The 46,765-nt window shown below is 68.0% G+C and carries 23 protein-coding genes and 1 pseudogene; 14 read left to right on the top strand and 10 right to left on the bottom strand.

Translation table 11 applies throughout. The features are described from left to right. Positions 1-160: 160 nt before the first annotated feature. Positions 161-1,159, top strand: coding sequence for a hypothetical protein (locus tag LRH25_RS31625; RefSeq protein ID WP_170200828.1), 999 nt, complete (start codon positions 161-163; stop codon positions 1,157-1,159). A 374-nt stretch (positions 1,160-1,533) separates the two neighbouring features. Here LRH25_RS31625 and LRH25_RS31630 read toward each other — a convergent pair whose 3' ends face one another. Continuing rightward, positions 1,534-2,028, bottom strand: a complete 495-nt coding sequence (locus LRH25_RS31630; RefSeq protein ID WP_141287291.1) for a hypothetical protein — start codon at positions 2,026-2,028, stop codon at positions 1,534-1,536. A gap of 45 nt (positions 2,029-2,073) precedes the next feature. On the opposite strand from LRH25_RS31630, the gene LRH25_RS31635 reads away from it, so the two are divergent. Next, positions 2,074-3,552 carry a trypsin-like serine peptidase gene (locus LRH25_RS31635; RefSeq protein ID WP_141287290.1) on the top strand — a complete coding sequence of 493 codons (1,479 nt, stop codon included), beginning with the start codon at positions 2,074-2,076 and terminating at the stop codon, positions 3,550-3,552. A gap of 51 nt (positions 3,553-3,603) precedes the next feature. Continuing rightward, on the top strand, positions 3,604-3,936 hold the full coding sequence (locus LRH25_RS31640; RefSeq protein ID WP_231013190.1) for a hypothetical protein: 333 nt from the start codon (positions 3,604-3,606) through the stop codon (positions 3,934-3,936). A 60-nt stretch (positions 3,937-3,996) separates the two neighbouring features. Here LRH25_RS31640 and LRH25_RS31645 read toward each other — a convergent pair whose 3' ends face one another. Then, a complete protein-coding gene (locus LRH25_RS31645; RefSeq protein WP_170200827.1) occupies positions 3,997-5,877 on the bottom strand; it encodes a pentapeptide repeat-containing protein in 1,881 nt (626 codons plus the stop codon). A gap of 687 nt (positions 5,878-6,564) precedes the next feature. Here LRH25_RS31645 and LRH25_RS31650 point away from each other — a divergent pair. Then, on the top strand, positions 6,565-6,978 hold the full coding sequence (locus LRH25_RS31650) for a hypothetical protein (protein ID WP_141287288.1): 414 nt from the start codon (positions 6,565-6,567) through the stop codon (positions 6,976-6,978). A 31-nt stretch (positions 6,979-7,009) separates the two neighbouring features. Here LRH25_RS31650 and LRH25_RS31655 read toward each other — a convergent pair whose 3' ends face one another. Together LRH25_RS31655 and LRH25_RS31660 are read right to left on the bottom strand one after the other, a co-directional pair. Further along, the gene (locus tag LRH25_RS31655) at positions 7,010-8,338 is read right to left on the bottom strand and encodes a type II toxin-antitoxin system HipA family toxin (RefSeq protein WP_141287287.1); all 1,329 of its coding nucleotides are present in this window, start codon (positions 8,336-8,338) and stop codon (positions 7,010-7,012) included. Continuing rightward, positions 8,335-8,889 (bottom strand): helix-turn-helix domain-containing protein, encoded by a 555-nt coding sequence (locus LRH25_RS31660; RefSeq protein ID WP_231013191.1) that lies wholly within the window; start codon positions 8,887-8,889, stop codon positions 8,335-8,337. The genes LRH25_RS31655 and LRH25_RS31660 overlap by 4 nt, the downstream gene beginning before the upstream one ends. A 175-nt stretch (positions 8,890-9,064) precedes the next feature. On the opposite strand from LRH25_RS31660, the gene LRH25_RS31665 reads away from it, so the two are divergent. Beyond that, positions 9,065-28,954, top strand: a complete 19,890-nt coding sequence (locus LRH25_RS31665; protein ID WP_231013192.1) for a non-ribosomal peptide synthase/polyketide synthase — start codon at positions 9,065-9,067, stop codon at positions 28,952-28,954. A 63-nt stretch (positions 28,955-29,017) separates the two neighbouring features. Here the strand turns inward: LRH25_RS31665 and LRH25_RS31670 are convergent, their stop codons facing one another. Together LRH25_RS31670 and LRH25_RS31675 are read right to left on the bottom strand one after the other, a co-directional pair. Further along, positions 29,018-29,491: a hypothetical protein gene (locus LRH25_RS31670; RefSeq protein WP_231013194.1), complete on the bottom strand. Its 474-nt coding sequence runs from the start codon at positions 29,489-29,491 to the stop codon at positions 29,018-29,020. A 153-nt stretch (positions 29,492-29,644) separates the two neighbouring features. Continuing rightward, a complete protein-coding gene (locus LRH25_RS31675; RefSeq protein ID WP_141287452.1) occupies positions 29,645-30,586 on the bottom strand; it encodes a LysR family transcriptional regulator in 942 nt (313 codons plus the stop codon). Between the two features lie 128 nt (positions 30,587-30,714). On the opposite strand from LRH25_RS31675, the gene LRH25_RS31680 reads away from it, so the two are divergent. The 6 genes from LRH25_RS31680 (at position 30,715) to LRH25_RS31705 (ending at position 35,390) form a co-directional block, all read left to right on the top strand. Beyond that, positions 30,715-31,479: an SDR family NAD(P)-dependent oxidoreductase gene (locus LRH25_RS31680; protein ID WP_141287453.1), complete on the top strand. Its 765-nt coding sequence runs from the start codon at positions 30,715-30,717 to the stop codon at positions 31,477-31,479. Positions 31,480-31,520: 41 nt separating this feature from the next. After that, positions 31,521-31,901, top strand: coding sequence for a nuclear transport factor 2 family protein (locus LRH25_RS31685; protein ID WP_141287454.1), 381 nt, complete (start codon positions 31,521-31,523; stop codon positions 31,899-31,901). 85 nt (positions 31,902-31,986) lie between these two features. Continuing rightward, on the top strand, positions 31,987-32,580 hold the full coding sequence (locus LRH25_RS31690) for a TetR/AcrR family transcriptional regulator (RefSeq protein WP_141287455.1): 594 nt from the start codon (positions 31,987-31,989) through the stop codon (positions 32,578-32,580). Positions 32,581-32,588: 8 nt separating this feature from the next. Beyond that, on the top strand, positions 32,589-33,632 hold the full coding sequence (locus tag LRH25_RS31695; protein WP_211361366.1) for an SDR family oxidoreductase: 1,044 nt from the start codon (positions 32,589-32,591) through the stop codon (positions 33,630-33,632). A gap of 72 nt (positions 33,633-33,704) precedes the next feature. Continuing rightward, a complete protein-coding gene (locus LRH25_RS31700) occupies positions 33,705-34,085 on the top strand; it encodes a nuclear transport factor 2 family protein (RefSeq protein ID WP_141287456.1) in 381 nt (126 codons plus the stop codon). 9 nt (positions 34,086-34,094) lie between these two features. After that, the gene (locus tag LRH25_RS31705; protein WP_141287457.1) at positions 34,095-35,390 is read left to right on the top strand and encodes an epoxide hydrolase family protein; all 1,296 of its coding nucleotides are present in this window, start codon (positions 34,095-34,097) and stop codon (positions 35,388-35,390) included. A gap of 668 nt (positions 35,391-36,058) precedes the next feature. Here LRH25_RS31705 and LRH25_RS31710 read toward each other — a convergent pair. The 4 genes from LRH25_RS31710 to LRH25_RS31725 all read right to left on the bottom strand — a co-directional run bounded on the left by LRH25_RS31710 (position 36,059) and on the right by LRH25_RS31725 (position 41,804). Next, positions 36,059-38,236, bottom strand: coding sequence for a TonB-dependent siderophore receptor (locus LRH25_RS31710; protein WP_141287458.1), 2,178 nt, complete (start codon positions 38,234-38,236; stop codon positions 36,059-36,061). 119 nt (positions 38,237-38,355) lie between these two features. Continuing rightward, positions 38,356-39,660 (bottom strand): lysine N(6)-hydroxylase/L-ornithine N(5)-oxygenase family protein, encoded by a 1,305-nt coding sequence (locus LRH25_RS31715; RefSeq protein WP_141287459.1) that lies wholly within the window; start codon positions 39,658-39,660, stop codon positions 38,356-38,358. 11 nt (positions 39,661-39,671) lie between these two features. After that, the gene (locus LRH25_RS31720) at positions 39,672-40,754 is read right to left on the bottom strand and encodes a GNAT family N-acetyltransferase (RefSeq protein ID WP_231013195.1); all 1,083 of its coding nucleotides are present in this window, start codon (positions 40,752-40,754) and stop codon (positions 39,672-39,674) included. A gap of 105 nt (positions 40,755-40,859) precedes the next feature. Further along, complete coding sequence (locus tag LRH25_RS31725; RefSeq protein WP_231013196.1) at positions 40,860-41,804, bottom strand: alpha/beta hydrolase; 945 nt, start codon at positions 41,802-41,804, stop codon at positions 40,860-40,862. A gap of 130 nt (positions 41,805-41,934) precedes the next feature. Here LRH25_RS31725 and LRH25_RS31730 point away from each other — a divergent pair, with 130 nt between their 5' ends. The 3 genes and pseudogenes from LRH25_RS31730 to LRH25_RS31740 all read left to right on the top strand — a co-directional run. Next, positions 41,935-44,394, top strand: coding sequence for a penicillin acylase family protein (locus tag LRH25_RS31730; RefSeq protein WP_231013198.1), 2,460 nt, complete (start codon positions 41,935-41,937; stop codon positions 44,392-44,394). Between the two features lie 69 nt (positions 44,395-44,463). Next, complete coding sequence (locus LRH25_RS31735; RefSeq protein ID WP_141290943.1) at positions 44,464-46,146, top strand: cyclic peptide export ABC transporter; 1,683 nt, start codon at positions 44,464-44,466, stop codon at positions 46,144-46,146. Positions 46,147-46,690: 544 nt separating this feature from the next. Then, positions 46,691-46,765 (top strand): annotated as a pseudogene (locus tag LRH25_RS31740) (response regulator); the annotation flags it as partial.

Here is a 46,765-nt window from a genome sequence, read left to right on the forward strand (position 1 = left end):
CGCAAAGTGACCGCTGCGGCTCAAGGAATCACATGACTGCTGTCGCTGCGCTGGAAATGGATTTTGCAGGGCCGACTACTTAGTGGACGTCGGCCGATGCTTTGTTGTTGTCGGCGCGGCGTTGGAGAGGGTCAAGAAGTGCATTCGCCCCCCGGTCTACATGGCCAAGCCAGACAGCGATGCTGGGCAGCAGGAGGCCCGCGACTACGCGAATGACTATCTCAGAAAGCTGGTGCACGTGGAGCTGCCTGTCCCCACTCGTGAGCAGATGCTCACCCGGCTGCTGGAGCCGCGGCAGGAGAGGCAGCAACAATCCCAGCAAATCGCCAGGAGGCATCTGCTAGAGCGTGCAGGCTATGCAGGGGCGGTCCTGGTGCTCTTGGCTGCGGTATGGATGGCCATGGGAATCGGAGCACGATTGCACGACCATGGTGCTGGCGATATACCTCTGCTGGATATAGCGCCATCGGCGTTAGCCTCTTCCGCGGTGGCTCCTTCTGCATCATCAGCTACTAGACCCGTTGCAGAAGCCCCTTCTTCACCCGCGAGCGGTGGACAGGGGCGGCGGCTGGCCGTAGGACCATTTGATAGGCAAGGCATCGTCCAGTTGGAAACGGCCGCGGACAAGCGAGCTTTGCCGGCAGCACCTTGGTACGTCGCACTGCTTTGCATCGCTGTGGTTGGCGCCGCGCTTGGCTGGAAGCGCCTGCGTCGCTATCGCGATGCAGTAGCGGTCGCCCTCGGTGGCGCAATACGTGAACACGACTCTCCGCGCTTCCTCAACGCGCTTCGACTGTGGGGGCCGCTCGTCATCGCCTGTGACCCGACGCCAAGGCAAGTCAAGCGCTTCTACAACCGCGCGCGGCTCCTCGCCGCTTTTGAGTCTGGCGCACTCGGGATAGACGAGGTGCAACTCGTTGCGCTTGCCGCGGCGGATCAAGCGACGCCTGAACTCTTCAAGTTCATCGACGATAACCACGTCGACACAGATGTGAACTTGACCTCCGTCCTGAAGGGCGCGGACACGGTAGCGACCTCACGAATGACTGAGAAGGAGAAGAAGATCTGGCAGGAGCACATCAAGGTGGCAGGCCGCGCTCCCACCGTCGATGAACTCAAGCGCTTCCGGCAGCGAGTTGCCGGATTGGAGGTGCGCTAGCCGCCACCACAGGTGTTCTGGGTCGGCGCGCGAGGGGCATGCAAAGCATCCCGACCTTCTCACGCACGCGGAGTTTCTGGTGGCAGAGCCCCGCGCGGCTGGACGGGAGCCTATTGCTGCTTCACAAGGGCTCTTTCTCACTGCTGTTTACATTGTGGGAGCGTCGCTCTGCTAGCAGCCGCTTCAGCAGATCCCACAGACCCGGTTGCGTTTGGATCTGCCATCAGACTGAACTAGGCCAGTAGCTCGCAAGCTCGGTGCGTGCGCGGCGGCGAATCTCCTGCGTTGGCCGGATGACTACGAACCAATTCCGGGACACGGCCAGGAGCAGCCTGTCGCAACCGACCACATTCCGGTAGCCTCCAGTGATGACTTCAAATCCGCGAAGACTCTTCCGAAAGGTGCTCGACGAGACGAGTGATCCCGTAGCAGCCATCAGGGCGGTGAGGGAGGTCTTCGGTCTTTCGGTCAGTGAGGCCAAGAACGTGTGGATTCAGGCAACTGGCCAGGCGGCGGGCCTTGACGAGCATCAAGAGAAACTCGCCGCAGCGCTGCCAAGGATCGTGTGTCCGAAATGCCTCTCTGACACGACAGTGGTTCGCAAGATGCACACCCGGCCAGCCGGTTTGGGGTATGGCGATGTCAGTAGTGCTGAGATCGCCAATCCCGATTTCGTCAACGGATTCTGGTGCTCCACATGCCAAGTTGGGTTCGTCCCAGATCACTTGCTCGACGACCTTGGCCTTGTCGCGGTTAGGCCGATCTAGTTGGCAGAATTCGGCCAGGAGCCGTCGGCCACGGGCGTCTCCTATGAGGTGGGCTGCTTTCTGGAAGCGGCGTGAGAAGATCGAACGCTCATCGAAGAGCATGCTGCGGCCGCCAGTCAAGATGCCCCGCCTGGCTACTTACAAACGATGGAAAAAGACGACGCTCATTCCACACGGATCACTGAGGGCAACCCGGCGCTCGACACGTTGAAGTGCTCTTGGAGGACTGCCAAGTACTCAGACGAGGACGGCATCGGACCGATGGGCTCGTTGTTCGAAGCCGGCGACGCGCTGGTGGCCGTGGCACGGTTAGACGAGTTGGGTACCACCATTCTGGGGAGCGGCATCATGGTCGGGCCCGGCCTCCTGTTGACGGCGACGCACGTACTCGATGAATTTCCAAAGTCAGGAAGTGGTCCAGCGTTCCTGACCTTCTTGCCTTCCGGTTCGAGAGCATGGTTGCCGGTTTCAACGATCACGTCGTCCAGAACCAGTGCGTTCGACGAGAATCGGTCGACGGCTTACGACATCACGTTGGTCAGTTGTACCCTGAACTCAGACGCGCACGACCAGCACCCTTTGACACTGGCTCCGATACACGTGGCTCTCCCGTTGATTGGTGACCGGCTATGGGCCTTCGGCTACTGCCATACGCACATCGAAGACGCGGCGGCAATGATTTCGCCAACGGTCAGTTCGGGTCTCGTGACGGCAGTGTTTCCGCACGGCCGTGGAGAGCGGATGCCGGCATCTTGCATCGAAGTCGAGATGGAGACAATGGGAGGGATGAGCGGCGGACCTGTCGTCAACGCAGCGGGTCAAGTCATCGGCATCGTTTCCTCATCTCTCGACGGCGGACCCTCGTACGTCACCCTCGTATGGGACGTGTTGCGTATGAACATCCGTAGCGCCCTGCCGTGGCTTGCCGATCACGGCGAAATAAGCCTTTTCGGTGCACACGAACTCGGCCTCGTGAAGCTGACTGGACAGGTCAAGCGAAAGAGAGGAACCAAAGACGTCGTGATGACGATGTCTGAGCAGGAAATGCTTCTCTTCATTGGAGCATCGGATCCCAAACTTATCGAGCAATCGAGAGCCGAGAGCGAAAACCGACTTGACCGAGAGTGGGTCGAGAAATTCGAAGATGAATGGGGAAACGACCTTGAAGACGCAGCAGAGCGCGCCGCCATGAAGTTTCTTTCTGAGCGAAAGGTTGAGTTTGTTGCCGAGTGTTTGCAGACCCTGGACATTCCCGAGCACTGCCTGAAAGAGATCCGCGAGTTCAATGTCGATGACAACCATGGTCCTGACTACCCAGAAATCATCAAGGCCGAGAGGCGCGAAGACGGAACCATTGGCATCTCGTTCAGCTTTGAAATGCCTCATGTCATGTGGGAACTCAGCATCTCAGCTGAGGCGTACGTTGTGCACGCAGCCGACTACGAAGAATACTTCTGGAACGTAGAGCTTGACGGCTCGTTTGCGCGCATGCAAGCCTTCCAGCACTGCTATTTTGAGATGGACTTGACGTTCGATTCGGTGAATGAGCTTTTCGTCAACGCCAAGATCACACGCACTGGGACGATGCGAGAGACCAGAAATCCTCGACGTCCGAAGGCCGCTTGAGGCCGCCCCAAGGGCTTGTAGGTCGTAAGCAGGCTGTTCTGGCACGAACGAATGTTGACTGCTGTGACAGCCGCAGGCGAACTTAAGGTGAGGTCTTGGGAAGCTCTGGAAAGGAGTGCGGCCATCGAGAAGCTTGAAGTAAGATACATCGGATATTTGCCAACGGACTATTTTGTACTAGTCGAGGGCAGCATTATTATCGCTGGCACGTATGCGCCCAGCTCCGACAATGGGGCATCACCTGTGGATGTCTATTCGCCAGTCATACTGCATGATCAAGATGCTGGTCCCGCGAAGATCGTGTCACAGTTCCAAACCCGATTCGACGCATTGTGGAAGGGCGCGCATGTGCGCGCCTTGGTTACGGCACAACCAACTCCCTGAGCTGAGCAAACGAAAATGATGGGTTGAGATGCCTTCCGCAGCCCCTCCGGCGGATCGCGCCTACCTGTGCGTCTGCTCCTTGTTGAGGCTCATCCACTCGCGAGCTACTTTCAGGCACTTTTCCATCTGGCTCTCGGCAAGACCGGGCAGGTTGAGTGTGTCCTTCTCTTCTTCGATACAGTCGTTGAGCGCGATCCTGAGGCTCGTAGCCTGAAATGCGCCGAGCGGCCCTGACAACAGCTCGAAAGGTTCAATGCCCTTGGGAAGACGGGTCCTACTATCTACGACCACAAAGGCAATACTCTTTGGATTCAGATCCTGCACACCGGATAGATCGGTTCCTTCAAGTCTTGCTCCGTAGAACAGCGTTCGCGCCCAATCAGTGCCTGACAGTGATGCATTGCGCAAGTCGGCGCCAACAAAGGAGTTTGGGCCTCGTTGAGACGAGATGCTGGCGTACCTAAGGTCTGCTCTTAAGAATTCGCTTCCACTCAATGAAAAAGGCCAGAGAGAGGCGAAACGCAAGTCAGCGTTGCTGAAGTTCGCATTAATTATTCCTCCGAAGGTGATTGCCTCTCTTCGACGGTAACCCAGTGCGATTTCACGCGCTCCGAGAATCACTCCCCACCCTTCGACGTTCTCAGTAGCAACGCCAAACTTCATCATCCGCAGGTCAGCGCCAGAGAAATCCGATCCGGCTAAGTCGCTTCCACTGAAGTCAGCCTTTATCAGAGTGGAATTCTTGAGGTTAAGCCCAAGCAAGTACCTGTTTGTCAAGCTCTGCCCAACGATGCGGGTAAAATCCTTCGGCTCTTCGCCACTCCACTTATCCGGTAGGACGGTCAGGTTCGAACCACTTAAGTCAGCATTCAGACGCGATTGACTAAATGCCAGCGAGTACGACGCAATCTTTGCAGGAAGCCCCGGACTGGCCTTGCTAGAGCTGCCGCGACGCGAAGCATACATATAGCCCTCGGGTCCGCTGTACTCGATATACGGCCGGCTTGCTTCGAGCGTCGAGAAGGCAAGGCTTCCCCACCACAACATCCCGGTTGTCAGGAAGACCGTCACGCCGAAGCTTGCCAGGATTCCGCGAAGGCTTCTCCACGATTCCGTCCCGACTTCAGTTCGTCTGCGGAGAGTGCGTCGCATAAGCCGCCGGCAATGCCAGGTGAAGACGGCTGCAAACGACAGAATGGCAGTCTGAGATGTCAGCAAACCGACATGCTGACTCGGTAGGCTTCTCTGCAGCAGGACTGCAATTGTCAGCGGAACAAGCCACCAGATCAGCAGTTTGGATAGCGACTGGCCTGACCGGTCGAATGCAACTTCGCTCTTACGAAGCTGTGGAGTTTCGCTCCGAATCACGTCCGCTAGCAACCATGAAAAGGCGCGACGGTCGAGTCGCTGGCCGTCCGGAAATCTTGCAGGCAGCCATGCCAAGCATTCCCATAGACGCTGCAGGTGTAGATGAAGATATACGTGAAGAGATAGCAGCAGTCCGGGCGCGACCAGGAAAAACGTTGTCGTCGCGATGTCTACGCCGACTGCGGGAAGTTTAGCTGTGCCCGAATTCAGGACAAGGCTTGCGTCGCTAGTTGAGCCGACGGTGAGCCAGCAATAGAAGCACGCTGCCACGATCAGGAGTGCCAGCTTCTGAGTCTGAGCGGCGATATCGGTTGCCGTTGACACCAAAGGGAACTGGTCTAGTTGCTCAGGCAACGTGGCGCCGGTGAGATCGGTGCCGGCGAGCGCGCGCCCAGTGAGACCCTTAGAGTTGGCCAGCTTGGCCTTGCGCAAGCTGCTGTCGTAAAGTACCGCATCGTCCAGAAGAGCACCCGTGAAGTCTGCGTCATCCAGGCTAGCGCGCCTGACTTCCGCGCCGGACAAGATTGCCATCTGCAGATTGGCGCCCATCATGTTTGCGCCAACCAAGCTCATCCCAGACTCAGTGAAACACTGACCTCTCCGGCCATTCGTGGATAGCCACTCCTGGTGGAGCGCTAGTCGAGCTGCGAGATCAACCATTTCGTCTCCGACGTGGGTGGCGCGTCGGCAGAATACATGACGCGCACTGCAACCGAGTACCGTGTTCGACTCACCAGCGGAGGGGGCGAAAGATATCAGCCAAGGCCTGACATGAACTTCCGGCCGGCCGTATGCGGCTGCTTTGGGCCGCGGAGTCCACGGCAATGAAGGGTTGCTCCGGGTCGAGTCGAGCCCGTCGCGTGAAAGGGGACCGGTCGTTCATTGCCAGTGCCCCTGCAGTGACGCCGCGGGCGTCGGCTGTCTGACGGTTTGCCGACGCTCACGGCGTGGCCTGCTGTAGCAGCGAAGGTCAGCTTGATGCCAATGACCGTGAGTTCACCCGATCATCGCCACCGACCGCAACCGCTGCGTTGCCGACATCCCGTCAGCTCCGATGGCGGCGAATCGGCCGCGTCGGGTCCCGCCGAAACCGGGCCGTTCTCCTGCGTCGATCCCTGGCTCGCTCCGGCGGCTGCCCACGCTTTAGCGCTGCCCCTGAAAGTCATCGAGCCCTAAACACCAGCCCCCGGCTTTCGTCTTGGATATGTCCAGTCACGTGTCTCGCGTGCCTGGGTCATTTCTTCGAAGACACAGCCGACCATGCCCGCTTCCACGCCGAATCTCGCTGCCGCTCAACGCATTGCCGAACGCTTTGCTGCCCTGACGGACGCCCAGCGGCGAGCCGCCTACGCGAAGATGCAGGCGGAGGGACTGCACATGGCGCAGTTCCCGGTGCCGCGGCGCCAGGCGGGGACGGATGGGACCGCGGCTTGTGCGCTGTCGCATGCGCAGGAGCGGCAGTGTTTCCTGTGGCGGCTGGAACCGTTGGGCACGGCCTATCACATGGCCGAGACGCTGCGGCTGCAAGGTGCGCTGGACGAGGCTGCGGTGTGTGCGGCATTCGGAGCGCGTACACGCCTTTCGACCTGGCGCGCGGGCCGTTGCTGCGCGGCTTTTGGCGCTGGGCGCGCAGGCGAACGAGGGCCTGCGTTCGATCAATGGGTTGAGTTCTGATCCTCCTGGGCGACGCCATGGTCCAGCACAGTCAAACCTGAAAACAGCCCTCCAACTCCGCCCGGTCTTCGGCGGACAGCCCGAGCTGCCTGGCTTTGTTTTGCCAGGTACCGAGCACGGTCTTGAGGCGGGCCAGGTCTTCCTGGGCTTGCTGGGGGCGGACGCGGTAGAGGCTGGCGGTGGACAGAACGGTGGCCAGGTCCGGCTCGGTGCTGGCGTCGTCCAGGGCCAGGACGTGCACATCCTTCTTGGTGGACGGGTTCAGGTCGTAGGCGGGGGCCAGGCGCCAGCCTGTGGCCTCGCGGATGAAGCCGTGGTTGCGCAGATGGTCGTCGCGGTTGGCCACGGCGACATTGAAGAGAACCCGCCGGAAAAGCTCCCGCAGGTCTTGTTCAATCTTGCCCTCCACGCCTTGCTTGGAGGCAATGAACTCGGCCAGGTCCAGGTAGGACGCGTCTTCGCTGTCGCTGCGGCCGAGCACGGCCATGGCAGAGGTGAAGAAGCGCCGGTGGCCGTCCTGGCGGTCGAAGCGCTGCGTGACGAAGGTGTGGTGACCGTGCCCGATGCGCTCAAGCCGGGCCTGGGCCACGTTGAGTCCGAACTCTGCGGCGAGCTGATGCACGAGCATCTCGCGCAAGGCCCAGTCGTGGTCGTCGTCGGCGCCGGGGAACTTGGCAATCCACAGGCGCCCCTGGCCGTCCTGCAGGTTGGCCTTGGGGCGGGCGCCGCCAAGCGAGGCGCCGGGCGCCACGAGCACCTTGAGCCACTGCTGCAGCAGGCCGAGGTCGTCCACCTTCTTGCGCGTGAGCGCCAGGGCCACCGCCTGCAACTCGCCCATGTGGGTCAATGCCGGCGCAGCAAGCGCCTCGTTGGCCAGGGTGCTGCCGTCCACGAACACGGGCGGCGGCCCCTGCTTGAGTTGCTTGTCGCTTTGCAGCGCGGAAAAGCGCAGTGCCCCCATTCGCGTCACATCCTGGACGCCCAGGAAGAAGTCCCAGGGCCGCAGTTCGCGGCGGGCGCGTTGCTGTTGCTTCGCCTCGACCACCTCGCGACGCTTCATCAGCGTCTGCCCCCAGCGGTCGGGGCAACTGTCCATGAAGATGCCGAAGTTGGCGTCCTTCGGGTGGAAGTTGCCGCTGGCCAGCGAGAGCTCCGGGTCCAGCGCAAAGGCCTCTGCGCGCTTCAGCCACAGCGGCGAATATTCGAAGCGCACGGACTCCTGCCCCGCGCGGTGCAGTCGTCCCAGGTGGGTCAGTGGTCCGAATGTAGGGTCGTCGAGCCAGACCTCCAGCCCATCGGGGAGCGTGTGGATGACCGGTGCCGCGCCCGCGGCCAGCGCCTTCTTGCCGCGCGCGCTCATGAAGCAGCACCGCCTTCCGCCGGCATGGCTGGTGCGGCCGGCTTGGACGAAGCAGAGGAAGCCGACGAAGCGGGACTGACCTCATTGACCGGTTCCGGCCCCTTCTTCCGCTTTGGCGCACGCCTCGGCACGCCCAGTTCGGCATCCTGAAGCCGGCGGCCCACCGGATCGTCTGCCGCAAGCAGGTCCAGGTCTTTTTCCAGCCCGAGCACCGCCAGTACGCGCAGGTAGGTGCCCATGGTGACCGAGGCGTCCCCCTGCTCGACCTTGTTGAGGGTGGGGCGCGAAACCGATGCCCGCTCGGCCACCTGCGTGACCGTGAACCGTCGCCGTAGGCGAGCCTGGCGCAGGCGTTGCCCCAACGCGCCCAGAAGGCGCGACTGTGAGGGGTAGAGAGGCGGTGCTTTTGCAGGCATAAGAGAAATCATTATGACCAATATGGCAGGTAATTGCCATGAATGGAGACGCTTACCCGGTGGTTTCGTGGCTTGAGCCAATCGGTTGGATAACAGAAAACATTCTTCGCATTTTTCTACCTCAATGGCAACCATGGCTTCCGTTGCCAGCCGGCGGATCGAAGCATGCCTGCCGCGCGCTTGCGGCCCCCCGGCGCCGGGCTTTCCATGCCGCTCACCCTAAACACCAACCCCCGGCTTTCGTCTTTGACCATGTCCGGTCTCGCGTTCGTCGCGTGCCCCGGTCGTTCCTTTCAAGACACAGCCGACCATGCCCGCTTCCACGCCGAATCTCGCTGCCGCTCAACGCATCGCCGAACGCTTTGCTGCCCTGACCGACGCCCAGCGGCGCGCCGCGTACGCGAAGATGCAGGCCGAGGGGCTGCACATGGCGCAGTTCCCGGTGCCGCGGCGCCAGGCGGGAGCGGATGGGGCGGCGGCCTGCGCGCTGTCACATGCGCAGGAGCGGCAGTGGTTCCTGTGGCAGTTGGAGCCGCATGGCTCGGCTTATCACATGGCCGAGACGCTGCGCCTGCAGGGGCCGCTCGATGAAGCCGCCTTGCGCGCGGCGTTCCAGGCGCTGGTGGCCCGGCATGCAGCGCTGCGCACCGTCTTCCGGCCGGGTGAAGACGGCTTGCCGCAGCAGCTGGTTCAGCCCGTGCAAGCGCTGGACATTCCGCTGTGGGCGCATGACGGCGACACGCCTGACAGCGGCGACATGCAGGCTCGCCTGCACACGCTGGTCCACACGCCGTTCGATCTGGCGCAGGGCCCGCTGCTGCGCGTGGCGCTGATCCGCCTGGGCGCGCAGGACCATCTGCTGGCCGTGGTGATGCATCACATCGTCTCGGACGGCCGGTCGCTGCAGATCCTGGTGGCCGAGTTCGCCGAGCTGTACCAGGCGGCCTGCGCCGGCCAGGCCGCTGCGCTGAAGCCCTTGCCCGTGACCTATGCCGACTACGCCCTCTGGCAGCGCCAGTGGCTGGCGGCTGGCGAGAAGGAGCGCCAGCTGGCCTACTGGCGCGCGCAGCTGGGCGACGAGCATCCGGTGCTGCAACTGCCCACCGACCACCCGCGCCGCGCGGACGGCCGCTACACCGCGGCCCAGCATGGCCTGGACCTGCCGCAGGCGCTGGTGCAGGGCTTGCGCCGCCAGGCCCAGCAGCAGGGCGGCACCTTGTTCATGGCCTTGCTGGCGGGGCTGCAGGCCTTGCTCTACCGCCATACCGGCGAGGCGGACATGCGCGTGGGCGTGCCCATTGCCAACCGCCATCGCAGCGAGACCGAAGGCGTGGTCGGTTTTTTCGTCAACACCCAGGTGCTGCGCAGCCAGCTGCATGACGGCTTGCCGCTGCAGGCCTTGCTGGCGCAGGCCATCGAAGCCTCATTGGGCGCGCAGGACCATCAGGACCTGCCGTTCGAGCAATTGGTCGAAGCCCTGCAGCCCGAGCGCAGCCTGGGCAGCAGCCCGCTGTTCCAGGTGCTGCTGAACCATCAGCGCCAGGCGGCCACCGCCAGCGTGCAAGCCATTGCCGGCTTGCAGGTGCAGAGCCTGGCGCCAGCCACGCCTGCGGCGCTGTTCGAGCTGATGCTGGACGTGGCGGAGGACGAAGCAGGCCAGCCGCGCCTGAAGTTCGTCTACGCCCGTGAACTGTTCGAGCCGGCCAGCATCGCGCGAATGGCTGGCCACTACCTGGCCTTGCTGCAGGCGCTGGTGGAGGCCCCCGCGCAGCCGCTGGGCCAGGTGCCGCTGCTGGGCGCTGCCGAGCAGGCACAGCTGCGCCAATGGCGACAGCCGCTGCTGCAGGACGCGCCGGCGGCGCCGCTGCATGCATTGATCGAAGCCCAGGCGCAGCGTCAGCCCGCGGCCATCGCGTTGACGCTGGGCGACGCGCATGTCAGCTACGCCGAGCTGAACCAGCGTGCCAACCGCATTGCGCATCAGCTGATCGCGCGGGGCGTGGGGCCGGAGTGCAAGGTTGGCCTTGCGGTTGAGCGTTCGATCGAACTGGTGGTTGGCATGCTGGCCATCCTGAAAGCCGGCGGCGCCTACGTGCCGCTGGACCCGGACTATCCCGCCGAGCGCCTGGCCTACATGGTCGAGGACAGCGGCCTGGCGCTGCTGCTCAGCACCAGCGCGCTGCGAGCCAAGGTGCCGGTGCCGGCCACGCTGCCGGTGCTGTGCCTGGACGCGACGCCGCCTGCTGACGCCTACACCGACAACCCGGCCCGCGCTGCGCATGTGGACCAACTGGCCTACGTCATCTACACCTCCGGCTCCACCGGCCGGCCCAAGGGCGCGCAGCTCAGCCATCGGCACGTGGCGCGCCTGCTCAGCGCCACCGCACCGTGGTTCGGCTTTGGCCCGCGGGATGTGTGGACGCTGTTCCATTCCTACGCCTTCGACTTCTCGGTCTGGGAGATCTTCGGTGCGCTGTGCACCGGCGGCCGGCTGGTGGTGGTGCCGTACTGGGTCAGCCGTTCGCCGGCGGACTTCATGGCCTTGCTGCGCAGCGAGCAGGTCACGGTGCTGAACCAGACGCCTTCGGCCTTCCAGCAACTGGTGCACCTGCCGCACCTGCCCGAAGAAGAGGGCGCCGCGCCGCTCGCGCTGCGCCAGGTGATCTTCGGCGGCGAGGCGCTGGAGCCAGAGAGCCTGCGCCCGTGGTTCGACCGCCATGGCGATGAAATGCCGCGGCTGGTCAACATGTACGGCATCACCGAGACGACGGTGCATGTGACCTACCGGCCCATCACCCGTGCCGACCTCGGCTTGGGCAGAAGCCCCGTCGGCCGCGCCATTCCGGACCTGGGCCTGCAGGTGCTGGACGCGGCACTGAACCCGCTGCCAATCGGCGTGCCGGGCGAACTGCACGTCAGCGGTGCCGGCTTGGCGCGCGGCTACCTCGGCCGGCCCGGCCTGAGTGCCGAACGTTTCATTGCCGACCCCTTCGGCCCGCCGGGCGCGCGCCTGTACCGCACCGGCGACCTGGTGCGCCAGCGCGCCGATGGCCAGCTCGACTACCTCGGCCGCATCGACCAGCAGGTCAAGATCCGCGGCTTCCGCATCGAGCTCGGCGAGATCGAGGCCCAGTTGCTGGCCCAGCCCGAGGTGCAGGCCGCCGTGGTGATGGCGCGCAGGGCGGCGGGTGGCGACAGGCTGGTGGGCTACGTGGTGCCGCAGCCGGGTGCAGCGGCCGACGCTGCGCTGCTGCGCGAGCGGCTGGCCGCGCAACTGCCGGAGTACATGGTGCCGGCCGCGCTGGTGCTGCTGCCGGCGCTGCCGCTGAACGCCAACGGCAAGGTCGACCGCAAGGCCTTGCCCGAGCCCGAGCTGGCCACCGCGCAGCAGACCTTCGAGCCGCCGCAGGGCGAGGTGGAACAGGCGCTGGCCCTGTTGTGGGCCGAGGTGCTGGGCCTGCCGCAGGTGGGCCGTGCGGACAATTTCTTCGCGCTGGGCGGCCACTCGCTGCTGGCCATCCAACTGCTGGAGCGCATGCGCCGACAGGGCTGGAAGGTGCAGGTGCGCGAGCTGTTCCAGCACCCGCGCCTGGCGGACTTCGCCAGGCTTGTCGAGCCGGTGTCGGTGGACGAGCCCGCCGCGCCCGTCGCGCAAGTGGTCGGCATTCCGCCGGGCTGCGACTCGATCACGCCGGCGATGCTGCCGCTGGTCGCGTTGCAAGACAACCATCTGCGACTGATCGAATCCCAGGTGCCTGGCGGCGCCGCCAACATCCAGGACGTCTACCCGCTCGCGCCGCTGCAGGAAGGCATCCTGTTCCACCACATGATGCAGGCCGAGGGCGACGTCTACGTCAATGCCTTCCTGCTGGGCTTCGACAGCCGCGAGCGCCTGCAAGCTTTCGTTGAGGCGCTGAACCAGGTCGTGGCGCGGCACGACATCCTGCGCACTGCAGTGTTGTGGGACGGGCTGCCGGAGCCGGTGCAGGTCGTGGCACGCCAGGCCGCGCTGGCCATCGAATGGCCGCTGGAAGGCACGTCCTACGCTGGGGACGACGTGGCCGCGCAACTGACCGCGCTGGTGCAGGCGCGGGACTTCCGCATCGACGTGTGGCGCGCGCCGATGATGCGGCTGCTCGCCGCGCGCGATGCCGCCAACCAGCGCTGGCTGCTGCAGCTGCCCAGCCACCACCTGGCGCTGGACCATGCGTCCGAGGAGCTGTTGGTCGAGGAGATCGCGCAGATCCTGCAGGGCCGCGCTTCGCAACTGCCGGCCCCGGTGCCGTTCCGCCGCTTCGTGGCCCAGGCCCGCGAGGCGGCGGATCCGGCCGAGCAGACGCGCTTCTTCAAGGCCATGCTGGCGGAGGTGACCGAGTCCACCGCGCCTTTCGATCTGCTGGACGTGCAGGGCGATGGCGCTTCGCTGGCGGAGGCGCGCCAGATGCTGTCGCCCGCACTGGCCCAGGCGCTGCGCCTGCAGTGCCGGCAGGCCGGCATTGGCGCGGCCACGCTGTTCCACCTGGCCTGGGCGCTGGTGCTGGGCAAGACGACGGCGCGCGAAGACGTGGTCTTCGGCACCGTGCTGTTTGGCCGCATGCAGGGTGGCGAGGGCGCCGAGCGCGCGCTGGGCCTGTTCATCAACACGCTGCCGCTGCGGGTGAAGCTGCGCGGCCTGGGTGTGGCCGCTGCATTGCGGCAAACGCATGCGGCGCTCACTGAGCTGCTGCACCACGAGCACGCCAGCCTGTCACTGGCCCAGCGCTGCAGTGGCGTGCCTGCTGGCACACCGCTGTGCGCCACGTTGCTGAACTACCGCCACGTCACGCCCGCACAGGCGGACGCCGCGCAGGAAGCCCGCACCTGGCAAGGCATCGAAACCCTGGCCTTCCACGAGTCGTCCAACTACCCGTTCGGCCTGTCAGTGAACGACCAGGGCGAGGGCTTCGAGCTGATCGCGCAGATCGACCGGCGGGTGTCCGCACAGCGCATCTGCGACGACATGCAGCGCGCCGTGCAGCAACTGGTGCAGGCACTGGCCACCCAGCCCGACCAGCCGCTGCACACGCTGGCATTGCTCAGCCCCGTGGAGCTGGCGCAGCTGCAGCGCTGGGGCCGCGGCGACGCCAGTGGCTGCGACGGCCGGCTGGTGCATCAGCTGGTGGCCGAACAGGCCGCATTGCGGCCCGATGCGGTCGCGCTGATCATGGGCGAGCAGCAGCTCAGCTATGCAGAACTCGACACCCGCGCCAACCGGCTCGCGCACCGGCTGATCGCCGCCGGCGTGGCGCCCGAAGTGCGCGTCGGCCTGGCGCTGCCGCGTTCGTTGGACATGGTCGTCGCGCTGCTGGCAGTGCTGAAGGCTGGCGGCGCCTATGTGCCGCTGGACGCCAACTACCCGGCCGAGCGCCTGGCCTACATGCTGGCCGACAGCGGCGTGGCGCTGCTGCTGGCGCACACCCGCACCCAGCGCGGCCTGCCCGCACCGGCAACGCTGCTGCTGGACACGCTGGACCTGGCCGACCAACCGACGCATGCGCCCGAGGTGCCACTGCACGGCGAGCACCTGGCCTACGTCATCTACACCTCCGGCTCCACCGGCCAGCCCAAGGGCGTGGCGGTGGCGCACGGGCCGCTGGCCATGCACGTGCAGACCATCGGCCTGGCCTACGGCATGCGGCCCGAGGACCGCGAGCTGCAGTTCGCCTCCATCAGCTTCGACGGTGCGCACGAGCGCATCTGGGTGCCGCTGGCCTTCGGCTCGGCGCTGATGCCGCGGGACGAGGAGCTGTGGTCGGTCGAGCGCACCTGTGAGGAGATCCAGCGCCACGGCATCACCATTGCCTGCTTCACGCCCAGCTACCTGCACCAGATGGCCGAGCTGATGGGCGAGGCCGCCAGCCGGCTGCCGATCCGCTCGTACACGGTTGGCGGCGAAGCCATGCCGCGCACCAGCCTGGCGCTGGTGCATGCGGTGCTGAAACCCGAGCGCGTGATCAACGGCTACGGCCCGACCGAAACCGTCATCACGCCGACGATTGCAAAGGCCGAGCGTGGTGAAAACTTCGACGCCGCCTACATGCCCATCGGCCGCCTGGTCGGTGACCGCACGGCCCATGTGCTGGACGCCGCGCTGCGGCCGCTGCCGCCCGGCGTGGCCGGCGAGCTGTATCTCGGTGGCAGCGGCCTGGCGCGTGGCTACCTGGGCCGCGCCGGCCTGAGTGCCGAACGCTTCGTGGCCGATCCGTTCAGCGAAAACGGCGCGCGCCTCTACCGCACCGGCGACCTGGCTTGTTGGCGTGCAACTGCGGCCCCCAGGACCGGGCTGCCGCCCGGCCCGCCCCCCAAGGGGGACCAGGAACTCGGGAGCGGCCCGTCGTTCCTGGATGGCCAACTGGAATACCTCGGCCGCATCGACCACCAGGTCAAGATCCGAGGCTTCCGCATCGAGCTTGGCGAGGTCGAGGCCCAGTTGCTGGCGCAGCCGGAAGTGCGCGAGGCGGTGGCCGTGGCGCTGCCTGGCGGCGCCGGCTTGCGGCTGGTGGCTTACGTGTCGCTGCTGCCCGGCCAGCCGGTGGACGGTGCCACGCTGCGCAGCCGCCTGGCCGCGCTGCTGCCCGAGCACATGCTGCCCAGCCTGACGGTGGTGCTGCCCACGCTGCCGCTGAACCTGAACGGCAAGGTGGACCGGGCCGCGCTGCCGGTGCCGGCCTTCGAAGCTGCCGCCGAACACGCCGCGCCGCAGGGCGCAGCAGAGACCACCCTGGCCACGCTGTGGGCCGAAGTGCTGGGCGTGCCGCGCGTGGGCCGGCACGACAACTTCTTCGAGCTGGGTGGGGACTCCATCCTCAGCCTGCAGATCGTCGCCCGGGCCCGCGAGCGCGGCTGGCGGCTCACGCCGCGCCAGCTCTTCGAGCGCCAGACCGTCGCCCAGCTGGCCCAGGTGGCCGAGCCGGTGCACGCGGCCGGGCCCGCCGCGGTGGCGGCCTTGCCCGAGGGCTGGCTGCCACTGCTGCCCATCCAGGCCGACTTCTTCGCCCAGGCCGCGCCTTCGCTGCACTGGAACCAGGCGGTGCTGCTGCAAAGCCGCGCCGCGCTGCAGCCCGAACCGTTGCGCGCTGCGCTGGCCGCGCTGCTGCGCCAGCATCCCAGCCTGCGGCTGCGCTTCGCGCTTTCGCCCGAAGGCGTCTGGCAACAACGCTACGCAGCCGCCGACGAGGCCGACGCCGCCGAGCTGCTCTGGCTGCGCCAGGCGGCCGATGCGGCCGAGCTGCAGCGCCACTGCGACGAAGCCCAGCGCAGCATCGGCGTGCAGCACGGCCCGCTGCTGCGCGCACTCGCGGTGCAGCTGCCGGACGCCAGCTGGCGCCTGCTGCTGGCCATCCACCACCTGGCGGTCGACGGCGTCTCGTGGCGCATCCTGCTGCAGGATCTGGAAACGGCGTTGCGCCAACAGGCCGCCGGCCAGCCGGTGGTGCTGGCGCCGGCCACCAGCCGCTACGACGAATGGGTGCAGGCACTGCAGGCGCGCGCCGCGGACCATGCGCACGAGCTGCCGCATTGGCTGGCGCAGGCGGAAGCTGCCGAGCCCTGGCCCTGCGCCGGGCCACAGGGCCGAAACCGCATGGCCGACCAGGCCAGCCTGTCGTTCACGCTGTCGCCCGCCACCACGCAGGCCTTGCTGAAACAGGCGCCGGCCGCCTATCGCACGCAGGTCAACGACTTGCTGCTGACCGCGCTGGGCCGCGCGCTGTGCGCAGCCAGCGGCCGCAGCGAGCTGCAGGTCGACCTCGAAGGCCACGGCCGGGAAGACCTGGTGCCGGGGCTGGACCTGTCGCGCACGGTGGGCTGGTTCACCACCGTGCATCCGGTGCGGCTGGCGCCGCTGGGCGAGCCTGGCGTTGCGCTGCCGCGCGTCAAGGAAGCGCTGCGCCAGGCACCAAACAAGGGCCTGGGCCACGGCCTGCTGCGGCACTTCGGCACGCCTGCGCAGCGCGCGGCGCTGGCCGCTGCGCCCGCGTCGCCGGTGCTGTTCAACTACCTCGGCCAGTTCGACGGCAGCTTCGATGCCGAAGCGCCGTGGACACCGGCCGCGGAATCTGCCGGCGAGTCGGTCGACCCCGAAACCCCGCGCCCGCACGAGTTCAGCGTGCATGGCCAGGTCTTCGAAGGCCGGCTGCGGCTGGAGGTGGCCTACAGCCGCGAGCGCCATGACCAAGCCGCCGTGCAGGCCTGGATGCAGGGCTTCGAGCAGGCGCTGGAAGCGCTGGTGGCGCATTGCTGCAGCGGCGCACGCGGCGTCTCGCCTTCGGACTTCCCGCTGGTTCGCCTGACCCAGCCAGAGCTGGACGCCTTGCCCCTGCCTGCGGCCCGGCTGCAGGACTTGCTGCCACTCTCGCCCATGCAGCAAGGCCTGCTGTTCCACAGTCTCTACGAGCAGCAGGGCGCCGCCTATGTGACCCAGCTGCGTGTCGACGTGACCGGCCTGGACGTTGCCCGTTTCCACGCCGCCTGGCAAACCGTGCTGGCTCGCCACGAGGTGCTGCGCAGCGGTTTCCTGATCGGTGAACGTCCGCTGCAATGGGTGGCCGCCGAGGCCACGCTGCCGCTGGCGCAACACGATGCGCGTGAGCTGGCCGAACCCACGGCAGCGCTGGACGCCTGGGCCAGTGCCGACCTGGCCACCAGCTTCGACCTGGCCAGCCCGCCGCTGATGCGGCTGACGCTGGTGCAGCTGGGCGCCCGGCGCTACCACCTGATCTGGACCCTGCATCACCTGCTGCTGGACGGCTGGAGCGCCTCGCGCCTGATGGGCGAGGTGCTGCGCCTGTACGAAGGCCAGGCGCTGGCGCCCACCGTGGCTCGCTACCGTGACTACCTGGCCTGGCTGCAGGCACGGGACGCGGCGGCCGACCAGCGTTACTGGCAGGAGCGCCTGGCGGCAGTGGCCGAGCCCACGCTGCTGGCCGACGCATTGCCGCGCCCCGCCCAGCCCGAAGCAGGGCAGGGCAGGCAGCTGCTGGACTTCGGCCCTGAGGCCACGCAAGCCCTGCTGGCGGCGACTCGCGCCGAGCGCATCACCCTCAACACGCTGGTGCAGGCTGCCTGGGCCCTGCTGCTGGCGCGGCACACGGGGCAATCGGTGGCGGTCTTCGGTGCGACGGTCGCCGGCCGGCCGGCCGAGCTGCCGGGTGCCGAGCAGATGCTGGGCCTGTTCATCAACACCTTGCCGGTTGCCGTGCCGCTGCCGGCCGCGCAGCGGGTGGGCGAGTGGCTGCGGGCGCTGCAGGCGCAGAACCTGGCCTCGCGCGAGCATGAGCATGCGCCGCTGTACGAGATCCAGCGCTGGGCCGGCCGTGCCGGCCAGCCGCTGTTCGACACGCTGCTGGTGTTCGAGAACTACCCCGTGGACCAGGTGCTGGCCGAAGCCGCGCCTGGCGGCCTGCAGTTCGGCGACGTGGCGATGCAGGACGACACGCACTATCCGATGACGCTCTCGGTCCACCAGAGCGCCACGCTGACCATCGCGCTGGATCATTCGCGGGCCCGCTTCAGCGCCGCGGCCGCGGCCGCCCTGGCCGCGCAACTGCGGCACCTGGTGCTGGCGCTGGTCGAGGCGCCCGAGCAGGTGCTGGGCGAGGTGCAGGCGCTGGACGCCGCGGCCCGCGCCAGCTGGCTGCAACACGGCGCCGGCGCGGCCTGCCTGGCCGGCTTCGAGCCGGTGCACCAACGCTTGGCACGCCAGGCGGCGCTTCGCCCGCAGGCGCTTGCGCTGGTGTTCGGCGAAGAAATGTTGTGTCATGCCGAGCTGAACCAGCGCGCCAACCGCCTCGCCCACTGGCTGATGGCCCAAGGCGTGCGCGCCGAGGTCACCGTGGGCGTGGCGCTGGCGCGTTCGGTTGACATGGTGGTGGCCGTGCTGGCCATCCTGAAGGCCGGTGGCGCCTACGTGCCGCTGGACCCGGCCTATCCGCCGGAGCGCCTGGCGCACATGGTGGACGACAGCGGCATGGCGCTGCTGCTGTGCCACGCCGCGGTGCGCGAGCGCCTGCCGGTGCAGGCCGGCTGCCGCGTGGTCGAGATCGAATCGCTGCGCCTGGGCGATGAGGCCGGCGATGACCCGCAGGTGCAGGTGCACGCGGGTCAACTGGCCTACCTGATGTACACCTCCGGCTCCACCGGCAAGCCCAAGGGCGTGGCGATGGCGCACGGCCCGTTGGCCGACCATGTGCAGGTGGCCGAAGCCTTCTTCGGCTTGCAGCCCGAGGACCGCGTGCTGCAGTTCGCCACGCTGAATTTCGATGGCTTCGTCGAGCAGCTGTACCCCGCGCTGTGCGTGGGCGCCGCCGTGGTGCTGCGCGGGCCGGACGTGTGGGACGCCCACACTTTCCACCGCGCGCTGCACCGCCACGGCATCACCGTGGCCGACCTGACCACGGCCTACTGGTTTCTGCTGCTGCAGGACTTCGCGCGCCTGGGCCTGCGCGACCATGGCCGGCTGCGCCTGGTGCACGCCGGCGGCGAAGCCATGCCGCCCGAAGGCCTGGCGGCCTGGCGCGAGGCCGGGCTTTCCCAAGTGGCGCTGCGCAACACCTACGGCCCGACCGAAGCCGCCGTCACCGCCACCGTGCTGGACTGCGCGCCCTATGTGCAGCAGGCCCTGCCGGTGCCGGCCCGTTTGCCGATCGGCCAGGCCTTGCCGGGCCGTCAGCTGTACGTGGTGGACGCCGAGCTGAACCTCGCGCCGCCAGGCGCCATTGGCGAGGTGTGCATTGGCGGCGAGCTGCTGGCGCGCGGCTATGCGCGCCGCGCCGGCCTGAGCGCCGAACGTTTCGTGGCGGATCCATTTGCCACCCATGGCGGCCGGCTCTACCGCACCGGAGACCTGGTGCGCTGGACCGAAACTGGCGCGCTCGAATACATGGGCCGCAGCGACCACCAGCTGAAGATCCGCGGCTTCCGCGTCGAGCTGGCCGAGATCGAGGCGCAACTGCTGGCGCAGCCTGGCGTGCGCGAGGCTGTGGTGGTCGCGCAGCCCGCGGCCACCGGTGCGCGGCTGCTGGCCTATGTGTCGGCGGACGAAGGCACGGCGCTGCAAGGCGAGGCCCTGCGGGATGCCCTGGCTGTTGCGTTGCCGGACTACATGCTGCCCGCCGCCATTGCGGTGCTGCCCGCCTTGCCGCTGAACGCCAACGGCAAGATCGACCGCCATGCGCTGCCGCAACTTGCGCTGGCCGAGGCGCAGGCCTTCGAGCCGCCGCAAGGCGAACGCGAATGCCTGCTGGCCGCGCTGTGGCAGTCGCTGCTGGGTCGCCCGCAGGTGGGCCGGCAGGACCACTTCTTCGCGCTCGGCGGCCACTCGCTGCTGGCCGTGCAACTGCTGGGGCAGCTGCGGCGCCAGGGCTGGCAGACGGACGTGCGCACGCTGTTCCAGCGGCCACGCCTGGCCGAGCTGGCGGCCGTGTTGCAGCCGGTGGGCGAGGTGCAGGTTTCGGCAGATGCCGAGTCCGCCGTGCCGGCCGGTTGCAGCGCGCTGACCCCGGCGATGCTGCCGTTGGTGGCATTGGACGACGCGCAGCTGCGCCTGATCGAGGCTGCCGTGCCCGGCGGCGCGCGCAATGTGCAGGACGTCTACCCGCTGGCCCCGCTGCAGGAAGGCATCCTGTTCCATCACTTGATGCAGGAGACGGGCGACGCCTATGTCACGCCCTGCCTGCTGGCCTTTGACAGCGAGGCCAGGCTGCTGGCCTTCATCGCCAGCCTGAACCGCGTGATTGCGCGCCACGACATCCTGCGCACAGCCGTGCTGTGGGAAGGCCTGGCCGCGCCGGTGCAGGTGGTGCAGCGCGAGGCCACGCTGGTGCTCGAATGGCTGGCGCAAGGCGAGGGCGACACCGCCGAGCGCCTGAACGCCGCCGTGGACCCGGCGCGCCACCGCATTGACGTGCGCCGCGCGCCGATGCTGCGCGCATTGGCTGCGCAGGATGCAGCGGGCCAGCGCTGGCTGCTGCAGCTGCCCAGCCACCACCTGGTGCTGGATCACACCACGCTGGCGCTGCTGATCGCCGAGATCGCCGAAGTGCAGCAGGGCCGCGAGGCCGCGCTGCCGGCGCCGGTGCCATTTCGCCGCTACGTGGCGCAGGCCGTGCGCGCGCAGGACCGCGCCGCGCAGGAGGCTTATTTCCGCCGCACCTTGGGCGACCTGGACGAGCCGACCGCGCCGTTCCAGCTGCTGGACGTGCGCGGTGATGGCACAGGTGTTGACGAGTTGCGCCTGCCGCTGCCGGCCGCGCTGGCGGCCCAGCTGCGGCGCGAGGCGCAGCGCCATGGTGTGAGCGCCGCGGCGTTGTTCCACCTGGCCTGGGCCATGGTGCTGGCCCGCTGCACCGGGCGGCAGGACGTCGTCTTCGGCACCGTGCTGTTCGGCCGGCTGCAGGGCGATGCCGAGGTCGGCCGCGCGATGGGCCTGTTCATCAACACCTTGCCGCTGCGCCTCCGCCTGGCCGGGCAGGACGCGCCACAAGCCCTGCGGCAGACGCACGAGGCGCTGGCCGAGCTGCTGCGCCATGAGCACGCCAGCCTGGCGCTGGCGCAGCGCTGCAGCGGTCTGCCCGGCGGCACGCCGATGTTCACCGCGCTGCTGAACTACCGCTACGGCAGCCCGGCCGCGGCCGAAGGTGTGTCGGCCTGGCAGGGGGTGGAGATGCTGGGTGGCGAGGAGCGCACCAACTACCCGTTCACGCTCTCGGTGGACGACCTGGTGGACCAGGACGGTGGCTTCGACCTCGTTGCGCAGGTGGTGCGCAGCGTTGGCGCCGAGCGTATCTGCAGCTTGACCGTGGCCGCGCTGCAAGGCCTGGCCGATGCCTTGACCGAGGGTGGCAGCCAGCGCCTGGGCGAACTCGCGCTGGCCACCCAGGCCGAGCGCGAGGCGCTGCAGCGCTGGGGCGTGGCCGAGCCGGCGCTGCCGGGTGCGGAGCCGGTGCACCGCCTGATCGAGCGCCGCGTGCGGGCCCAGCCTGATGCACCGGCCGTGGTGTTCGGCGACACGGTGCTGAGCTACGCCGAGCTGAACCGCCGCGCCAACCAGCTGGCGCATCGCCTGATCGCGGCCGGCGTGCGGCCGGATGCGCGCGTGGGCGTGTGGATGGCACGTTCCATCGAGATGGTCGTCGCGCTGCTGGCGGTGATGAAGGCGGGCGGCGCCTACGTGCCGCTGGACCCGGAACACCCCGACGAACGCCTGGCCTACATGGCCGAGGACAGTGGCATCTCGCTGCTGTTGAGCGATCGCGACGTGGCGCCGTTTGCTGCCGGTCTGCCGAACTGGAACCTGCGCACGCTGGACCTGTCCGAGGCGCGGCAGGACGACCCGCGGCCGCTGCTGCATGGCGAGCACCTGGCCTATGTGATCTACACCTCCGGCTCCACCGGCCGGCCCAAGGGCGCGGCCAACCATCACCGCGCGCTCTACAACCGGCTGGCCTGGATGCAGCAGGCTTACGCACTGTCGCCACGCGACACCGTGCTGCAGAAAACCCCGTTTGGCTTCGACGTGTCGGTCTGGGAGTTCTTCTGGCCGCTGATGGCCGGCGCCCGCCTGGCCGTGGCCGCACCCGGCGAACACCGCGACCCGGCGCGCCTGGTCGCGCTGATCCTTCAGCACGGTGTCAGCACGCTGCACTTCGTGCCGTCGATGCTGCAGGCCTTCCTGGCGCATGAGGGCGTGGAGGCCTGCAACGAGGTGCTGCGCCGCATCGTCTGCAGCGGCGAGGCCTTGCCGGCCGAGGCGCAGCGCGATGTCTTCCGGCGGCTGCCGGGTGCCGCGCTGTACAACCTCTACGGCCCGACCGAAGCCGCCATCGACGTGACCCACTGGACCTGCCGCGAAGACGGCCGCGGCCAGGTCGCCATCGGCCGGCCCATCGCCGGCTTGCGCACCCAGGTGCTGGATGCGGACCTGAACCCCAGCCCGCCGGGCGTCGCCGGTGAGCTCTACCTCGGCGGCGTGGGCCTGGCCCGCGGCTACCTGGGCAAGCCGGCGCTCAGTGCCGAGCGCTTCATTGCCGATCCGCTGGGCGCGGACGGCGAACGCCTGTACCGCACCGGCGACCTGGCGCGCTGGGTTTCAAATGCAGCCCCCAGGACCGGGCTGCCGCCCGGCCCGCCCCCCAAGGGGGAGCAGGAACTCGGGAGCGGCCCGTCGTTCCTTGACGGCCAGCTCGAATACCTGGGCCGCACCGACCACCAGGTGAAGATCCGCGGCTTCCGCATCGAGCTGGGTGAGATCGAGGCACGGCTGCTGGCGCAGCCGGAAGTGCGCGAGGCCGTGGTGGTCGCGCGCAGCGGCCCCGGCGGCGCGCGGCTGCTGGCCTACGCATCCTTGCATGCCGGCCAGGTGGCGGACGCCGCATTGCTGCGCGAGCGCCTCGCCACCGGCCTGCCCGAGTACATGGTGCCGGCCAGCCTGACGCTGCTGCCGCAACTGCCGCTGAACACCAACGGCAAGGTCGACCGCAAGGCCTTGCCCGAGCCCGAGGCCAGCACGGCCGGTGCGTTCGAGGCGCCGGTGGGCGAGGTGGAGACCGCCATTGCCGCGCTGTGGGCCGAGGTGCTGCAGCGCCCGCGCGTGGGTCGCCACGACAACTTCTTCGAGCTGGGCGGCGACTCCATCCTCAGCCTGCAGATCGTCTCCCGCGCGCACCGCGCCGGCTGGCGCCTCACGCCGCGCCAGCTCTTCGAGCGCCAGACCGTGGCGCTGCTGGCGCCCGTGGTGCAGGCCGTGGGCCAGGCCGCCGAGCTGCGCCGCGAGGTGCAGGGCACGCTGCCGCTGCTGCCCTTCCAGGCCGAGTTCTTCGCGGCCGACATTCCGGCTCGCCACCACTGGAACCAGGCCGTGCTGCTGGCCAGCCGCGAGGCGCTGGCGCTCGGTCCGTTGGCCGACGCGCTGGCCGCGCTGGTGCGCCACCACGAGAGCCTGCGCCTGCGCTTTGTCGCCGACGCGCACGGCCACTGGCAGCAGGCCTATGCCGGGCAGGTCGATGCCGGCGAGTTGCTGTGGCACCGCCAGGCCGCCGACGCCGCTGCGCTCGATGCGATCTGCAATGAGGCCCAAACCAGCCTGGACCTGACGCACGGCCCGCTGCTGCGTGCCTGCGCCGTCGCGCTGGCCGATGGCAGCTGGCGGCTGCTGCTGGTGCTGCACCATTTGGTGGTGGACGGCGTCTCGTGGCGCGTGCTGCTGGAAGACCTGCAGACGGCCTACGCGCAATGCTGCGCCGGCCAGCCGGTCGCGCTGCCGCCGGCCACCAGCAGCGTGAAGGACTGGGTGCTGGCCCTGCAGGCGCATGCCGCGCAGGCGGGTGACGAGCTGGCGGGCAATGAACTGTTGCACTGGCAGTCGCTGGCCGATGTGCCGGCGACCCTGCCTTGCGACCACCCGGATGGCCGCAACACCGCGGCCGACCAGGCCGGCCTGCAGCTGCGGCTGGACCGGGCGCAGACGCAGGCCTTGCTGCGCCAGGCGCCTGCCGCCTACCGCACCCAGGTCAACGACCTGCTGCTGACCGCGCTGGGCCGTGCGCTGTGCGCCTGGAGCGGCCACGCGCGTGTGCTGGTCGACCTCGAAGGCCATGGCCGCGAAGCGCTTGCTGGTTCGCCGGAACTCGACCTGTCCCGCACCGTGGGTTGGTTCACCAGCCTGTTCCCGGTGGCGCTCTCACCGCTGGGCGAACCCGGCGAGGCCTTGAAGCGTGTCAAGGAAGACCTGCGCCGCGTGCCGGCTCACGGCCTGAGCCATGGCGTGTTCAAGCACCTGGGCAGCGCCGCGCAGCGCGAGGCGCTGCAAGCCCTGCCGCGTGCCGAAGTGGTCTTCAACTACCTGGGCCAGCTGGACGGCAGCTTCGAGGCCGATGGCGGCTGGCAGCCTGCGCCCGAGAGCGCCGGCCGCGTGGTGGACGACGCCGCGCCGCGCTTCCACCAGTTCTCGGTCGACGGCCAGGTGCTGGACGGCGAGCTGAGCCTCACCGTGAGCTACAGCCGCGCCCGCCACGAGGCGGCCAGCGTGCAGGGCTGGGTGGACGGCTTCGAGCAGGAGCTGCTGGCGCTGATGGCGCACTGCACGAGCGGCGTGCGCGGCATCACGCCGTCCGACCTGCCGCTGGCCGGCCTGGACCAGGCGCAGCTCGACGCTGCCGCGCTGCCGCTGGACCGGCTGGTGGACCTGTACCCGCTCTCGCCCATGCAGCAAGGCATGCTGTTCCACAGTCTTGTGGAAACTGATGGCAGCGCCTACGTGGCCCAGCTGCGGCTGGACATCGAACGCCTGGACCCGCAGCGCTTCCACCTGGCCTGGCAGCAGGCAGTGCAGCAGCACGAGGTGTTGCGCACCGGCTTTGTCCAGCTGAGCGGCACGCCGCGCCAGTGGGTGGCGCGCAGCGCCGAGCTGCCGATGCTGCTGCTGGACTGGCGCGGCCGGGCGGACCTGCCGCAGGCGCTGGACGCGCTGGCGCAGACCCAGCACCAGGGCCTGGCGCTGGACCAGCCGGTGCTGATGCGGCTGGCGCTGGTGCGCGTGGCCGAGGCCACGCACCACCTGATCTGGACCCACCACCACCTGCTGCTGGACGGCTGGAGCTCGGCCCGGCTGCTGGCCGAGGTGCTGCAGCGCTACCAGGGCGAAACCCCGGCCACGCCGCCGTCCCGCTACCGCGACTACATCGCGCTGCTGCAAAGCCGTGACGCTGCGGCCAGCGAAGCCTACTGGCGCACCCAACTGGCCCGTCTGCCCGAGCCCACGCTGCTGGCCGACGCGCTGCCGCGCCCGCTGGCCGGCCTGGTGCCCGAAGGCTACGGCGAGATCGAAGCCGCGCTGGACGCGCCGGCCACCGCGCGCTGGCTGGCCTTCGCGCGCCAGGCGCGTGTCACGCCCAACACGCTGGTGCAGGCTGCCTGGGCGCTGCTGCTGGCGCGCTACACCGGCCAGCGCGAGGTGGCCTTTGGCGCCACCGTGGCCGGCCGCCCGGCGGACCTGCCCGGCGCCGAACAGATGCTGGGCCTGTTCATCAACACGCTGCCTGTCATCACCGCGCTGCCTTCGGGCCAGCGCCTGGGCGATTGGCTGCGGGCGCTGCAGGCGCAGAACCTGGCGTCGCGCGAGCATGAGCACACGCCCCTGCACGAGATCCAGCGCTGGGCCGGGCAGGGCAGCCGCGGTTTGTTCGACAGCATCGTGGTGTTCGAGAACTACCCCGTCGGCGAGATGCTGGCGCGCTCGGCCGACAGCGGCCTGGTGTTCCACGCGCCGCGCAGCGTCGATGTGTCCAACTACCCGATGGACGTGGAAGTGCACCTGGCCGACACGCTGATGATCAAGCTGATCTACCAGCGCCAGCACTTTGGCCTGGCGCAGGTGCAGGCCTTGTCGCGCCATCTTTTCGGGCTGCTGCAGGCCATGGCCGAGGCGGGCGAGGGCACGCTGCTGCGCGAGTTCAGTCCGCTCTCTGCGCCTGAGCAGGCTGCGCTGCTGCTGCAGGGCCGGCAGGCCCAGGGCCGTGCCGAGCCGCCGGCGCCGCGCACTGCCGTGCATTGCCTGATCGAGGCTCGCGCCCGCGCGCAGCCGCAGGCCATTGCGCTGGTGATGGGCGAGCAGGAGCTGAGCTATGCGCAGCTCAATGCCCGCGCCAACCGCCTGTCGCGCTGCCTGCGCCAGGCGGGGCTGCGGCCGGGCGCGCGCGTGGGCGTGGCGATGGAGCGTTCGCTGGACACCATTGCCGCGATGCTGGCCATCCTGAAGGCCGGCGCTGCCTACGTGCCGCTGGACCTGGCCTATCCCGAAGAGCGGCTGGCCTTCATGGTGCAGGACAGCGGCGTGCAGGCCGTGCTGGCGCACCGCCAGGCCTTGCCTGGCCTGCGCCTGCCGGCAGGCGTGCGGCGCATCGAGCTGGAAACCTTGGACCTGCAGGCCCAGCCGGCACACGACCTCGCGCTGCCGGTGCACGAGCATGTGCTGGCCTACGTCATCTACACCTCCGGCTCCACCGGCACGCCCAAGGGCGTGGCCGTGTCGCACGGGCCGCTGGCCATGCATTGCCTGGCCACGGCCGAGGTCTACGGCATGGGCCCGGGCTCCTGCGAGCTGCACTTCATGTCCTTCTCGTTCGACGGCGCGCACGAGCGCTGGCTCACCGCGCTCTGCGTGGGCGCTGGCCTGGCGCTGCGCGACAACGAGCTGTGGACCGCCGAGCAGGCCTACGACGCGCTGCACCGCTACGGCGTCACCAACGCCGCATTCCCGCCGGCCTACCTGGGCCAACTCGCGGATTGGGCCAGCACGCGCAACGACGCGCCGCCGGTCGAGCTTTATGTCTTCGGCGGCGAAGCCATGCCCAAGGCGTCCTACGACAAGGTGCGCGAAACGCTGCGGCCGCAGGTGCTGATCAACGGCTACGGCCCGACCGAAACCGTGGTCACGCCGCTGATCTGGAAGAGCGACGCGAGCGAAGGTTTCGACTGCGCCTACGCGCCCATCGGCAAGCCGGTGGGCGAGCGCGCGGTGTACGTGTGCGATGCGGACATGCGCCTGGTGCCTGCCGGCGTGGTGGGCGAGCTCTACATCGGCGGCTACGGCCTGGCGCGCGGCTACCTCGGTCGCCAGGGGCTGACGGCCGAGCGCTTCGTGGCCGACCCGTTCAGCAACGAAGGCGGTCGCCTCTACCGCACCGGCGACCTGGTGCGCTGGATGGCCGACGGCAACATCGAGTACATCGGCCGCGTCGACCATCAGGTGAAGATCCGTGGCTTCCGCATCGAGCTGGGCGAGATCGAAAGCCGCACTCGCGAGATGCCTGGCGTGCTGGACGTGGCCGTCGTCGCCCGCGATGGCACCGGTGGCCGCCGCCTGGTCGCCTACCTGGTGCCAATGGCCGGGCAGGACGCAGGCCGCCTGGCCGCCCGCGTGCAACAGCAATGGCGCGAGCAACTGCCGGACTACATGGTGCCGGCGCAGCTCGTCACGCTGCCCGCACTGCCACGCCTGGTCAGCGGCAAGCTGGACCGTGCGCAACTGCCCGAGCCCGAGCGGGCGCAAGGGCGGGCCGTGAAGCCGCCTTCCACACCGCAGGCGCGCCAGCTGGTGGCGATCTGGCAGGAGGTGCTGGGCGTGCAGGCGATTGGCGAAGACAGCAACTTCTTCGAATGCGGCGGCGACTCGCTGTCCAGCCTCAAGCTGCTGGCCAGGATGCGCGCGCTCGGCGACCCCGCGCTGGCCTTCAAGCTGCGTGACCTGATGCAGCGCCCCACCATTGCCAGCCTGCTGGGCCTGCACAGCAGCGCTGCGCAGCCCAGCGCTTCGCCGGCAGGCCTGCAGCGCCTGGACGCAGGCGGCGCCACCGCGAGCGGCGAACCGCTGTTCTGCCTGCACGCAGGTCTCGGCACCGTCTTCGACTACCGCCCGCTCGCCCGCCACCTGCAAGGCCAGCGCCCGGTCTACGGCATCCCCAGCCGCATGCTCGGCGACCCGTCGCACCGCGAAGATTCGCTGCCGCAAATGGCCACCGATTACGCGCGCATGATCCAGGCCCAGCAGCCGCAAGGCCTGCTGCACCTGATCGGCTGGTCCTTCGGCGGCACGCTGGCCGCAGCCGTCGCCGCCGTGCTCGAACAAGCCGGCCGCCAGGTCGCCTTCCTCGGCCTGGTGGACCCGTTCATTCCGGCCAGCGGCGAGCAATCAGAGGCCATGGACGGCGACATCCGCCAGGCCCTGCGAGACTTCGCCCAGCTCGCACTGCCCGGTCAAAGCGAGCTGGATCCTGCCAGCTTGCCCGCCATCGAAACGCTGGGCGACGAAGCCACCGTCGCCGCCTGGCTGGACGCCCGCATTGCGCTGCTGCGCGCCAGCGGCGTTGCGGGGTCAGCTGAAGCTGGCGACCTGAACAGCCTGGATGGCAGCGAACTCGCTCGGGTCTTCAGCGTCGCGTTGAGACTGCGCGAGATCGCCGCGCAGGCCGATGCGCTGGTGCCGGTGCAGTGCAGCGCGCAATCCTGGTGGGTGGCCGAGCGGCCGGCTGCAGATCGGGCGGTGCTGTCGGCACAGCTCGGTCGGGCGCTCGCCGCGGAGCAGGCCTTGCCCGTGGGGCACTTCGGCCTGCTGGCTCATGCGGGCCTGTTGGAGGGCGTGGCCGCAGCGTTGCGCGAGCGGCGGTAGTTGGCCGGCACGGGGATGGCAGGAGGGGCGGCCAAGCCGGTCCTCCTGCGGGCCACTTTCTGGCTAGCCCTGCTTCGATCGCATCGTCAGCGCCACGACCGCCGCTCCCGCGGCGACGATCAGCGCATCTTCGATCAGCCCGCTGCGCGTCTGCCCGATCTGCGCCATCGCCCGCTTGCGACCTGCAAGCGTCAGGTAGGCCAGCGGCACCGCAGTGGCCACCGCGACCGCGGCCCCGGCCCGCTCGCTGCCCCGTGGTGCCAGCGCCGCCCCGGCGATCCCAGCGCTCAACACGCGCGCCAACAGCCCCAGGAAGACCGTGCGGTCCGGCGCGGTCTTCATCTTGTCCCCCAGCAGTTCCCCAACCCCCATCGCCAAGGCCCCGAACTTGATCACCGGCCGGCCCAGCAGGACCAGCTTCCCCGGCGTCTGCCGCCCCGCGAGCCGCGCCGCCGCAATGGTCGCCATCGGCGTCATGGACCGCGCACTGGCGACGGCGCCAATCAGAGCGGAGGAAATCAAGCTGCGAATCTGCATTTGGACAGGCTCCTGTCAACACGGAATTTCGTGAGCCGCCGAGGCGGTGACGGCGCAGCTGAGCAAACGACGTTCCTGCGAACAGCCCGGGCAAGCCTGGCCGCAGATGGTCGAACAGGTGCCGCTGCTTCTTCCAGCCCAGTCCTTCGAGGCCTACCGATCGTCGAATGGCGCGAACACTTCGGCCACCCAATCCACGAACAGCCGGATCTTGGCACTCAGGTGCCGGTTGCTCGCGTACAGCACGTGGAAGGGCTGGCGCGGGCGCGTCCAGTCGTCGAGCAGGCGGGTCAAACGGCCGTTCTCGATGTGCGGCGCGGCCATGAACTTGAATGCCTGCCCGATTCCCACCCCAGCCAGTAGAGCGCTCAAATGCGCGGTGCTCTCGTTGACGGCCACCTCCACTTGGCCATGCACCAATATCCGCTCGCCCGCGTTGTGGAATTCGAGCGGGAACGCTCGCCCGGTGAGCGACGAGAAATAGCCGGCGACGGCGTGGCCGGGAACGCGACGCTTGCCGGCGTCCTGGGCCGGCTGGGGCATCAGTTCGGAAGGGTGCAACGGAACGCCGCGCGCCTTCAGGTAGACCGGGCTGGCGCAGGTCACCCAATCCATGTCGGCGATGCGTCGCGCCACAAGCGACGTGTCCGGCAACGGCCCGCCCCGGATCGCGCAGTCCACGCCCTCTCCAATGAGGTCGACCGGACGATCGCTGACGCCGAGATCGACATGCAGATCCGGGTAGCGCGCGCGGAAGCCCGGCAGCGCGGGGATGAGGATCATGTTGGCAACCACCGAGCCGACGTCAACCCGGATGCGCCCACGCGGCAGGGCGCGCGAGTGCGAAGCGCTTTCGTCCATCTCGTCGAGTTCGCCGATCAGGCGGGTGGCCCGCTCGTAGTAGGCCGCGCCCTCCGGCGTCACGTTGACGCGCCGCGTCGTCCGATGCAGAAGTTTCGTCCCCAGGTGGCGCTCCAGATCCTGGACGAGCTTGGTCACCGTGGGTCGCGGAATGTTCATTGTGTCGGCGGCGCGCGAGAAAGCCCCGGATTCGGCGATCCGCACGAAAACGCGCAGCGCCAGCAGTTGGTCCATGGCATTGGCCGTTGGGTTGTTTCGTCCCCATTATTCAAGCACATGAAATAAGAAGTGCAAATCCTCGTCTTTATTCCTACCCATGACATTCGTAAGCTTCGCTCACCCTCTCAACACAGGAGCACCACATGGGAAACAAGCTCACCGGCAAGGTTGCCGTCATCACCGGTGGCACCACCGGCATCGGTCTGGCAGCCGCCAAGACATTCGCGTCCGAAGGCGCGTTCGTCTACATCACGGGACGGCGTCAAGCCGAACTGGATGCGGCCGTCGCCGCCATCGGGCAGAACGCCCAGGGTGTGCGAGCCGACTCGACCAAGCTGGACGAACTGGACAAGCTCTACGACCTGGTGCGGACACAGCATGGCCGCGTTGACGTGCTGTATGCGAACGCAGGCGGGGGCGAGATGCTGCCGCTGGGCGCAATTACCGAAGCGCATTTCGACCAGACCTTCGAACGCAACGTGAAGGGCGTCGTGTTCACGGTGCAGAAGGCGTTGCCTTTGCTGGAGAAGGCAACACACGGCGCCTCCGTCATCCTGGCCGGCTCGACGACCAGCGTGAAGGGCACTGCCAACTTCAGCATCTACAGCGCGACCAAGGCCGCGGTGCGCAACCTCGCCCGCAGCTGGGTTTTGGACTTGAAGGGCCGTGCGATCCGCATCAACACGCTGTCGCCAGGGCCGATCCACACGCCCGGCCTGGTCGAGCTCGCAGGGCCCGAGGCCGCGCAGCAGCAGGGCCTGCTCGACTACCTGACCGCACAGTTGCCGATCGGCCGCATCGGACAGCCCGACGACATCGCCAGGGCGGCGCTGTTCCTCGCTTCCGACGATTCGTCGTTCATCACCGGCATCGAACTGTTCGCCGATGGTGGCATGGCGCAGGTCTGAACTGCCCATCGACGAATCCCTCACCTGTCAAGGAAAGTCTCATGACAACCGCACTCGAACTGCTTCAGGCCTATCAAGACAATGTCCGCACTCCCGCCGCCGCCGCGGCGCTCTTCGCGGACGACGGCGTCCTCGAACTGCCGACGGTCCAGGCGCATGCCCGGGGCCCCGCGGCCGTCGAGGCCCTGCTCTCCGGCCTGCTGGCCAAGGTGCCCGACTTTCGCTTCAAGGACTTCAAGGTCTGGATCGACACGCCCGACAAGGTCTTCGGCGAATATTCCGTCGAGGCGATGGTGGTCGACACCGGCAAGATGTACCGCCAGACCTATGCCGGCGTGCTCATCGCGGAGGGCGGCAAGATCAAGCTGCTGCGCGAGGCACTTGACACCGCGGCCGCTGCGCGCGCGTTCAGCAAGGGTTGAAGTTGCTGCCAGGCCGGCGCCGAAGATTGGCGCCCGCGATACGCCCGGCAGTTGACCGGATTGACCAAATTAGTACACTTGATACATGGCAAGCAAATCAAGTGAAGCACCTCCACCGGCGGCGGAGGCCCGGAGGAACTCGATCCTCGACGCCGCCGTCAAGCAGTTCGGACGGCACGGATACCGGAAGACCTCGATAGAAGATCTGGCCGCTGCCGCCGAAATCTCCAAGCAGGGTCTCTACCTGCATTTCGCGGGGAAGAACGAGATCTTCCTCGCCGCGATGCAGAAGTACCTCGACGACTGCATGGCCCTGGTGGACAAGGCGCTCGGCCGGACCGACCTGTCGCTGGTCGACCGCCTGACGGCGGCGCTGGATGCCTGGTTCGGAAGGCACCTGGCCACGTTCAGTCCCGCGTCGTTCGACGTCATTGTGACGGGCGATCAGCTGTCTCCTGCCGCGGTCGAGGAGGTTAAGGGCGCGTTCATGAAGCGCATCGCCGGAGCGCTGGCCGCGTCGCCTGAATTCACGACGTCCGGTGCGAACCGCTCGGCAAAAGAGGTGGCGCAGGTGCTGTTCCTCTGCGGTCTCACCTGGAAGGAGGGTTCGCCCTCTCCGCGCGAATTCTCGGAGCGCCTTCGGCTCTGTGTTCGAGTCTGCTGTCACGTGAAGAAGTGAGGGATCCGATGGGCATAGGCAAGATTCTCGTCACTGGCGGCTCCGGCTTCCTCGGTAGCCACTGCATCGAGCAACTCCTCCAGAGCGGGCACGAAGTGCGTACGACCGTGCGCTCGGAAAGCCGGCGGGCACTCGTTCGCTCCATGGTGGGTCAAGACAGTCCCCATGCCGATGACCGACTGGGCTTCGCGATGGCCGACCTGCAACGGGACGAAGGCTGGGCCGATGCGGTCAAGGACTGCGAGGTCGTCCTCCACGTCGCGTCCCCCTTCCCGCCTGCCGCGCCGAAGCATGAAGACGACCTTATCGTCCCCGCCCGTGAGGGCACTCTGCGCGTGCTGACCGCCGCACGAAACGCCGGAGTGAAGCGGGTCGTCCTCACATCTTCCTTCGCCGCGATCGGCTACGGCCACGGGCGTGGCAGCCAAGCCCTCGACGAGACGTCCTGGACTCACCTCGATGCGAGTTCCAGCGCCTACGTCAAGTCCAAGACCTTGGCCGAAAAGGCGGCCTGGAACTTTGTCGCCACCGAAGGGCAGGGCATGGAGTTGACGGTGATCAATCCAGTGGGAATCTTCGGCCCCGTTCTCGGGGCCGACTACTCGTCGTCGATCTCCTTGGTCAAGCAGATGCTCGAGGGCCGGCTCAGCGCTTGTCCCAAGGTGTGTTTCGGCGTAGTGGATGTGCGCGACGTCGCAGACCTCCACATCCGGGCCATGACTCACCCGAAGGCGTCCGGCGAGCGCTTTCTCGCTTCGGCCGGCGACTGTGTGTCGATGCTCCAGGTCGCTGCCATGCTCCGCGAGCGCTTCGGCGACGTCGCTGCCAAGGCGCCCACCAGGGAGCTTCCCAACTGGTTGGTACGTGTCGCCTCGCTCTTCAAGCCGGAGCTCAGGCAGGTGCTGCCCGAGTTGGGCAAGGACAAGCACATCTCGAACCGGAAGGCCCGCCAACTGCTGGACTGGGCGCCACGCAGCAGTGAAGACGCCGTGGCCTCTGCAGCGCAAAGCCTGCTGTCCAGAGGGCTCGTGGCCAGCAGCCCACGGCCCTGAGCCTCCGTAACCCGTGAACCCAATTGCCGAACTCCGTCCACGACCTTCGATCCACCAGAACGCGACCTCACAATGAAAACTGCGCTCGACCTCCTCAAGGCCTACACCGACAACGCACGGAACCCCGCTGCCGCCGGTGCGCTCTTCGCCGACGATGGCGTGCTGGAACTTCCGACGATCAAGGTGCATGTCACCGGACCTGTCGGAGTCGAAGGACTCCTGACCGGCCTACTGAAGCGTGTGCCCGATTTCAGGTTCAAGGAATTCAAGTCGTTCATCGACACGCCCGACAAGGCATTCGCCGAGTATTCGGTCGAAGCGTTGGTGCCCGACACCGGCAAGGTGTACCGCCAGACCTATGCCGGCGTGTTGATCGCGGAGAACGGCAAGATCAAGTTGCTGCGCGAAGCACTCGACACCGCAGCGGCTGCCGCTGCATTCAAGAAGGATTGAGGGCCCGTCATGTCCGATGTCTTGAAGCGGCTGTCCGCCGAAAATATCCCTCGCCGCGATGCGGTTCTCGGCATCGTGCGCGGTGCCTCGGCTGCTGCGTTCACGACGAGCCTGCTGTCCCAGGCGACCGCGTTCGCCGGCCAGGCAGCCGGCGTGCCAGAAGCGATCATGCCGTTTCGGGTCGCCGTGCCACAAACCGACATTGACGACCTGAAGCGCCGCCTGGCGATGATGCGTTGGCCCGAGCGTGAAACGGTTTCCGATTGGTCACAAGGCGTGCCGCTGGACACCGCGAAGCGGGTGGTCAAGTACTGGCACGACGAGTACGACTGGCGAAGGTTCGAGCGCCAGATCAACGGCTACCCGCAGTTCAGGACGCGCATCGACGACCTCGACATCCACTTCATCCATGTGAAGTCCAAGCACCCAGGCGCGCTGCCCGTCATCATGAGCCACGGCTGGCCGGGCTCGGTGGTCGAATTCCTCAAGGTGATTGGCCCGCTGACGGACCCGACTGCGTACGGCGGCCGCGCCGAAGAGGCGTTCGACGTCGTCATTCCCTCCCTGCCGGGGTTCGGATGGTCGGGCAAGCCCACCGAAACGGGCTGGGACGTCGTCCGCACGGCCAAGGCCTGGGGTGTCCTGATGAAGCGCCTGGGCTATGACCGCTGGGTTGCCCAAGGGGGAGACTGGGGATCCGGTGTGACCCACGCGCTCGGCCACGTCAAGCCTGACGGGCTGGTGGCCGCGCATGTGAACTGGGCCTTCGTCTTCCCGGACAAGCTGCCGGTGGACCCGACAGCGGAAGAGCGATACGCCATGGATCGTGCCGCGCAGTTCACGGGCGACTGGGCCGGCTACTTCAGGGAGCAGGCGACCCGCCCGCAGACCATCGGCTATCCGCTGGTAGACTCTCCGGGCGGCCTGGCCCTCTGGATTTACGAGAAGTTCCAGGCGTGGACGGACAACCCTGGCAGCGTCGACAAGGTGCTCACGATGGACGAGATGCTCGATGACATCTCTGTCTACTGGTTCACCGACACGGCGGCCTCGTCCGCACGCTTCTACTGGGAGAACACGCGCAAGGGCTCCGCCAGCTTCAACGCCGGTGTCATCGACCTGCCGATGGCGGCCACCATGTTTCCCAAGGAGATCTTCACGACGCCGAAATCGTGGGCGGAGGCGCACTGGCCCCACCTCATCTACTGGAACAAGGTGGACCGCGGCGGTCACTTTGCAGCCTTCGAGCAGCCGGCGATCTTCACCGAAGAGCTCCGCAAGGCATTCCAGACGGTTCGCGCATGATGCGGGCGGTCGCGGGGGCGGCACGCGCCGATGTTCATTCATGCGGAGGAAAGGCCGAGATTGGTCATCGAGTTCGGAACTCAACTGTCAGGCCATGCGCTGATCCAAGTCATCCGTCCCCAGACCGTTGGCTACGGTCTCTTCGACTCGTCCAGGGACCAGTCAATGTGGATCTACGAGAACTCCAGCGTTGCTCCGACACATCAGGGTCCCGACGCGGTAGCCGAACGCCAGCCGTGGGCTGTTGCCCTTGCCTTGCCGCGCGACCCGCGACTCCACGCGGGAGAGTGAACAAGACAGATCACCGAGCGCGAAGCCCAACTCGCCAACGGCCTCCAGAAGCTCGAGGTATCCAGGCGGGTGCTTGCGTGCGACGAAGCGTCCACCCTGGAACGTGCGAGGCATCTCCCTCGGCTCGAAGACGAACCTCGTCGACGGGCTGGTTGCGAACTCGATCCACGGCGGGTTCGCCGAGGCGTCACGAAAGCCCACGAGCGCGGCGCCGGCGGCCGACGTGCGCGGCAGGGTGCGTGCAGCATTGGCCCGGCATTCGGCGAAGGAGACGAAACGACGGACACCGCTCGCATCGAGAAAACTGCAGCCAGCCCTGAAGCCGTCACTCGCTGGCCGTCATGGCTACCGGCCCCCGTTGGCTCCGGCAGCCAAGATCAGAACTTCACATTCGCCGAGAACGCCACGTTGCGTGGTGAGCCGACGTAGTACGAGTTCTGCCAGTAGCTCTTGTTCGTGACGTTGCTGGCGTAGAGGTTCAGGGTCACGGGGTGGTTGGCGGCGGTGGTGGTGTAGCGCAGGCCGAGGTCGAGGGTGGTGTAGGCGGGCAGGCGGTCGGTGTTGGTCTCGTTGGCCCATTGCTTGCCGGTGTAGAAGACGCCGCCGTTCAGGCTCAGGCCGGGGATGAAGCGCAGCTGGTATTCGGCGTAGACCTTGGCCAGGACCTTGGCGACGTTGATGGGCTGCAGGCCGTCGTAATCGCCGCCCCTGACCTTGGGCGCGAGCCAGGTGAAGCCGCTGAAGAGGGTGAGGTCGCTGGTGGCTTTGCCGGTGGCGCCGAGTTCGATGCCGCGGTGGCGTTGCCGCCCGTCCTGCACGTAGAAGCCGTCCGAATTCGTGTATTCATTGGCCTTCTCGATGTCGAACAACGCGGCGGTGAGCAACATGCCGCCCACATCGGCTTTCACGCCCAATTCCTTCTGCTTGCTGATCATGGGCGGCATGACCTCATCTTTGTTGCCTGTCGCCTCCGCGGGGGCAACACCCCCTTGCTCAAGTCCCTCGATGTAGGTGGCGTAGGTGGTCAGCCACGGCATGGGCTTGAAGATCAGCGAGACGGAGGGCGAGTTGCGTGACTTGTCGTAGTCCTTCACGACCTTGCCGAGTTCTTCGTCATAGTCGCTGGTGACGATGCTGCTGTGGCTGATGCCCAGCAGGGCCGACCACTGCTCGGTGAAGCGGACCTGATCGCCGATCAGCCAGTTGCTGTTGCGCACCTTGGCCGCGTAGATGGGCTTGGTGGTGTCTTCGGGGAAGGTGGGCTCGGCGATGTGGTGCGGCTGGTCCAGCGGGAACGGGCCCATCCAGCCGGTGTTGGGGTTGAAGGTGGTGGCGTAGAACTTGTCCTGGTACATGGCGTAGCCCAGGGTGAGCTTGTGCTGCACGCTGCCGGTGTCGAGGTTCAGGTCGGCCATGGCCTGCGCGGCGTCGAAGCGGTCCTTGGTGCGGCCGGAGCGGATGCCGATCTGCTCGTAGCCTGCCGCCACATCGCCCACGTAGTTCTGCGCGTGGTCCTGGATGGGGCGGTCGATGTTGTCGCGCATGTAGGCGCCGCGCAGCGTGAGCTGGTCGTTGAGCTTGTAGCTCAGCTTGCCCATCAGCTTGGTGTTCTCGAACTCGTCCTGCACCCAGGGCTGGCCCCAGAGCTTGTCGGCGTCCGGTGCCTTGCCGTGCGGCGCGTCGTAGAACCAGTAGGCCGACGGGCCGTCGGTGTGGTACTTGTTGTAGACGCCGTTGAGCTCCAGCAGCAGCTGGTCGGTGATGTGCCAGTCCAGCGCGCCGCTGACCAGGCTGCGGTTGATCTTCTGCTGGTCGACCGAGGTCTCGCCGTCCTGCTTGACGAGGTTGAGGCGGTAGCCGAACTGGCCTTCGCTGTCGATCATGCCGCCGAAGTCGCCGTGCACGAACCACTGGCTGCCGCCGTAGTTGCCCACGGTCACGCTGTTCAGCCGCTCGGTGGTGGGGCGCTTGTAGACGTAGTTCACCATGCCGCCCGGCGTGGCCGCGCCGAACAGGAAGCCCGAGAGGCCGCTCAGCACTTCCACGCGCTCCTTGTCTTCCAGCACGGCCGCGTGGTTGTAGATGCGGCGCAGGCCGTCTTCGGCGGTGTTGCTGCCGTCGAAGCCGCGGATGTTGACGACCGGCGTCCAGCCGGTGCCTTGGGGCGTGGCGCTGCGGCTGGAAGGGGTGAGCTTGAACAGGTCGTCAGGCGACTGGGCCTGCAGGTTCTCGAGCAGCTGCAGCGGCAGCACGCTGATGGCAAACGGCGTGTCCTGCAGCGAGACGCTGCCCAGCGCACCGACCGAAGACACGGTCTTGGTCTTGTAGCCGTCCTTGGCATCGCCTTCGCGCTGCAGCGCGGTGCCGTCCTTCACCGGCGCCTTGCCGGTCACGCGCACGACGGGCAGCGTGGTGCTGGTTTCGGTGCTGCTGTCTGCCGGCACCGGTGCGGGGCTGCCCTGGGCGAAGGCGGAGGTGCCGCTGGTGGCCAGCAGGGTGCCGAAGGCTGCGCCAAGGGCGGCGCAGAGCAGGCGGGGACGGTGCAGCGAAGGCATCAAGTACTCCTGAATCGGTGAAAAGAAGGAAGGAAAAACGAAGGGAAAAAGCGAGAGGGAAAAACGAAAACGCCCCGGCGGGCCGGGGTCGTGATGTGCTGGCGCAACCAGGGCGTGCTTCAGTGGGTGGGCGCCTCATGCAGCCGCGAGGGCGGTGCGCTGCGCTCGCCGGCCAGCGCTTGCAGCAAGGCCTGGCCGATCTCGTCGGAGCGAATGGCGAGCACCGAGAGCAGCGTGTCGCTCAGGCCGTGGCTGGACTCGCAGGCGCCTTGCAGGAAGATGGCGGGCTTGAAGTCCGGCGTGGTGCGCAGCCGGTAGTTACGGTCCACCTCGAAGCGGCCCAGGTGTTCGCGCAGCGGCTTGAGCAGGCGGCGGTGGCCGTCGCGTTCGTAGCCGGTGGCCAGCACCACGGCGTCGTAGGTCTTGTGCTGCAGCAGGTCGTGGTTGAGGTCGCGCAGCGTCAGCGTCACGCCTTCGCGGCTGGCCTGCACTTCGGCCACTTCGTGGCGGCGCAGGAAACGGTGGCGGTCCTGGCCGCTGACGCGCTGGCGGTAGAAGACGTCGAAGATCTGCTGCACCAGCGCGAGGTCGGGTGCGGCGTAGTTGGTGTGCCAGAACTCTTCGAGCAGCTCGGCGCGCTCGGCGTCCGGGCGGCTGAAGACGAAGTCGGTGAAGCTGGCATTGAAGATCTCGTTGGCAAACGGGCTGTCGTCCGACGGGCGGATGGCGCGGGCGCGCATCACCAGGTCGATCTCGTGCACCGGGCTGCGGCCTTGCAGGTCCATGAAGATCTCGGCCGCGCTCTGGCCCGCGCCGATCACCGCAATGCGCCTGGCCTCCGGCACGCGGGCGATGGCGCCCAGGTACTGGCTGGAATGGAAGACGCGGCGGTCTTCCTTCAGCGGCTGGAAGCCGGCCGGTACATGCGGCGCGCCGCCCATGCCGATGGCGAGGTGGCGCGTGAGGCGCTCGCGGGTCTGGCCACGGGCGTCCCGCGTGCGCACGCACAGCAGCTCGACCTGGCCGGCGCGGCCCTCGGGCAGCACTTCCAGCACTTCCTCGGCATAGGCGCAGCGGTCCTCGAACTGGGCCGCCGCCCAGCCCAGGTAGTCGTTGAACTCGTGGCGGCTGGGGAAGAAGGTCTTGAGGTTGATGAAGTCCTGCAGGCGATCCTTGTCATGCAGGTAGTTCAGGAAGGTGAAGCGGCTGGCGGGGTTGCGCAGCGTGGCCAGGTCCTTCAGGAAGGAGATCTGCATGTGGGCCTGGTCCAGCAGCATGTTCTGGTGCCAGACGAAGCCGGGCTGCTTCTCGATGAACAGCGTGTCCGGCGCGCGGCTGCCAGCGGCGCGGCGCTCTTCGAGCGCAATGGCCAGTGCGATGTTGGACGGGCCGAAGCCGATGCCGATCAGGTCGTGGATGTGCATGGAGGCAACCTTCAAAGGGACGCGCCGGGACGCGCGGGAATCCACAGGGCTTCGCCGAAGAAGCGCTCGCGCAGCAGCTGGCCCAACATTGCGCGCTTGTGCGGGAAGTCGAATTCCTTCATCAGCGCATAGCCGCAGCGCGAAAGGCTGCGGATCATCCTGGCGTTGTCGGCGCGCGGCTCGATGACGATGCGCTGGGTGCGGCAATCGTCCAGCAAGAGGTAGTGCGACATGCCGGGCATCCACGCGGTGAGCCAGGGCGCGCCGCGAAAGCGGGCCTCGCCGACCAGCGCGTGCCAGCCGCGGTCGAAGTCCTGCGCGTCGCAGAACGGGGCGATGCGGTCTTCCTTGGCCCAGTAGGCTTCGAAGTAGCCGAAGGGCTGGCCGTCGAAGCAGCCGATCAGGCTGAGCACGCGCGGGTCGACCGCCAGGCCTTCGAGGTAGGCGCGGTGCCTGGCCAGGTCGCCTTCTTCCTGCCAGAACTCGGCCACCACCGGGTCGTTCATCCAGCGGCTGAACACCGGCAGGTCTTGCACCAGGTCCACGGTGCGGAAGGACAGGCTCTGGCCCAGCCAGGGAATGTGGCGCTGGTAGACCGTGCCGCTGGGCTTGGCGGGCCGGCGCGGGTGGCGGCGGCCCTGGCTGAGCGTGTACTGCAGCGGATGCGGCGCAGGCTGCGGCTGGGCCAGCCACAGCGCAGGGTGCTGCCACAGGGCCTCGCGCCAGAGGACGGGCTCGTCGGCCCGCTGGTCCGCCCGCAGCAGGCCGGCCTGGGCCAAAGGCGCGAGCAGCGCGGCCGGCAGGGCCAGCGTGATCGCGGCATGCTGCGGATGGGCGCTGAACGCGGCTTCCAGCGCGGCCCACAGGTGGCTGGCCGGCACGGCGGCTTCCGGGCGGGCCGCGCTGAGCTGCAGGCCGCCGGCAGTCTCCGTCAGCCGCCACTGGCTGCGGGCGCCGTCGCCGTCGCCATGGCCGTCACCGTTGCGTTCGGCTGCCTGCACCACCAGGTGTGGCAGGTCCAGCGCCACGCGCAGCGGCTGGCCGCCGGGGCGGGCCAGGAAGTCGGAGAAGGGCGGCAGGTCGGAATGCGGCAAGGGGTGGTCCTCGGTCTGGGCCGGTGCAGGTTCTGGTTGAAAAGCACGTGCACCCAGCACCCATGACGAAGCGGGGCGGCAGATGTTTAGTCGGCGCAGCGCGCTTCAGGCGAAGGCGGCGCGCAGCTGGGCGGCCAGGTCCTGGCGCAGCTGCAGTGCGGCGTCCGGCACGATCTGGCCCAGGCGCGCGAAGTCGTGCACCATGCCTTCGTAGACCTTCAGCGCCACCGGCACGCCGGCCGCGCGCAGGCGCTCGGCATAGGCCAGGCCTTCGTCCACCAGTGGGTCGTGCTCGGCCAGCGCAATGCCGGCTGGCGCCAGCCCGGCCAGGCTGGCGGCCTGCAGCGGGGCGAAGCGCCAGTCCTGCCGGTCGGCCTCGCTGCGCAGGCATTGCTGGAACATCCATTGCAGCGTGGCCTGTTCCAGCAGGTGGCCGGTGGCGTAGCGCTGGTGCGAAGGGCTGTCTTGCCAGGCGGCGGTGCACGGGTAGAGCAGCAGCTGCAGGCATGGCTGCGGCCGGCCGGCCTCGCGCGCGGCCAGGCACAGCGCGGTGGCCAGCGTGCCGCCCACGCTGTCACCGCCAATCGCCAGGCGCTGGGTGTCCAGCGGCCAGGCCGCGCCGTGCGCGAGCAGCCAGCGGTGGGCGTCTTCGGCGTCTTCGAAGGCGCTGGGGAAGCGGTGTTCGGGCGCGAGCCGGTAGTCCACGCTCAGCACGGCGCACTGCGCCGCGTGCGCCAGGTCGCGGCACAGCGCGTCATGCGAATCGCAGTTGCCCAGCACGTAGCCGCCGCCGTGGAAGAACAGCAGCACCGGGCTGGGACCGGTCCGCCCGTGGGCGCCCAGGTAGAGGCGGGCGGGCAGGCGGGTGCCGTCGCGGCAGGGCAGGGTCAGCGGCTCAACCGGCAGCGCCGCGCCGGGCAGGTCCAGCAGCAGGCTGCTTTGTACATAGGCCTCGCGCGCCTGGGCCGGGCGCATGGCGCTCATGGGTGTGCGCGAGGGCGCGGCAGCCAGTTCGAGAAAGGCTTCGAGGTCAGGGTGCAGGGGCGGCATGGCCGGGCGCAGGGCAGCGCAAGCGGTGGGTGGTCTTCTGAAGGACGGGGCAGGCAGCGTTTTGTTTAGCGCTAAACGCCAGCGGCCCCAGTTCGTCAGCACACCATCGCCACGGAGAACGAAGCCAAGCATGAGGAATGAAGCAACTCCCGAGAGGGATGCGGATGCACAGCGCCAGCGCGCGGGTCGACTGTCAGCGGTGTTGCGTGCCGCGATCGCCGGCGCGGTGCTGCTCTGGATTGCGACCAGGTCGCTGCATGCGCTAGCTGCGCCGCTGCCGGTGGAAATCCGCCGCACGACGGATGGCATTCCGCACATCAAGGCGGCCGACTGGCGGGGGCTGGGCTACGGCATTGGCTACGCGCAAGGGCAGGACGCGCTGTGCACGCTGGCAGAGGCTTTCACGACCTACGAGGGCCGTCGCTCGTTCCATTTCGGGCCGGAGAACCGGCCGGCGCGCGAATCCAGCTTCGGTCGGCCCCTCAACCTGGAACTGGACTTCTTCTTCAAGGCCTTTGCGGACGACGCGATGGTGGCCCGCTACCGGGCTGCCCAGCCGCCCGGACTGAATGATGCCGTCGAAGGCTTTGCAGCGGGCTACAACCGCCAGTTGCAGGAGGCTCGCGCAGGCCATGCCAGCGGCAGCCAGCGGCTGTGCCTGCACGAGGCCTGGGTGCACGAGATCGGCCCGGACGACCTCTACCGCCGCTTCTACGCGGCCCAGGTGGCGGCGGGTTATGCACGCTTCATCCCGGAGATCGTCAACGCGCAGCCGGGTGGTGCATCGCCAGCCGCGCAGGTGGGCGCGGCCTCGCTGTCGACCCGGCTCGCGCACCGCGTGGGCGACCAGGACGGCCTGGGCAGCAACATGATGGCGTTTGGTCGCCAGGCCACGGGCGAGGGCGGCAGCGTGCTGCTGGGCAACCCGCACTGGTACTGGGGCGGGCCGGATCGTTTCTACCAGATGCAGCTGACCATTCCCGGCCAGGTCAACGTGGCGGGCGTGGCCTTCCTGGGTGTGCCGCTGGTGATGATCGGCTTCAATGCGCATGTGGCCTGGAGCAACACGGTGTCCACCGCGCGGCGCTTCGGCCTGTTCGACCTTGCGCTGGCCGAAGGCCGGCCCACGGATTGCCTGGTGGACGGTGCCGCGCAGCCGCTGCAGTCCCGCGAGGTGGCGGTCACGCTGAAAGGGGAAGGTGGCCAGGCGCGCACGCTCAGCCGGCGGCTCTACCGCAGCGCGCAGGGGCCCATTGTCGACCTGGGTGCACAAAACCCGGCCTTCGGCTGGTCGGCCACGCATGCGCTGGCCATCCGCGACGCGAATGCCGAGAACTTCCGTGTCTTTCGCACCTTCTGGGCCTGGAACCAGGCCGGCTCGCTGGACGAGTTCATCGCCATCCAGCGTCGCGAGCTGGCACTGCCGTGGGTGAACACCACCGCCGTGGACCGCAGCGGCCGCGCCTGGTTCGCGGACTTCGGTCCCGTGCCGAATGTGCCCGATGCGCTGCGCGAGCGCTGCACCACGCCACTGGCCCAGGGCTTCGCGCAGCTGGACGCGTTCACACCCTTCCTGGACGGCAGCCGCGCGGATTGCGACTGGCAAGCCGATGCGGCGGCCGTGCAGCCCGGCACCTTGCCGGCAAGGTCCTTGCCCAGCCTGCTGCGCAGCGACCAGGTGGCCAACATGAACGACAGCTATTGGCTGGCCAACCCGGCGCAGCCCTTGCGGGGCTTTGCGCGCGTGCTGGGTGGCGAGCAGCAGGCGCTTTCGCTGCGGGCGCGCCAGGGCCACGCGATGGCCCGGCGCCTGGCGGCGATGCGGCCGGGTTCGGCCCGTGCACTGGCAGCCGAGCTGCGCGAGGTGGCGCTGGGCGCGCAGGCCGAATCGGCGCTGCGCTTCAAGGCCGGGCTGCTGCACCACGCCTGCGCACAGCCCAAGGTGAACCTGCCGGCGACCGAGGCCAGCCCGGCGGCGCAGGTGGACGTGACGGCCGCCTGCGCGGTGCTGGCGAGCTGGTCCGGCCGGGCGGACGGGCAGGGCCACGGCGGCCTGCTGTGGGAGCTGTTCTGGGCGCAGTGGCTGCAGGCGGTGCCGGCCGAGGCGCGTTTTGAGATGCCTTTTTCTGCCGCGGCGCCGCTGGACACGCCGCGCGGCCCGCGTGCGGAGGGTGCGGCGCAGGCCCTGGCCACGGCTGTGCAGGCCATGGCGGCGCAAGGTACTGCGCTGTCTGCCACCACCACCAGCCAGCGCCTGGTGCAGACCGGCGCAGGGCCGCTGCCGGTCTATGGCGGCTGCGACGGCGTGGGTTACTTCGCCACCGCCTGCAACGACGACGGCAGCGACCCGCTGGGCCCCAACACCTCGGCCAACAGCTACCTGCAGGTGGTGAGCTTCGGCCCGCGCGGCCTGCAGGCCCACACGCTGCTGGCGCATGGGCAGGACGAGCAGGCGGTCAGCGGCGGGGCAGGGCTGGCGGGCGCCGCGCCGGTGCAACGCTATGTGCGGCGCGACTGGCTGGCCTTCCCGTTCACCGAGGCCGAGATTTCGCGCGACCCGGCACTGACCAGCATCGTGTTGAGCCCCTAAACATCCGGCCCGCCAGATCGTCTGGATCAGGGATGACAGCCACCTCGAGGACCCATGACTGCGCGCGCCATGAACGATGAACCCCGCCGTCCGGCCAGCGAGATGGGGCGTCTGCTGCGCCCGTTCCTGCCCTGGATCGTGCTGTCCGCGGTGACCGGCATAGCAGCCGGTGCCGCCACCGTCGCCTTGCTCGGCACCATCAACCAGGTGCTGAACCGGCCGGGTGGCCTGGCCGGCGGGCTGCTGCTGACCTTTGTGTCGCTGTGCGTGGCCGCGCTGATCGGCCGCGCGCTGTCGGACATCTCGACCAACTGGGTCGGCCAGCAACTGGTGGCCCAGGTGCGCACCGGGCTGGCGCAGAAGATCCTCGCGGCGCCCATCGACGCGCTGGAGCGCTACCGCACGCACAGGCTGATGCCGGTGCTGACGCAGGACGTGGACATGATCAGCGACGTGGCCTTCGCGCTGGCGTCGACCACCATCGCGCTGGCCGTGGCGCTGGGCTGCCTGGCCTACCTGGCCTGGTTGTCGCCGGCGCTGTTCGGCCTGGTGGTGGTGGCGCTGGTGATCGGCACTGCGGTGCAGACGCTGGTGCAGTCGCGCGGCGTGGCCGGCTTCTGGCATGCCCGCGAAGGCGAGGAAGCGCTGCACAAGGCCTATCGCGGCATCAGCGAAGGCGCCAAGGAACTGCGCATGCACAGGGCGCGCCGCTCGCGGGTGTTCGACGGGCAGATCGAAGGCACGGTGCACCGCATCCGCGACATCAACAACCGTGCGATCAACATCTACGTGCTCGGCACGGCCTTCGGCTCGGCGCTGTTTTTCCTGCTGATCGCGGTGATCCTCGGCTGGGCGGCGATGCGCCCGATGGCGCCCGAAGTGCTCAGCGGCTTCGTGCTGGTGCTGCTGTTCCTCAAGGGGCCGATCGACCAGATCACGCTGACGCTGCCCAACGTCGGCCGGGCCAAGGTGGCCTTCGAGCGCATTGCCGACCTGTCGCTGCGCTTTGCCACGCCCGAGCCGCATCTGCACCTGGCGCGCCCGCCCAGCGAAGTGCGCTTTCGCGAGTCGCTGGCGCTGCGCGGCGTGCGCTATGCGTTCGAGCCCGCCGAAGGCGCCGAGCCCTTCACGCTGGGCCCGATCGACCTGACGCTGCATCCCGGCGAGCTGGTGTTCGTGGTCGGCGACAACGGCTCCGGCAAGACCACGCTGATCAAGCTGCTGCTGGGCCTCTATGCGCCGCAGCAGGGTGACGTGGTGCTGGACGGCGAGCCCGTGAGCGACGAGCGCCGCGACGACTACCGCCAGCTGTTCACCACCGTCTTCTCGGACTTCTACCTGTTCGAGGACCTGGCCGCCGTGGACGGCCAAACCGGCGGCCGCGCCAGCCTGCCGGAAGCCGCACGGCCGTACCTGGAACGGCTGGAGATCGCCCACAAGGTGTCGGTGGTGGACGGCTCGTTCAGCACCACCGACCTGTCCACCGGCCAGCGCAAGCGGCTGGCGCTGGTGCACGCCTACCTGGAGCAGCGCCCGGTGATGGTGTTCGACGAATGGGCCGCCGACCAGGACCCCAGCTTCCGCCACCTGTTCTACACCGAGCTGCTGCCCGAACTGCGCGCCCGCGGCCACCTGCTGATCGTCATCTCCCACGACGACCGCTACTTCCATCTCGCAGACCGGGTCCTGAAGATGGCCAACGGCAGCGTGGAGGAAGTCGACCAGAGTCGCGTGGTGCCGCTGCGGGCTTGAACGTCCGCGGCTGATTGGGCATGTCCCCAGGCCGGCGGTGCCGGCCAATACACGCGGCGGCCCTTTCCCGTGCCCGGGGAAGGGCGGGCCCTGGCCTCTTCACGCTGCGCTCGGTGCGGCGCCGGCCAGATTGCCATCCCGGACACCGGCCATGCCCGCAGTCGGGCCCGTGAAGCCTGCAAAGCTGCTCCGCGCATTGGCCACCTTGCCCAGGCTGGCGGACGGCTCTTCGGGCGAGGATCGCCCGCAACTGACGCAAAAAGCGTGAACAGTTGCCTGGTCGTTGCCGATTTGCGGGCCAATCCGCTTCTGGGCAGCGCACTCGTGCCGATACGACCCAGGCGGCCCCTCTCCGGGGCTTGAAAGGAGCACAGCAAATGAGGTCTCTCTGCCTCAGCTTGCGGCACGGCTGTTCGATGCAATTGACCTCTGAACAGCAAGCTTTTCACGATTTCCACCTGAGGCCAGGCGGGAAATAGTGTTCGTGGCCGAAACCCCAGGTCGGCCGTCTCCCCTTTAGGCAAACCGAGCAATCTCCCAACCCATGGCCAAGACCATCATGATCGTCGACGACTCAGCCTCGCTGCGGCAAGTTGTCGGCATTGCGCTGCGCGGCGCC

The organism is Ideonella azotifigens (genome assembly GCF_021043325.1).
In the GTDB taxonomy this organism is placed as follows: domain Bacteria; phylum Pseudomonadota; class Gammaproteobacteria; order Burkholderiales; family Burkholderiaceae_C; genus Ideonella; species Ideonella azotifigens.

Excerpts from the sequence above, each read along its gene's own strand:
- LRH25_RS31625 (WP_170200828.1), top strand. The coding sequence starts at position 161 with ATGGCCAAGCCAGACAGCGATGCTGGGCAGCAGGAGGCCCGCGACTAC.
- LRH25_RS31630 (WP_141287291.1), bottom strand. The coding sequence starts at position 2,028 with ATGCTCTTCGATGAGCGTTCGATCTTCTCACGCCGCTTCCAGAAAGCA.
- LRH25_RS31635 (WP_141287290.1), top strand. The coding sequence starts at position 2,074 with ATGGAAAAAGACGACGCTCATTCCACACGGATCACTGAGGGCAACCCG.
- LRH25_RS31640 (WP_231013190.1), top strand. The coding sequence starts at position 3,604 with ATGTTGACTGCTGTGACAGCCGCAGGCGAACTTAAGGTGAGGTCTTGG.
- LRH25_RS31645 (WP_170200827.1), bottom strand. The coding sequence starts at position 5,877 with ATGAGCTTGGTTGGCGCAAACATGATGGGCGCCAATCTGCAGATGGCA.
- LRH25_RS31650 (WP_141287288.1), top strand. The coding sequence starts at position 6,565 with ATGCCCGCTTCCACGCCGAATCTCGCTGCCGCTCAACGCATTGCCGAA.
- LRH25_RS31655 (WP_141287287.1), bottom strand. The coding sequence starts at position 8,338 with ATGAGCGCGCGCGGCAAGAAGGCGCTGGCCGCGGGCGCGGCACCGGTC.
- LRH25_RS31660 (WP_231013191.1), bottom strand. The coding sequence starts at position 8,889 with ATGGTTGCCATTGAGGTAGAAAAATGCGAAGAATGTTTTCTGTTATCC.
- LRH25_RS31665 (WP_231013192.1), top strand. The coding sequence starts at position 9,065 with ATGCCCGCTTCCACGCCGAATCTCGCTGCCGCTCAACGCATCGCCGAA.
- LRH25_RS31670 (WP_231013194.1), bottom strand. The coding sequence starts at position 29,491 with ATGCAGATTCGCAGCTTGATTTCCTCCGCTCTGATTGGCGCCGTCGCC.
- LRH25_RS31675 (WP_141287452.1), bottom strand. The coding sequence starts at position 30,586 with ATGGACCAACTGCTGGCGCTGCGCGTTTTCGTGCGGATCGCCGAATCC.
- LRH25_RS31680 (WP_141287453.1), top strand. The coding sequence starts at position 30,715 with ATGGGAAACAAGCTCACCGGCAAGGTTGCCGTCATCACCGGTGGCACC.
- LRH25_RS31685 (WP_141287454.1), top strand. The coding sequence starts at position 31,521 with ATGACAACCGCACTCGAACTGCTTCAGGCCTATCAAGACAATGTCCGC.
- LRH25_RS31690 (WP_141287455.1), top strand. The coding sequence starts at position 31,987 with ATGGCAAGCAAATCAAGTGAAGCACCTCCACCGGCGGCGGAGGCCCGG.
- LRH25_RS31695 (WP_211361366.1), top strand. The coding sequence starts at position 32,589 with ATGGGCATAGGCAAGATTCTCGTCACTGGCGGCTCCGGCTTCCTCGGT.
- LRH25_RS31700 (WP_141287456.1), top strand. The coding sequence starts at position 33,705 with ATGAAAACTGCGCTCGACCTCCTCAAGGCCTACACCGACAACGCACGG.
- LRH25_RS31705 (WP_141287457.1), top strand. The coding sequence starts at position 34,095 with ATGTCCGATGTCTTGAAGCGGCTGTCCGCCGAAAATATCCCTCGCCGC.
- LRH25_RS31710 (WP_141287458.1), bottom strand. The coding sequence starts at position 38,236 with ATGCCTTCGCTGCACCGTCCCCGCCTGCTCTGCGCCGCCCTTGGCGCA.
- LRH25_RS31715 (WP_141287459.1), bottom strand. The coding sequence starts at position 39,660 with ATGCACATCCACGACCTGATCGGCATCGGCTTCGGCCCGTCCAACATC.
- LRH25_RS31725 (WP_231013196.1), bottom strand. The coding sequence starts at position 41,804 with ATGCCGCCCCTGCACCCTGACCTCGAAGCCTTTCTCGAACTGGCTGCC.
- LRH25_RS31730 (WP_231013198.1), top strand. The coding sequence starts at position 41,935 with ATGAGGAATGAAGCAACTCCCGAGAGGGATGCGGATGCACAGCGCCAG.
- LRH25_RS31735 (WP_141290943.1), top strand. The coding sequence starts at position 44,464 with ATGAACGATGAACCCCGCCGTCCGGCCAGCGAGATGGGGCGTCTGCTG.